The sequence below is a fragment of the Nocardiopsis xinjiangensis YIM 90004 genome (assembly GCF_000341145.1).
Taxonomy (GTDB): domain Bacteria; phylum Actinomycetota; class Actinomycetes; order Streptosporangiales; family Streptosporangiaceae; genus Nocardiopsis; species Nocardiopsis xinjiangensis.
The window spans coordinates 1-57,671 of sequence record NZ_ANBE01000035.1 but is presented as its reverse complement, the minus strand read 5'-3'; the positions used below and the strand labels follow the sequence as shown (position 1 = coordinate 57,671).

The window sequence follows — 57,671 nt, the reverse complement described above, 5'->3', positions numbered from 1 at the left end:
GGACCGTGCGGGCCTGCCAGGCGAACATCGCGAACACCGCCGCGCACAACAGCGGCAGCACGATGTGCGCCGCAGGAGCAATGACGAACCGTTCGCGCCGGCCTTCGCTCCTGAAGCGCGCCGAGGCCCAGCGCAAGACCAGCGCGAGCACCAGAGGTACCACGAGCACCAGCAGGACCGATTCGGCCAGTGTCGCGGCGTCGACCATCGCGGCCTCGCCGCCCAGCAGCAGCACGTACACCGGCAACAGGACCAGCTGCAGGACGAGGTTGACCGGCAGCAGGGCGGCGGCGATCCCGGTGTGGCCGCGCGCCATGGCGGTGAAGACCAGGTACCAGTCGGTGCACGGGGTCACCAGGAGCAGCAACAACCCGATCCGCAGGTCGGGATCCCCGCCCAGCAACCCGGTGCCCAGCGCCCAGGCCAGAGCCGGGGTGAGGACGAAGTTGAGCACCAGGCCGACCACCACGAGGGTCCTGGCCCGGCGGACCTCCCCGACGTGAGCCGCGTCCATCTGCACGAAGACGGCGGTGAGCATCACGAGCAGCGCGGGCAGCACCACGTGTTCGGCCGCCGGGCCGATGGGCAGCAGCAGCCCGGCACCCAGGCCGGCGAGGGCGGACAGGGCGACGAACAGGCTCTGGAGGCGTTCTGGCAGGGACACGGTCAGTTCTCCGCAGCGGTTCCGAGGACGCCCGACGGGCGGGCCGGGGCCGGCCCCGGCCCACCGCCGGTACCTCAGAGGTCCCAGACGTAGACGTCCCCGGTCTGGTCGGAGGCCACGACACGGCTGCCGTCCTCGCTGATCGAGACGGCCCCGAATTCGGATCCGGGCTCCTCCATGACCACGGACTCCTCCATGTTCTGCAGGTCCCAGACACGCACGGAACCGTCGTGGGAGGCGCTCGCGGCCGTCTGCCCGTCGCCGCTCACCTCCACGTCCCGCACGTAGCCGCTGTGTCCTTCCAGAGCGCCGAGCTGTTCGCCCAGGTCGGTGTCCCACACGATGACGCTTCCGTCGTCGGAGGCACTGACGACGGTGCCGTCGGCCCCGAAGTCGACGCCCCGAACCCAGTCGGTGTGGCCCTCGAGGGTCGCCTCCTCGCTCTCGGACTCCACGTCCCACAGGATGACCGAGTTGTCGTCGGAGCCGCTGGCGACCATGCTGCCGTCCGGGCTGAAGGCCACATCGCGCACCCAGTCGGTGTGGCCCTCGAAGGAGCCCACCTCGGTCTCGGACTCCACGTCCCACACCTTGACGTCGCCGTCGTCGGAGCCGCTGGCGACCATGCTGCCGTCCGGGCTGAAGGCCACGCCGCGCACCCAGTCGGTGTGGCCCTCGAAGGAGGCCACCTCGCTGCCCTCGGCCTCCCAGACGGTGACACTGCCGTCGCTGGCACCGCCTGCCAACAGGGAACGGTCCTCACTGAAATCGACCGACAGGACCGAGGAGTAGTCGAGACCGGTCAGCGAGCCCTCGGCGGCATCGTCCTCGATGTTCCACAACGACACCTCGCCGGTGTCGGTACCCTGCGCGATCACCGTGCCGTTGGAGGTCAGAGCGATGCTCTCATCGTCACCGCCCGGCTGGACGACGAGCGGATCGTGGGCACTGGTCTCAGCGCCGCCACCGCCACCGGAGCCCCCACCAGTGCCCTCACCGGAGGAATCGCCCCCGCCGATGAGGAAGAAGATTCCGCCCGCGATGAGAGCGAGCACCAGGAAGACGGCGACGAGCACGATGACCAGGACCGGCCCGCCCTTCTTCTTCGGCGGTCGAGGCGGGCCGTAGGGCGAGCCGGGCGGCCCCGGCTGTCCGTACGGGGGCGCGCCGCCTCCGGGCGGACCGTACTGCGGGGCACCGTGGCCGTAAGGCTGGCCGGGCTGCGGACCGGACGGGCCGTACCCGGGCGGAGGACCGGGCTGGCCGTACCCGGGCGGAGGACCGGGCGGAGGACCGGGCGGACCGGGTTGGCCGGGTTGGCCGGGCCCGTATCCCTGGGGGTCGCCGTACGGGCCTTGCGGTGGAGGGTTGCTCATGACAGCTCTCTTCGGGACTACAGACAAAGGGAGGGGAATGTGTCGTCCGACCGTCCCCGCCCAGGGGCAATGGATACGGCGGTGGGGGACGATCCGCCCAGCATGTCAGAAGATGCTCCCCGAGATGGAGTTCGGTCCGGCACGAGGGATTCTCCGGAGCGGACCGCGTGTGCCGACCGTCTCTCCAGGGCAGCGCAATCGTACTGGCGGACAACTGACGACGCCGAGGAGTGACCGTGCCTTCGAGGGATCCGATAAGTCAACCGTGGGGGTCACGGCTCCCCTACGGTCAGGGCCGGCAGTGGCCGGCAAGGGTCGACCACCACTTGGCGGAGGGGCTGGCCCCGGAAGAGGTGGACCGTTGGGTGAGGTCCGCGACGATCCTGCATTCCAACGGCGACGCGCTCGACATCGCGGTCAAGGACGGCCGGGTCGTCGGGGTGCGGGGCCGGGGAAAGGACCGGGTCAACCGCGGCCGCCTGGGGCCCAAGGACCTCTATGGCTGGCAGGCCAACCACTCCCCCGACCGGCTCACCCACCCCCTGGTACGCCGGGACGGGGTGCTGACCGAGACCGACTGGGACACCGCTTTGGGTCTCGTGGCGAGCCGCAGCAGGGAGTTGCTCGACGAGCAGGGGTCCACGGCGCTGGGTTTCTACACGAGCGGCCAGCTCTTTCTCGAGGAGTACTACACCCTCGCTGCCGTCGGCCACGGAGCGATCGGCACCAACCACATGGACGGCAACACCAGGTTGTGCACGGCGACCGCCGCGGCGTCCCTGAAGGAGTCGTTCGGTTGTGACGGACAGCCGGGCTCCTACAGCGACATCGACCATGCCGACGTCATCGCGCTGTACGGCCACAACATGGCCGAGACGCAGACGGTGTTGTGGGCCCGTGTCCTCGACCGGTTGGCGGGGCCGAACCCGCCCCGGCTCGTGTGCGTGGACCCCAGGCCGACCCCGGTGGCCCGGAAGGCGACGGTGCACCTGGCGCCCCGTCCGGGCACCAACGTGGCGCTGATGAACGCTCTCCTGCACGAACTGATCAGGAACGACCGGGTCGACCACACCTACGTCGAGAACCACACCGTCGGCTACGAGGAATTGGTCCGGAGGACCGCCGAGTACCCGCCCGAGCGCGCCGCCGAGATCTGCGGTGTATCGGCGCCGGCCATCCGTGGGGCCGCGGAACTGCTGGGGGGTGCCGAGAGGCTCCTGTCGACCGTGCTCCAGGGCTTCTACCAGGCGAACCAGGCCACCGCCGCCGCTGTACAGGTCAACAACGTGCACCTGCTGCGGGGCATGCTGGGACGGCCCGGCGCGGGGGTTCTGCAGATGAACGGCCAACCCACGGCGGAGAACACGCGGGAGTGCGGCGCCGACGGCGACATGACGGGCTTCAGGAACTGGAACAACGACGGGCACGTGGCCGATCTCGCCCGGGTCTGGAACCTGGACCCGATGCGGATCCCGCACTACGCGCCACCCACACACGCCATGCAGATCATGCGCAACGTGGAGAAGGGCTCGATCCGCTTCCTGTGGGTCAGCGCGACCAACCCGGCGGTGTCGTTGCCCGAGCTACGACGGGTCCGTGCGCTCTTGTCACAACAGTCACTGTTCCTGGTGGTGCAGGACTGTTTCATGACCGAGACCGCCGAGCTCGCCGACGTGGTGCTGCCCGCGGCCATCTGGGGGGAGAAGACGGGCACCCTCACCAACAGCGACCGCACGGTGCACCTGTCCGAGAAGGCCGTGGAAGCGCCCGGCGAGGCTCGGCCGGACCTGGACATCTTCCTGGACTACGCGCGTCGCATGGACTTCCGCGACGCCGACGGCCATCCCTTCCCCCAGTGGCACGATCCGGAGTCGGCGTTCGAGGCATGGAAGCGAGCCAGTGCGGGGCGGCCCTGCGACTACTCCGGGCTCACCTACGAACGGCTGCGCGGCGCCAGTGGTGTCCAATGGCCCTGCGACGAGGAGCGCCCTGACGGTACCGAGCGCCTCTACGCGGACGGCCGGTTCTGGGCCCTGCCCGAACAGTGCGAGAGCTACGGCAGGGACCTGGTCACCGGAGCCCCGTTGGAGGAGATGGAGTACCGGGCGATGAACCCCGAGGGGCGGGCGATGCTCAAGGCCGTGGAGTACGTGCCTCCTCACGAGGAACCGGACCGGGACCACCCCTTCGTCCTGATCACCGGCCGCACGCTCTACCACTTCCATACGCGAACCAAGACCGGGCGTTCTCCCGAGCTGCAGCGTGCGGCCCCCGAGGTGTGGGTGGAGGTCTCCCCCTCGGACGCGCAGGAGGCGGGCCTCTCCGAGGGTGACCCGGTGGAGGTGTCCTCACCGCGCGGGACGATCCGGGCCCGTACCAGGGTCAGCGGTATCCGCGCCGGTGTCCTGTTCGTGCCCTTCCACTACGGCTACTGGGACACCGAGGTCTCGGAGGGCGACGGGGCGCGGGACCGGGCGGCCAACGAGATGACCGTCAGTGATTGGGACCCGGTCTCCAAGCAGCCCCTGTTCAAGACCGCCGTCGCACGGCTGCGTCCCTTGGGTGAGGGCGACGGGCGGCCGGCACCGGCGCCCACCACGACGGCCTCGGCGTCTCTCGACCACCGTGTGGCGGCCACGCGGGGCACGCCCGACACCTCGGAGGAGACGACCGGAGGGGGAGCACCGTGAGGATCGTAGCGGCCCTGCGCGAGCTGCACCGCTCGGAGAGCGCGTTGGCCGACGAACTGCTGCGGGTGGCCGACCGGCACTCGGAGGAGCCCGAGGTCCGCCACGTGGCCGAGGACCTGGCGTACTGGTCCCGTGAGCACGCACACGAGATCACCGAGGTCATGCCTCGCTACAGGTCCGACCCGGCCGGACTGGCACACCCCGAACCGGCCGAGGAGGACCAGCCCGAACTCCCCGGGGAAGAGGGCGACGCGGACCTGGCGCTCCTGGCCGATCTGCGGCGGGTGTACCGGATGTCGGCGGGGGTGGCGCTGGACTGGGACCTGCTCGGCCAGGGTGCCCACGTCGTCGCGGACGCCGATCTGCTGGCGGCCACGGAGCGGTGCCGCGCACGGGCGGAACGACAGATGCGCTGGGCCCGCGGCATGCTCAAGGCACTCTCCCCGCAGATTCTGGCCACCTGAGAACCGCGCCGCACGGGCACAGCAGGACGGGTCAGCGGAGCTGGTCACCGTAGACGTGCTCGACGGCGAGGGTGAGGAGGATCCGGCGCTCGTCCACCATGGCCTGTCGGTACTCGTCCCAGTCGGGGTGTTCACCTGCGGCGGCTCGGTAGTGGTCGACCAACGCCTGGACCTCGGGGCCGTGCGGATCGTCGCCGGGCCCGATCAGAGTGGCGGTGCCCTCGGCGGTGGCCCACGCCCAACCGTCGGAGCGGGTGACCTCGAGCGCGGCACGGGGATCCCGGCGCAGGTTCGCGGTCTTGGCGAGCCCCTCGCGTGTGGAGACCTGGATGATGCTGTCCGAACGGTCGTAATGGGGCCGGACGGGCGAGAGTTGGGGACGGCCGTCGGACTTCAGGGTGGCCAGGATCCCCAGGCGGCTCTCTGCCAGGAGCACGTGCGGGTCGTAGGAGGTGGAAGTCACGGCTGTCCTCTCTCGGGGCGGTCGGTCCGAGCGGCGCCCGTGGTGCGGGCGGTGCCGGTGTGGTCCGCCGGTCCGGGCCATGGCCCGCCGCTCACCCACCGTTGTACCGGGGGCGGGGTGCGGGCGTCACGGATACGCGCGGCCGGAACCGGACCGGGCATCCGGGAATGGGCCCGGCCCCGGCCACGCAGAGGTGGCACCCATGGACACGGCACATGCCCGCACGGCCGCCGGACGAGCCGCGGGCCCGACCCCGCTCACGCGTGGGTCAGCGGCGACCGGCCGTGTCGGTGGCGGGCTCGGGCCGGGTCCCGGCACCGGTCCCGCCGTCGGCGTCGGTGCCCGTATCGCCCGCTGAATCCGAGTTACCGCGGTCGAGCGCGCCGGCGGTCAAGGCCACGGCCAGGCCCAGCACCGCGGTCACCGCGCCGAGCAGGGCCGGCGAGGTGTAACCGAGCCCGGCACCGATCCCCAGTCCGCCGAGCCAGGCACCGCCCGCGTTGGCGAGGTTGAACGCCGAGTGGTTGCTGGCGGCTGCGATGGTCGGCGCGCCGGCGGCCTTGTTCATGATGAGCACCTGCAGTGGCGCGGTGACACCGAACCCGACGGCGCCCAGCACGACGACGGCGATCATCGCGCTCACCGGGTGCTGGACGGCCACGGAGAACAGCAGGAGCACCACGGCCAGCGATGCCAGGGATCCGTAGATCGTCGGACGCAGCCACCGGTCGGCGAGCGGCCCCGTGACGAGCGATCCGAGCGTCATCCCGGTCCCGAACAGGGCCAGGACGACGGGCACCCCGGACGGGGACATCCCGGCGATCTCGGTCATCATCGGGGAGATGTAACTGAAGACCGCGAAGACCCCGGCGAAACCGAAGACGGCGGTCAGCAGCCCGAACAGCACCTGGGGTCGGCCCATCGCCGCGATTTCCCCGCGCAGGCGCACACCCTTCGAGGAGGGCACCTCGGGCACGAAGATCAGTACGGACACCAGGCTCACCAGTGCGATGGCGGCGACCACGAGGAACGCGGCCCGCCAGCCCATCAGCTGGCCGACGAACGTGCCGGCGGGCACACCCACGATGTTGGCGACGGTCAGCCCCAGGAGCATGCGTGCCACGGCGGTGGCCCTGCGTGCGGGGCCGGCCATGTGCGCGGCGACCAGGGCACCGATACCGAGGAAGGCCCCGTGCGGGAGTCCGGCCAGGACCCGGCTGGCCAGGACCGTCTCGTAGGTGGGCGCGGCGACGGTGGCCAGGTTGCCGAGCGCGAAGAGCCCGAGGAACAACAGCAGTGCGGTGCGCCGGGGCAACCGGGTGGCCGCAGCGGTCAGCAACGGGGCGCCCACGACCACACCGAGGGCGTAGGCGGCGATGAGGTGGCCTGCGGTGGACAGGGAGACGTCGAGATCGGCGGCCACCTCGGGCAGCAGACCCATGATGACGAACTCGGTCGTTCCGATGGCGAAGGCGCCGAGAGCCAACGCGAGCAGAGCGAAGGGCATGGGCGTACCTCTCCTGGTACTGACAGGGGTGGTGTGTGCGGATACGGGTGACGGGGGCGGCGCTGCCCCGGAGGTCCCGGAGGAGAACACGGATTTGGCACGTGCTAATTCCAGGTTGGCAGAAACGGCACGACCGCTCAAAGGGGGCGGGGTGTGAACTCGCTCGCGCTGCCCGGGACGGCACGTCCACGGGCTGCGGTTACCGTGGGCGGTGACCGGACGAGGCCGACGAGAGAACCAGGGAGGCCGAGGAGCAGATGCCGAGCAGCGGTGCGGACGACCCCCGCGAGCGTCCGGTCTCCCCCGCCGCCCCTCCCGGGTCCGCCACGGACCGCCCGGAGGGGCCGCCGAAGCCGCAAGCCTCCCCCGCGCCCCGTTCCCGCCGGCCCACGATGGCCGACGTCGCCGCGCACGTGGGCGTCTCCCGCCAGTTGGTCTCCCTGGTCCTGGCCGACAAGCCCGGCCCCAACCCGCGCACCCGCGAACGGATCCTGCGCGCCGCCGAGGACCTCGGATACCACGCCGACACCGCCGCCCAGCTGCTGCGCCGCGCACGCAGCCGCCAACTCGGCGTCCTCTTCACCATGGAGCACCAGCTCGAGACCCACATCGTCGAGGCCCTCTACCCCGCCGCCGCGGACGCCGGATACGAACTCGTCCTCGGCGCCCTGCTGCCGACCCGCAGTGAGCGCCGCGCCATCGACGACCTGGTCGGGTTGAGGTGCGAGGCGCTCATCCTGATCGGACTCGCCGAACAGGCCCCCGCCCACCTGGCCAAGGTCGCCGAGCAGGTACCCGTCGTCGAGATCGCCCAGTACACCGGCGCCCCCGGAACCGACAGCGTGCGCACCGACGACGCCGCAGGGGTGCGTGAGGCGGTCGGCCACCTGGTAGCGCTGGGCCACACCGACGTGGTCCACGTGGACGGCGGCGACCGCCCCGGGGCGGCCCAGCGGCGCGAAGGGTACCTGGAGAGCATGCGCGCCCACGGGCTCGCCGACCGCATCGAGGTCCTGGCCGGGGACTACACCGTGGAATCCGGTGTGGCCGCCGCCCGGTACCTGGCCGAACGGGACCGGCTCCCGACCGCGGTGGTGGCCGGCAACGACCTGTGCGCCTGCGGGCTCGTGGAGGCCTTCGTGCGCAAGGGCGTGCACGCCCCCGAGGACCTGTCGGTGGTGGGCTACGACGACAGCCGTACGGCCTCGCTCCCCTACCTGGACCTGACGACGGTGCGGCAGGACACCGGTCGGATGGCCGAGATCGCCGTGCGCGCGGCGGTCGAACGGTTGGACGGGGGACGCACGGAGGACCGGGTGGACGTCCTCGAGCCCGCCCTCACGCTGCGGAGCAGTACAGCACCGCCGCCCGGCCGTTGAGGACGGGGTGTTGGGACGGGCCGTCCTCGACGGGCCCGCCACACGGGTTCGTGGCCTCGGGCTCAGGCAGGCCCGTAGGGAACCGCCCCTTCCAGGGTGACGGTGAGCTCCTTACCGCGCGGGGTGGTGTAGCTGCGCTGCTCACCCGCGCGTGCCCCGATCAGCGCCCGGCCGAGCGGGGACTCGGGCGAATAGATCGTGATCCCCTCGGAGTCGGATCCGTCGCGCACACCGAGCAGGAAGGTCTCGGTCTCGTCCTCGGAACCGTGGCGCACGGTCAGCACCATGCCGGGTTCGGCGATGCCGTCGTCCGGCGGGGTCTCACCCACGACGGCGTCGCGCAGCAGTTCCTGGATGCGGGCGATGCGGCTCTCCCTCCAGTCCTTGTCGGCGGGGACCTCGAACTCCGCGGCGACCTCGTCCGGGACCGGTCCCCCCGTGAGGACCGCGAGCTCGCGGACGAGTCGTTCGTGTGTGGCTCGGGACAACCAGGTGTTCATGTGTTGCACGGGGCCTCCTCATATACTGCGCCCCGCCGGGATCACCGGCGGGGCGCGGGGTTCGGGTACGCGGAGTACGGGTCAACGCGTGGGGTCGAAGGGCTCCAGCTCCTGGGGCAGCTTCTGGGTGGCCACCGCACGTGCGAGCAGCCGTCCCGTGGCGGGACCGTGGGTGAGCCCCCACATCCCGTGGCCCCCGGCGACGTACAGGCCGCGCACACCGGTGGGCCCGACGAGTGGGAGTCCGTCGGCCGAGACCGGCCGGGGCCCGACCCAGGTGTCGGCACGGTCCTCGAGGTCGACCCCGTCCATGTAGGGCGCGGCCGAGCGGACGATGGCCTCCACACGTGCTGAGTCGGCGGGCGCGTCCGGCGCGGCGAACTCCATGGTTCCGGCCACCCGTATCCCGTCCTTGTCCGGGGTGCAGGCCACCCGCGCCTCGGGCAGGTACACCGGCCCGGGAACGGGGCGGTCGGTACCCGCGGTGAAGCTGTAGCCGCGGCCGGCCGCAACGGGTGTACGCACGCCCCAGGGCCGGGCGCTCCGGTTCAGCCACGACCCGGAAGCGACGACGAGGTTCTCGGCCTTCTCCACCTCGCCCTTCTCGGAGGTCAACGTGAAGGCGTCCCCCGCACGCGACGGGTACCGCACCTCGTCGACCGGGAACCCTTCGACGATGCGGCCCCCGCGGGACCGGACGGCGTCGGCGAGGGCGTGGGTGAACAGCGCCGGCCGGAGATAGCGCTGACCGTGGATACGGACACCCGCACGGACCTGGTCGGAGGCCACGGGGACGAGGTCGCGTACGTCCCCGGCGTCGAGCGCGGTGTGGGAGGCGGGGATACCGGCTTCCTCCACCTCCTGCAGCTCGTGCACCAGGCCCAACGCCTTCCTCTCGGAGGAGAACAGGGCGGTGATGGGGGCTTCCTCGATCACCGCGCCGACCCCGCCGTCCAGGAGTTCGTCGAAGGCCTCGTGACAGGCACGGCTGAGGGGAGCGTTGCTGAGAAGGGCCCGCTGATGCCCCTTGGGCGTGGAGTTGAGGGCGAACATCGCGAGGAAGCGTGCGAGCTCCGGCTTCGGGAACCGGGGCACGGACAAGGGGTGGTGCGGGTCGATCAGTGACCGCGCGCCGTCCAGGAGCGCGCTCGGGGTGTTGAGCGGTACCGCGAGCGCGGGAGAGAGCCACCCGGCGTTGCCCCAGGAAGCACCGGCGGCGACGCGGTCGCGCTCGAGTACGGTCACTTCGATCCCGTGCTCCTGGAGGTACCAGGCGGTCGAGAGACCGACGACACCTGCGCCGACGACGGTGACGGCGCGGGGTGCGTCCACAGCCGATGCGGCCATGCACGTTCTCCTTAGGACGGACGACGAACAAGTGGATACCGAGGGGGACGATACAAGTCTGCTCAAAAAACCGCACTACCCATTGTCCGTGTCGCACAATTTTTGGCTAGCATCGTGTGGCACCAGCACAATATGGGTCTGAACGAGGCTCGAACACGGGGAGTGCGCTGTGGTCCTGTTGGAACGCTTGTCGACGATCCTCGGTGTCTACGGAACGCGCCCGGCCGGCCCGCGCATCCCCGTGAACGCGATCGTGCGCAGCGTGGCGGTGCACGACCCGGGCGGGGGGCGCCTCGAGTCCGGCGATCTCCTGTTGGCGTTGGGCGAGCGGGATCCCGTACGTGCCGTGGAACTCGCCGAGGCCGCGGACGCGTCGGCGGTCGTGGTACGCACCGGCGGGGCGGACCCGGACGACGAGGCGCTCCGTGCCGCGCGGCAACGGGGTGTCGTCCTGTTGTGGGTACCGCCCGAGGTCTCCTGGAGCCAGGTCGCAGGCATCGTCTTCGGGTTGGTCCTGGAGGGCGGGGAGACCGAGTCCGGGCGCGGCCCGAGTGACATGCCGACGCTGGCCGACACCCTCGCGGCGCAGTTGGCCGGCCCGGTGACGATCGAGGACCCGCTCTCCCGTGTTCTGGCCTACTCGGCGCGCCAGGGTTCGACCGACCGGGCCCGTTTGGACACGATCCTCGGCCGCCGAGTGCCGGAAGCGTTGCGCGAGCACCTGTCGCGGTCCGGGGTGTTCGACCGGCTGGCCTCCTCCGACGAACCGGTGTACGTGCCGCCCGCGGAGGAGTACGGGATGGGGGCACGCACAGCGGTGGCGGCGCGTGTGGGCCGGGAGTTCCTCGGCTCGGTATGGCTGTCCTGCGCGGGCCCGCTCTCGCCCGAGCGCGCCCGGATCCTGGCCGAGGGCACCCGTGCCGTCGCGCTGCACCTGCTGCGCAGCCGGGTCAGTGCCGACCTGGAGCGGCAAGTGGAGTCGGAGCAGGTCGGCCGGCTGCTGGAGGGCGGCACCGACCCCACCGAGGCGGCGGTCCGACTCGGCCTGACCACGTCCCCGCACAGGGTGGTGGCATTGCAAGCGCACACACCCGAGGAACGGCACGCGGCGGCGCTGCTGGCGTTCGAGCGGGCCACGACCGGCTTCGGATGGTCACGCCCCGGGCGCAGCACCGTCTTCGGGAGCACAGTCTACACGGTCCTGCCGTGCGGGCCCGACAGTTCCCGGGCCCGCGACTGGTTGGCCGAGACCGTCCGCGGACTGCCCGAGCACGTGATGGTGCACGCGGGCATCGGGGGCCCGGCCGATCCGGCGCGCCTGGCCGAGAGCCGGCGGGAGGCCGACGAGAGCCTGGCGCTGCAGTCGGCCCGGCCGGACCGGGAGGTGGTGGCCTACGACGAGTCGTGGGACGAGGTGCTCCTGCACCGGTTGCGTACGTCCTCGTCCTCGGGGCGCCGTCCCGCCGACGGGCCGGTCGCGGACCTGGAGCGGCACGACACCGAGCACGGGACCCGCTTCGTACCGACCCTGCGGGCCTGGCTCCGTGCGCAAGGGGATCCGGCCGAGGCGGCGCGGATGTTGGAGGTCCACTCCAACACCGTGCGCAACCGCATGCGCCGGATGGCCGGTGTCACCACCCTCGATCTGGGGGACCCGGACCGGCGGCTCGCCCTGGAGATCGCGCTCGAGGTGCACCTGCCCGGGGGCTGAACCGGGGTGGCTGGGCCGGGGACGAGCCGACCGGGAGGTCGACTCGCGCCGGCCGGGCCTTCGTTCCGGGTGCGCTCACTCCGGTGCGGTGGAGGAAATGGTGCGGTGTGCCCGGATCGCACCGGTGCAGAGCACCCCGGCATAGAGCACACAGCCGACCATGATCGCCGTGAACTGGGCGGCCCCGGTCCCGAGGAAGAAGGGGGCCACGGCGCCGGCGAGCAGGAGTCCCGCGCTGACGGTGAGCCATGGGGCCGCGCTGCGGTGCACGTGGTACCAGGCCCGTTCGTTCTCCAGGGTGCGCTTGGTCCTGATCCCGAACGCCGCGTTCGGTGCGATCCGCTCCTTGCCTGCCCGGTAACCGAGCAGGAAGGTCAGCACCGCGGTGGCGCCCAGGGCGATCGCGACCGCGGCCAACGGCCCTCCCCCGAGGGGCGGCAGATCGGACATAGCAACTTCAGACATGCGGGGCTTGATCCTCCAAGAGTCGGTCGGCGGCATTTCCGGTCCCGCGTTCAGGGTGCGGTCGATCTACCCGTGTCGGTCCGGTCGGCATCCGCATTCTCTGCAGCCTTCCCAGAAACAGTGCGTGAGGGGAGGAGATCGCCCGGACGGATCAGACAGAGCGTCGGCGCACCGAGCATGACCAGGGAGAATCCGGGGCGAACCGGAACGACAGGACCATGAACACGAGGTCTAAGCCACTATCCGGATTCCTCCCCGACCTGAAGTCCGGGGCATCCTCCGGGAGGTTCGGGTGAACAAGGCCCCGGTGAAGTCGACGCCGGTGACGCGCTCGCCTTCGATGCTGAGGACGGTCGCGTAGTTCTCGGGGGTGCGGCTGACCACGTCCCGGCACGACCTGGTGCGCGGGGTGTGCGAAGGCCTGGCCTACGCTGCCCGGCAGGAGGACGGTTACGCCCGGTACCTGGACCACCTGTCGGCCGCACGCGGCCTGTGGCGGGACGAGCACGAGACACGAAGGAGCACCCCCCGCATGAGTACCGCACCCGGACAGCTGTCACCCGCCTCCCGGGAGAGTGCGCTCTCCGCGGCCGACGGCGGCACGTTCGACGTCGTGGTCGTGGGCGGCGGGATCACCGGTGCCGGGTGTGCCCTGGACGCCGCGACCCGCGGCCTCTCTGTGCTGTTGGTGGAGGCCGGCGACCTGGCCGCCGGCACCTCCTCGCGCTCGGGCAAGACCGCGCACGGAGGACTGCGCTACCTGGAACAGCTCAACTTCTCGCTGGTGGCCGAGGCGCTGCGCGAACGCGACCGGATGATCGGGGTCACCGCACCGCACCTGGTGGGCGCCGAACCGTTCCTGTTGCCCACGACCCGGTGGTGGGAACGCCCCTACTTCGGCGCGGGCGTGTTGGCCTACGACACGATGGCGCGGTCCCGCGGGCGTCTGGGGGTGCCGCGCCACCGCCACCTGGGCCGGGCCTCCACGCACCGGCGGGCCCCGGGACTGGCCCCGTCGGTGACGGGAGCGATCCGGTTCTACGACGGGCGCATGGACGACGCCCGCCACACACTCGCGGTGGCCCGCACCGCCGCGCGTGAGGATGCGGCGGTGCTCACCCACACCCGGGTGACCGGGGCACTGCTCGAGGGGGAGCGGGTGTGCGGGCTCCGGTTGGCCGATGAGCTCTCCGGCCGCGAGGTGGAGGTCCGCGCCGGGTCGGTGATCAACGCGGCGGGGGTGTGGGCCGCGGACGTGCAGCGGCTCGCGGGGCCGGCGAGTTTCTCGGTGCGCCCGGCCAAGGGGGTGCATCTGCTCGTGGACGGGGACGCGTTCGATTCCGACTCCGGGCTCATCGCACGCGCGGAGGACTCGGTCATCGTCCTGCGCCGGTGGTACGGCAACTGGCTGTTGGGCACCACCGACACGGCCTACGACGGGGACCGGGCCACGCCCTCGGTGGAGGCGAGCGACGTCGGCTACCTGCTGCGCAACGTCAACCGGTACCTGTCCCGTCCCTTGACGCGCGCCGACGTGCTGGGCGCCTACGCGGGGCTGCGCCCGCTGTTGTCGGCCGCGGGCGGTCCGGGGGCGACCTCGGCGCTCTCCCGCGACCACACGGTGATCACCGGGCCCGCGGGGATGGTGACGGTCGTGGGCGGCAAGTACACCACCTACCGGGTGATGGCGCGCGAGGCCGTGGACGCGGCCGCCCGGTCGATGGGGCGCGATCCGGGCCCGAGCCGGACGGCGGACCTGCCCCTGGTGGGTGCGGACGGCCGCGCGGAGGCGGCCTCCGGACTCGACCGCCTGGCCGCCGAGGCGGGAACCTCCAGGGCCGCGGCCGAGCGCATGTTGCACCGGTACGGAGGGGAACTGCCGGAGTTGTTGCGCGGGGGCGAGAGGGAGATGGCGGGCCACCTGGACTCGGAGTTGCGCAGGGCGGTCACGCACGAAGGGGCGATGACGCTGTCCGACGTGCTGGTGCGCCGTACACGCGTGTCCTTGACGGCCGAGAGCGGCGGAACGGAGGCGGCCCCGGAGATCGCGGGGATGCTCGCCCCGCTCCTGGGCTGGTCGGCCGATCGGGCCGACCGGGAGGTGGAACGTTTCCGGGCCGAGATCGGACACGACCGGGCCGCCCTGTCGAGTGACTGGGGAGACCCGAAACACTAAACTCATCACTCCCCGCAATTAAGGAGTGACTATGTGTAGCTACTTTCGGGGTCTTCGACAGGGTGAGGCGCAAGCGGACACGGCCGCCCGCGCCCGCTTCGTGGTGGTCGTGCCTGAAACGGCCCGAGTCCGTGGTGCTCAGCGGTGAGCCGCGCCAGACGTCATCGACCGGTGGTCGTGAGTTGGCCGACACATCGGTCCGTGTTCAGTCCCGTCGGCGAGGGTTGCTGCCCGTCGGTCCCCCCTGGCCGGCGCATCCCCTCTCACACATCGGAGAGCGACCCCATGACTACGACACACGCACCGACGCCGCGTGCCGCCCGGGCATGCCGCTCCTTCCGCAACGCCCTGTCCATCTCGGTGGCCACCGCCGTCGCCGGTTCCCTGACCCTGGTGCCCGCGACCGTGGCGGCAGCACCGTCGGCGGGTGACTCCTACCGCGGTGGGATCGAGGTCGTATCGGGCGAGGAGGGATCCGCCGGTGATTCGGTCACCGGAACGGTCTTCGTCGACAACAACCGGAACAGCGCCAAGAACGGTGGCGAGGAGGGCCTGGCCGACGTCATGGTCACCAACGGCCGTGACGTGGTCCGGACCGACAGCGAAGGCCGGTACGAGCTCCCCGCGTTCGACAACATGACGGTGTCGATCACCCAGCCGTCGGGCTACCAGGTCCCGATGGACGAGCACAACGTCCCGCAGTTCCACTACAACCACCTGCCCGAAGGGTCCCCGGACCTGAAGTACGGCGGCATCGAGCCGACCGGGCCTCTGCCGGAGGAGATCAACTTCCCGGTGGCCGAGAGCAAGGAGACCGCCGACGACGCACAGAATTGTGTGATCGCGGGGGACCTGCAGGTCACCGACAAGGAAGAGATCGAGTACGCGCGGGCCGGCGCCATCAACGACCTGTCCGAGCGCGACGACTACGCCGGCTGCGGCTCCTTGTTCGTCGGCGACGTGGCCAACAACGACCTGTCGCTGTACCCGGACATCAAGGACCTGGTCGCCGAGACCAACGGCCCGGTCCGGTTCCTGCCCGGCAACCACGACATCGATTTCGACTCCCCGAGCCCCGAGCACGCCTTCGACACCTTCCGCGAGCACCTGGCCCCGGAGTACTACTCCTACGACGTCGGCGACATGCACTTCGTCGCGTTGAACAACGTCGACTACCCGTGCACCCCGGGCCACGACAGCCCCGAAGGTGTCCAGGAGCACTGCGCCGACCCCGAGGGCAACCCGCAGTACAACGGCCGTATCAGCGACGAGCAGATGGAGTGGCTCGAGCAGGACCTGGCCAACGTCCCCGACGACAAGCTGATCGTCGTCGCCGGCCACATCGGCCTGGTCAACTACGCCGACGAGGGCGACTTCCAGCACCAGGTCGACCAGACCGCCCAGGTGCACGCGCTCCTGGAGGGCCGCGAGGCCGTTGCCGTGTCCGGCCACAGCCACAGCATCGAGAACATGGAGGCCGGCGACGACACCGAGGGCTGGCGTGAGGTCCTCGGTGTCGAGGGTCTGCCGTTCCAGCACATCACCGCGGGCGCGATCTCGGGTGACTGGTACTCCGGCGAGGTCGGTGAGAACGGTTATCCGACGGCGATCGGCCGCGACGGCGGGCGCCCCGGCGTGGTGACGCTGGACGTGCAGGGCAACCGGTTCCAGGAGCGCTTCACCGTCACCGGCGAGTCCGACGACGTGCAGACGCAGCTGGGCGTCAACAGCCCGACCTACCGCGAGTGGTACGAGGAGTGGAGCGAGCAGCCCGGCGAGGCCCCCGAACCGGCCGATCCTCTGGTCGTCGACCGTGAGGACCTGACCGGGAACACCTGGCTGACGACCAACTTCTTCTTCGGCTCCACCGGGTCCGAGGTCGAGGTCAGCGTCGACGGCGCGTCGGCCGAGGCGGCCGAGCGGACCCAGCAGATGCAGGGCGAGGCGCAGAACGTCGGTGCGGAGTACTCCGACCCGTACGCGGTCTCGCAACAGCTGGTCCACGGCGGCAGCATCGCCGACCGGGCGATGCACCTGTGGCGGTTCCGACTGCCCGAGGACCTCGACAGCGGTGCGCACACCGCCGAGGTGACCGCGACCGACGCGCACGGCCGCGAGTTCACCGACACCCTCGAGTTCGAGGTCGTGGAGGCGCGCAAGTAACCCCGTCCCCGCACCAGGGCCGCCACCCGCACCGGGTGGCGGCCCTTCCTGCTTCCGCCTGTCGGGTGGGGGAAAGCACGACCCGACCACTAAAATCGTCACACTCAGTGATCACGGGGGTAGTCATGAGCATCGAGGCCCAGAACGCCCGATGGGGTTGGGAGAAGGCGGGCGCGACCGCCTGCGTCTACATGGAACTGCGCAACACCGGGGAACGGACGGTCTCGTTGGTCTCGGCGTCCAGTCCCGACTTCACTTTCGCGAACCTGGTCACCACCACCGACGAGGAGGGCGAGCAGGTCAAAGCGGGCCTGGACGGCATCACCGTCCGCGAGGAGACCGTCCTCCGGCCCGGGGACCGCCGAGTGCAGCTCGACGCCCCTACCCGTCCTTTGGCATCCGACGAGACGGTGGAGCTCGTGCTGTCGCTGTCGGACGGAACCCGGCTCACGGTCACCGCCGACGGGGACGCGGACGCCCTCTGAGGCCGCCGGGGAGGGACCGGCCTCCCCGGCGGCCCCGAGCGCGTGCGTGCTCAGTTCATCTGCTCGTCCGAGGCCGGGCGCTCTTCGTCGGTGCCCGCCTTCTGGTCCGGGGACCCGTTCCGCGCCTGGGTGCCGACGTCCAGTTCGGCCCGTTCCTCTGCCAGCAACCGCAGCGCCTCCTCGTGGGAGAGGCTCCGGCGCGGGGTGGCCAGGCTGACCACGACACCGGCGACCAAGGCCGCGAGCATCGACGGGATCACGGGGTTGCCCCAGAACTCGGTCCATGCGGGCACGTTGTGCACGAGCAGAGCCATGGCCGATCCCCCGGCCAGGGAGGCCAGACCCCCCTGCCAGGTCGCCCGGGGCCAGAACTTGCCCAGCAGCGAAGCCACGAGCACCCCGGTGAGGATCGTCGAGATCATCAACTCGATGTAGGCGATGATGGTGGTGGCCATCAGGGAGAAGGCCAGAGCCAGTCCGAGGACGGCCGTCAGGGCGACCCGGGAGTAGGAGACCATCTTCTCGGCCTCGGGGAGTCGGCCGGTGACCAAGTGGGTGACGTCGCGCAGCAGGATCGTCACACCGGCGATGGCGTCGGAGTCGCCCGAGGACATGGTGGCCGACAGCCCGGCGATCAGGAGGAAGGCCCCGAGCCAGAGCGGGAAGAGCGTGGTGGCCAGGTAGGGGAAGGCCATGTCGGGGTTGTCCAGCCCGGGCTCCATGCTGTGGGCAGCCATCCCGGCGACGGCGGGCAGCATTGCGAACGCCGCGAACAGACCGGCGACCCATCCGAAACTCTTGCGCACGGTGCGGACGTTGGCCGCGGAGTAGATGCGCTGCCGGTACGAGGGGGTGGCCAACACACCCACAGCGATGACCAACGCCAGGGAGATCCCCGGCAACGGGCCGACCGCTTCCAGTCCGAGCATCGAGGTCGCTTCCTCGGGCACGTCCTCGCCGATGCCCTCGAAGCCACCCACATGGACGAGGGCGAGCACCGCGAGGACGCTGAAGCCGATGAACAGGACCGTGCCCTGGATGGCGTCGGTGATGACGACGGCGAGGTATCCGCCCACCACGGTGTAGAGCCCGAAGCTCACGGCGATCACGATCTTGGACGTGGTCGGGTCCAACCCGGTGAGGTAGGAGAGGTAGAGCGCCCCACCCATGATGTGGGCCCCCAGCCACCCCACGGAGGCCAGGAGCATCACGATCGAGACGACGCCCTTCACGGCCCGGCTGGCGCCGTAGTAGTAACTCATCTCCTCGGAGAAGGTCATGAACCCGTGCTTGCGCACACCGGAGAAGAGCCAGAGCAGGAGCAGGACGCCGACGGCACCGCCGATCCCGTACAGCCCTCCGGCCCAGCCGTTCTCGTAGGCGAACCCGACGGCCCCGAGGCTGGATCCGGTACCCACCAGCGTGGCCAGAGTGGTTCCCAGGAGCAGGGGTGTGGAGAGGCTGCGCCCGGCCAACAGGAAGTCCTCGCCGCTGCGGTTGCGCCGGGCCACCCACAATCCGATCCCGAGCATGAGCACGACGGTGCCGGCCAGGGTCAGCAGGTAGATCAGATTTGTTGCGTCATTCATGTTGGATCTCCTTCGCCCGGCCCGGCCCGGTGAGGGGCGCGCCCGGGGGACGGGGGAAGGGCCCCGGTGTGGTTCCGGGGCCCGTGTCTCACTCGGCCGGGTCGTAGAGGACCGCGTCCACCTCGATGGCGAAGCCCGGCAGGTCGGCCTGCAGAGTGGTGCGGACCGGCGGTTCGGTCCCGAAGTACTCCCCGAAGAGCGTGTTCATCTCGGCGAAGTCGTCGAGGTCGCGGAGGTAGACCCCGACCCGTACGGCATCGGCGAGGCTCGACCCGGCCGCCTCGGCGGTCTTGGCGAGGTTGGTGAAGGTGGCGTGTGCCTGCTCCGCGAAGGAGCCCTCCACCAGCGACCGGTCGGTGCGGTGGGGCGTGGCCCCGGCGAGGTAGACGAAGTCGCCGGCGACGACGGCCTGGGAGTAGGGGCCGCCGGGCGGGGCGGCCTCGGGTGCGTGGATGGTCTTCTTGGCCATGGGAACCCTCCTTGTTCTGTGTGTTTCTTCTGGGTCGGTCTGTCCTCGCGGGCCCGAGGTGCGGGTCAGAACACGGTCCGGACCGCGTCGACGACGTGGTCGTCGCCGTCCAGGACCGGGATCAGGGACCACTTGTCGAAGACGGTGCAGGGGTGGGAGAGCCCGAACTCGAGCACGTCCCCCACCTGGAGCTCGGGCGCCCCTCCGGCCAGGTCGAGGAACCCGTGGTGGTCGTTGAGCTCGACCACCCGTGCTCCTGCCCCGACGGGCGCACGCCGGCCCTCCCGCAGGACCGCGCGGGGCACGGGCAGGTCGATGTCGAAGGAGAGGTCACGCTTGCCCGCCCCGAAGAGCACGCGCCCGGGTTCGGGGCAGGAGAGCACGCGCGCGAAGCACGAGAGCGCGGGGCGCAGGGGATCGGGGTCGGCCTCCGAACGCAGGGGCGAGGCCCGCTCCATGAACAGGTCGTCATGGGTGAGGTAGCACCCCGACCGCACGACCGGCCGGAGGGGCAGGGACAGGCCGCCGAGGTCGGAGAAGGCCTCGGCGACCAGGTCGGGGTAGCTGCTACCGCCGGCGGTCACGACGATCTCGCCGGCTCCTGCGAACAGGCCCTGGGCGTCGGCGCGCCGGACGAACTCGGGGAGCCGGCCCAACCAGGTGCGGGTGCGGTCGGGCGAGTCGTCGTCCCTGCGCTGCGGGAAGACCCCTTCGAAACCCTCGACCCCGGCCAGGCGCAGGGTCGTGCTCTGTGCGACCCGTTCGGCCAGGACCAGGGCGTCGCCGACGGTGCGCACGCCGGTACGGCGTCCGGGCACGCCCAGTTCCACGAGAACCGGGAGCCGTCGCGGTGCCGAGCGCAGGGCGTGTTCCATCAGTTCCAGGCCGGCGGAGGAGTCGACCAGGCACATCGGTTCGAAGTCCGGGTCGGCCAAGGACTCGGCGATCCAGGCCAGTTGCGCCGGTTCCGTGACCTCGTTGGCGATGACGACCCTGGAGACGCCGACCCCATGCATCACACGGGCCTGCGCGACGGTGGCCGCGGTGAGTCCCCAGGCACCGCGTTCGGCCTGGGCGGCCCAGAGCTGCGGGGCCATGGTCGTCTTGGCGTGCGGTGCCAGTTCGAGGCCGCGTTCGGCGCACCAGCGGGCGAAACGGTCGAGGTTGTGGTGGAGGGCCTCCCTGTGGAGGGTGACCGCGGGCAACCACAGATCCTCCAGCCGCAGACCGGCGGTCCGGACCTCGGCGGGACTGATCGGGCTCTGGGGCAGGGAACGTGCCTCGCCCTGCCGGTTCTCCAGGCGGGCGAGCTGATGCGGTTGCGGGCCGGCGGCAGGCCCTGCTTCCGTTCCGTTCTGTGCTCGGTTCATGGTCAGGCTCCGTGGCGTGGGAAGGGCTCGTCGAAGTCGTCGGGTGAGGTCAGGTGCTGCACCGATTCCCGGGTGCGCTGCTGCCGCCCGGTCTCTGCGTGTTGCTGTGCGGGGCTGAGCGGGACCCAGGGGGGCGGGGCGTCGGACGCGCTGGGCGGGAGGAGACGACCCGCGACGTAGGTGGCCGTGTTCCGCAGCTGCACGGGTGCCTGCCGCAGACCGCCGTGCACGTCGGGGAGCGGGAACGGGCCCTCCTGGACGTCGAAGACGGCGATGTCGGCCGGGGCGCCGGGGGCGAGCGTGCCGGCCTCGAGCCCGAACGTCCGGGCGGGCCGGACGGTGGCGGCCTCGACGACCTCGTACAGACCGAGTCCCGCGGCCATCATCTTGGCCATCACCGTGGGCAGGTCGAACGCGGGACCGTACACGGAACGGATGTGCAGGTCGGAGGAGACCAGAGGGCGCACACCCGCCGCCAGTTCGGTCTCGAGGACGTCGTAGGCGAAGGCCCCCGATCCGTGGCCCAGGTCGAAGACCACACCGGCGTCGAGGGCGCGCTCGGCGGCGTCGGTGAGGCCGTCTCCGGTGACGAGGTCGGCGGGTGCCCCGGAGGCGCAGTGGGTGAGGACGTCGCCCTCGGAGAGCAGGGGCGCGATCTCGGCGATGGTGGGAGGTCCGTACCCCACGTGAACCATGAGCGGGCGTTCCAGGACGCGGGCCAGGCGCACGGCCCTGTGGAGGGGTTCGAGACCGTTCTCGCCGACGGTACGAGCGTCGATGCGGGCCTTGACCCCGCGCACGAACCCGCCCTGGCGTGCCGCCACCGAGGCCGCGGCATCGACGTCGAGGTGGTCGAGTACGCGGTGCTCACCGGTCTCGGCGACGAGCCCGAGCCCGGAGACGTTGATCAGCGCGTGCACCCGCACATCCGCGGGTTCGGCGACGTGGCGGCGGAGCCCGTCCATGGCGTAGGCGCCGGCCGAGCCCGCGTCGATCCACGTGGTCACGCCCGTGCGCCACGCGACGGGTGTGGGATCCAGTCCCCAGTAGCCGGCGCCGTGCCACACGTGGGTGTGGGCGTCGACCAGTCCCGGGGTCACCAGCTTTCCCCGGACGTCGACGACCTCGGCCGCCGTTCCCGTCTCCTGCGCTTCGGCCTCGGACGGACCGGTGGGGAGCACCTCGGCGATCCTGCCGTCCCGCACGGCCACGTCGGCTGCGCGGTCGTGGCCGGAGGCGGGGTCGACGACCCGGCCGCCGCGCAGCAGTAGGTCCCACATACAAACCCCCGGTGTTGCGCTATGTGCAGCAGTGTTGCGTATAACTCATCAAAAGAATTAGCATCCTGTTCAGTCGGAGGTCAACACCCCCGGGGACCGGGGCCGCACATGGGAGGACACGCGTGAAGCAGTCAGCACAGGGCGGGTTCGGTATCGACGCGGTGTGTGTGGGCGAGACGATGGCGCTCCTGGTGCCCGATCCCCCCGAGGCACCCGAGGACGCCGGTTCCTTCCGCTTGCTGGCCGGCGGCGCGGAATCCAACGTCGCCGTGCACCTGGCCCGTGCCGGACACCGCGTGACCTGGCACAGCGCCCTCGGGGACGACGGGCTCGGCAGACAGATCCACCGGACCCTCACGGCCGAGGACGTGGCGTGCGAGGCCCGTGTCCACCCCGAACGCCCCACCGGCCTCTACCTGAAGGAGCTCGGCGCGGAAGGCACCCGCGTGCGCTACTACCGCCAGGGTTCGGCGGCCACGACGCTCGGCCCGGAGGACGCCGACAAGATCCTGGAACACGCACCCGGCCTGGTCCACACCACGGGCATCACCGCAGCGCTGTCCGACTCGGCCGCCGCACTGGTCACGCGTCTGCTCACCGCCGACCGTCCCGGCACACTCCGCAGCTTCGACGTGAACCACCGGCCTGCCCTGCACGGCCCCCACCACACAGAACTGCTGCTCGAGGCGGCCCGCAGCTCCGACGTCGTCTTCTGCGGTCTGGACGAAGCCGCGGCACTGTGGGGCTCACACAGCACCGACGAGGTCCGCGCCCTGCTGCCCGAACCGTGGCTCCTGGTCGTCAAACAGGGAGCACACGGGGCCACCGCCTACTCGGAAGGCCGTTCCTGGAGCCGCGAGGCCCCCGACGTCGAAGTGGTCGAGCCCGTCGGGGCAGGTGACGCCTTCGCCGCCGGTGTGCTGCATACACTGCTTTCCGGTGCCCCCATGGACGATTGCTTGGACGAAGGCACACGACTGGCCGGCCAGGTCCTGCAGGTACACGACGACATCCCTCCCCGCACCCGTCCGAGCGGTACCGCCGTGGCCGTTCCGCAGGCCCACGGCGCCGGGTGAGGGGCACCCGACCGAACGGACCGACCAGAAGGAGACCCCCAGTTGTCGAGCAGTGTCCAGCGTGCCCTCCGCATCCTCGTCGAGCTCTCCTCCGGTCCCCTGACCATCAGCGAACTCGGTCGACGCCTCGACGTACACCGCACCACCTCGTTGCGGCTGCTACGCACGCTGGAGGAGGAGCGTTTCGTCCGCCGCTCGGAGGACGGCCGCTACCGGATCGGCCCCCTCATGGCAGCGCTCGCCCACGAGGCCCTGGAAGGCCTCGACCTGCGTTCCGCGGCCCACGAACACCTGCACGCCCTGGGCGCCGCGTCCGGGCACACCGTGCACCTGGCGGCGCTGGACGGCGACAGCATCGTCTACCTCGACAAGGTCGAGTCCCGCCAGAGCATCCGGATGTACTCCTACGTCGGGGCAAGGGCGCCACTGCACGCGACCGGGGTCGGCAAGGCGATCCTGGCCCACATCGACCCGCAGGAACGCGAGGCCCTGCTGGGGCCTCCCCCGTATCCGAGCCACACCCCGAACACCCGGACCGACCCGGACGAACTGGCCCAGGACCTGGCCCGGGTGGCCGACCGGGGCTGGGCCCTGGACGACTTCGAACACGAGGAGTTCATCCACTGCGTCGCCGCACCCGTCCGAGACGCGACCGGCCGGGTGGAGGCGGCGATCTCCGTCTCGGCCCCCGAGGTCACCCTGGACCGCAAGGACCTGCTCGGTCTGGTCGACGACCTCACAGCCACGGCAAACGCCATCAGCGACGAACTCGGTTGGAGCCGAACATGACCGTCCCACCCACCACAGACACCACCGGCCGTCCCGGCACCCGGGGCTGGGCGGACTTCTTCACATCCGGGTTCTCCGGCTCTCCCGTGATGGTGATCATCCGCGGGCTCTCCCCCGACGACGCGGTGGCCAACGCCAAGAAGGCGTGGGCCTGCGGGATCCGTCTCGTCGAGGTGACCATGGAGAGCGAGAACGGCCTGCACGCGCTGGAAGCGGTCGTCCGGGCCGCCGCGGGACAACACACCGTGGGTGCCGGGACGGTGACCACACCGCAGAGACTGGAAGCGGCGATCGCCGCCGGCGCGCGGTTCGGCGTGGCACCGGACCTGGCCACAGAAACCGTCCGCGCGGCCGAACACGCGGGGATCCCGTTCCTGCCCGGTGTGGCCACCCCGACCGAGGCCGGGCAGGCGCTGCGGCTCGGCGTGACCACCGTCAAGGCGTTCCCCGCCTCCTCCCTCGGTGCCCCGTGGGTCTCGGCGCTCGCCGGCCCCTACCCGGATCTGCGTGTGGTGGCCACCGGCGGGATCAGCGCGGCCAACGCCGGCTCATTCATGAAGGCCGGCTCCCTCGGCCTGGGGGTGGGTCAGTCGGCCACGGCGGGCGGTCATCTGGACGACACCGTCCGGGCCGCCACCGTCCGGGCCGACTGACCCCGCAGTGTGGCGGGCGGTACGGCGGGCTCGAGCCCGAGATGCGTGCTCTAGGCTCGGAGAATGAAGTTCCTCGTACGCGCACGCGTCTTCGACATCGGCGACGACTTCTGGGTGACCGACGAGCACGATCAGCGGGTCTTCTGGGTCGACGGCAAGGCTCTGCGCCTGCGCACCACCTTCGAGCTGAGGACCCCGGACGGGGACGTTCTCACCCAGATCCGCAAGAAGCTGTTCAAGGTCCGCGACCAGATGGCGATCGAGCGCGACGGTTCCAAGGTCGCCACGGTACGCACGCGGTTGTTCAACCCGGTGCGCGACAAACTCAACGTCGAGATCGAGGACGGCCCGGACTGGGAGGTCACCGGTGACTTCCTGGACAAGGAGTACGTCATCAGCGACGAAGAAGGGACCGTCGCACACGTCTCACGCAAGTGGTTCCGCCTGCGCGACACCTACGCCGTGGACGTCAACACCCACCGGCACGACATCGGCGGCGACCCTGCCCTGGTCATCAGCGTGGCCGTGGCCGTGGACGCGCTGACCAGCGACGACGAGGGCGACGACGACTGACCTTCTTCCCCATGCCGTTTCCCTCCACGTCTTCCTCCACGTCTTCCCGTGCCCCGAGACGGACTCGGGTGGAGCAGGCTCGGGCCGGACGGGGCGAGCCCTGATCCTCGGGTGGAGGCTGATCCTCGGGTGGGGGTCAGGTTGATGTTGGGTCACGTCCGGTCAGAAGAACAGGTACCACCCTGCCAGCCGGCCCCAGGCCAGCCACGAACAGACTTACAGGTTGGTGTGGGTGGTGTTCGTCGGAGCGAAGAGCTTAGCCCGGCCGGGGCTTCCCGCAACCCGCTTCGGCGCAACCCCCACATGCTCGGGACCTGCTCAAAGGTGCGGTGTTGTGGTGGGTTGGTGTGGGGCGCCTCGGGGTGTGCGGTCCACCCCTTGACGCCGGGCTGGTCCGCTCTCGCCGCCGAACACCTACCGGCCGGCCCCCTCATCCGCCGAAGAAGTGGGGTCCCAAAGACAAACCCCCTCGGGTGGCGGCATTGCGACCACCGCTTGCGGCGTGTGCGCGGCCGCTCGCTCCTGCGTAAGCAACGGCCAACTACTGGCCCCGCCTGCTCCCGGTGGCGCATTGAGGCCGGGGGCGAGTGGCGTGTGCGACCTCCGGAAAGGCTTCGGGCCCCGCCCGAGCATTGACAGTGCTCCTGATAGCACTACAGGCCGGTGTTGGTGCTCGTAAGAGCACTGCCAACGGGCTTCAGTGGACCGCTCCCCCCAACCAGGGCCATTTTCGAGAGCGAGGATGGCCGCGGTGCGGGGGCTCGTCCGTCTACACCGCCGAACACGCCCGGCCGAGGCCACCGGGCAAGGCTCCGCCGGAGCCTTGCCCGCCGGGCTTGCTGGGATCAGCGGCGGTGCACACGCCGGTCTGCCCTGGCCTCAATGCGCCACCGGGAGTGCCGGGGCCATGCTTGTGCTTCCGCAGGAGTGAGCGGCCGCGCACACGCCGTAAGCGTTGGTCGCAATGTGGTCACCACAGGGGGTTGGGGAAGTGTGCGCCCACCATTTCTTTGGCAGCCGGGCGCCTGGGGCGAGGGGGTTCGTCGAGGTGGGTCGGGAAAGCCCGGCGTCAAGGGTCGCAGCGCATACCCCGAGGCGCTGGGAACAACCCGGCAGAACGCCGCCACTATCTCCGCAGGGAAAGGTGTGTGGGGGTGGCGCCGAAGCGGGTTGCGCATAGACCCGGCCGGGCTAAAATCCCGGCCCCGACGAACCACCGAACCCAGGCACCACGAGAAACCCCACGACCTCGGCCCCAAACAGTCCCAGGCATCCGAGATCACCTGCCCCCGCCCCCCTACAGACAATTCACATGGGTGGGCTCTGGCCCTGTACCCGGGATACGGGATGCGCCCCGAAGCACAAGTCCCGGAGACAGGCCCCGGGATCGGTCTCAGGCCGCGGGCCAGGAGCTTCCGGTCAGGTCGAAGGCCAGGTGGAACCACACCTTGCGGATACTCGGGTGGCCGTTGTCGCCCCATGTGGTGGCGAAGCTGTCCACGAGCGCCAGGCCCCGGCCGTTCTCCGCGGTCAGGTGTTCCCCCTCGAGCGGCGCCGGGATCAGCTGTCTGCCTTCTTCCGTGTCCCCCGGCTCGGCGCGCACCGGGTACCCGTTGTCGCGGCAGACCAGGGTGAGGCCGTTGCCGCTGCGGGTCACACGCAGAACGAAGGTCTGGCCCTCCTCCCCCGAGCGGCTGTGCCGGATGGCGTTGGTGGCCAGTTCGGTCCCCAGGAGGGAGAAGACGTAGCGGAAGTCGGAGTCCCGGCCGGCGGCGCAGGTGTCGAGGAAGGCCCGGGCGAGCGGGATGCTCACCGACGTTCCGGAGAACTCCCAGTGGCGTTTGGTGAACGGTACCGGCGTGCGGCCGTTGAAGTAGTGCCGGTACTCGTCCGGTACCCCCGAGAGAACGGTGTCCTCGGCCTGAGTCAGGGTGGGCACTGAGACGAGCGTGGGCATGGACGACTCCTTCGGCGGGGCGACTCGTGTGACCAGAGCCTCGGGGACGGCCCGGGGCACGTCTCCGCGGGGGCGGCTGCGGGAGTGTCCGGCCGCAGGGGAGGACGGCACGGATCGGCTACGACCCTACGCCAAGATCTGCCAGTGGGACAGGGGATGCCGGTGTGGTGCATTCCCCGTTCGTCCCTTTGGTACAGGGTGTCCCTACCGGCGTGTCCGCTCGGACCCGTGCGCGAGACGTCCTGTGCGCACGGGCCTCCGGCTTCACCGGCAGGCCTCGAGAGCCTCGGCCGCGGCAGCCTCGGCCTTGGCACGCTCGTCGGGCACCAACCCCACACGGCTGCGGCGGTCGAGGAGGTCGTCCACGTCGAGGGCCCCCTCGTGGCGCACGCCGAAGCGCAGTTCCGCCCCGGTGAGCCCGCGTACGACGGGACGCAGGAGCGAGGGATCCTCGTCCGCCTCGGCGGCCACTGCGGGCGCCTCGGCACCGTAGCGGGCCACGAGCCCGGCGGGGGCGTCGAGTCCGGCGAGTTCCTCGGCGGAGGCCGCGCCGACCAGAGGCAGGTCGCGGGTACGGCACGGCCGGGCCGGAAGCCGGTGCGCTGCGACCGCGGCGTCGACGGCCTCCTCGGCCATGGCCCGGTACGTGGTGAGTTTGCCGCCGACCACGGTCGTCGTCCCGTTGGGCGCGACCGCGACGGCGTGCTCGCGCGAGAGGTCGGAGCTGGCGCCTTCCCCGTGCAGCAGGGGACGCAGGCCCGCGAAAGCACCCAGGACGTCTGCGCGTGTGAGGTGTGTTCCCAGGACCCTGTTGAACTGGGACAGCAACGTGTCCACGTCCTCCTCCGGCGCGTGCGGAACCCTCGGCACGCGCCCCTCGAGGGGCTCGTCGGTGAGTCCGGCCAACACGCGCCCGTCGGGCTGTGGGAGGGCGAAGACGAAACGCGACAGGCTCCCGGGCACCGGCACGGTGAGCGCGGCGTGCGGCCGGCCGAGGGCGGCGCCGTCCAGGACCAGGTGGGTGCCGCGGCTGGGGCTGAGCCGGATCTGCTGGTCGAGGGTGTCGGCGTGCACACCCGTGGCGTTGACGACCGCGCGCGGGCGCAGGGGGATCGGCCGCCCGGTGTTCTCGTCGCGCAGGGTCGCCCCGTCGCGGGTGAGGTTCTCGGCCGAGCACCGGGTGACGACACGCGCGCCCTCACGTGCGGCTGTGCGGGCCAGGGCCACCACGAGACGGGCGTCGTCGACGAGTTGGCCGTCGAAGGAGAGCACCCCGCCGACCAGGCCGCGGGGGTCCACGGCCGGCAGCAGGCGCAGGGTCTGGCGGGCGTTGAGGGTGCGCGGGGGCGGGAGGAGGTCCCGCGGGGTTCCGACCGCGCGGCGCAGGAGGTCGCCCAGGCTCGTGCCGCCGAGGGAGAGGAGCGCTCTTCCCACGCCGGTGTGCCGGTGCACCGGTATCACCATGGGCAACGGCCGCACCAGATGCGGTGCGGTCACGCGCATGAGGACGTCGCGCTCGCGTGCGCTCTCGTAGGCGATCCCGAACTGGCCCTTGGCGAGGTAGCGCAGACCGCCGTGCACGAGTTTGGAGCTCCAGCGGCTGGTACCGAAAGCGAGGTCGTCGCGTTCGACGAGGACGGTGCTGAGCCCCCGCGCGGCCGCGTCGAGCGCGACACCCGTTCCGGTGACGCCACCGCCCACGACCAGGACGTCGACCTCGGGTGAGGTCTCCAGGTGCGCGAGGTCGGCGTCCCTGCGGGCGGCGTTGAGGGAGGAGGACTCGGGGACGGTGGTGTGCATGGTGCGGTCCTTCCTGGAACACGGAGGGTGGAGCCGGGGGACAGCGCGGTCGGCGCCCTCAGGGCGAGTGCCCGTCCGGCCGGTGGCCCGGCGGGGCGAGGTAGCCGTCCAGGAGGGTGACGAGCTCGTCCACGAGCGCTTCCTCCTCGAGCAGGTCCTCGAAGAGGCGCTGCCCGGTCACGGTGTTCTGCACCGTCACCAACACCATCCGGGCCAGGACCGCCGGGTCCCCGGAACGGACCGACCCGTCGTCCTGTCCCTCCGCGACCGTGGGTTCGATGACCTCGAGCGCCGCCCGGTGGCTGGTCCCGAGCCGGTGGAAGGTGTAGGTCGCCAGGAGCTCGGGCTCGCTGTCGACCACACGGGTGAACAAGGGGTGGGTGGCCAGGGCGCGGGCGACACCGCCGGCGTGGCGGACCAGGCGGGTGCGGGTCGTTTCCCCCGGCCGGTCGTCCTGCGCGCGTCCCTCCTCGTCCAGGAGGATCGTGCGCAGCTCGCGGGTGAGCAGGTCGGCCACGAGCGCGGTCACGTCGGGCCAGCGCCGGTAGACGGTGGGACGGCTGACCCCGGCGCGCCGGGCGACGTCGGTGAGGGTGGTCCGGCGCACCCCGAAGGCCTCCACACAGGTCCGGGTCGCGTCGAGGATGTCGTCTTCTACATTACGCTTTGACGCCATATGTAAAACTGTAGGGCATGGCTCGCGACGAAACCACACCCTCCGCCCCCGAGATGAGCTGGTTCGCCTGGGGCGCCCCCGAACGCGCCGAGGCGCTCGCCCCCGGACTGCGCGACCTCATCGCGCAGGTCCTCCACGCCGACGTCCGCCCGATCCCCCCGGTCGAAGAGGCCGACGTCGAGCTCCCGCCCTCACGCCTGACCGACCGGTTGCGCGAGGCCGTCGCGGAGATCGTCGGCTCCGACCACGTGGTCACCGACGACGCCCTGCGCCTGCGCCGGTCGGGCGGCAAGAGCACCCCCGACCTGCTGCGGCGCCGTTCCGGTCAGGCCGACCCCGCGTCCGACGCGGTGGTCCGGCCCGCCGACCACGAACAGGTCCGGCGCCTGCTGGAACTCTGCACCGCGGAAGGCACGGCTGTCGTGCCCTTCGGCGGCGGGACGAGCGTCGTCGGCGGTGTCGACCCCCTGCGCGGCCCCTTCGACACGGTCATCGCCCTCGACCTGTGCCGTCTGGACACCCTCGTCTCCTTCGACCGCACCTCCGCGACCGCGGTCCTGGGCGCCGGGCTGCGCGCCCCGCGTGCCGAGGAGCTCCTGGGCGAGCACGGCTGCACCCTCGGCCACCTGCCGCAGAGCTTCGAGTACGCCACCATCGGCGGGTTCGCCGCCACACGTTCGGCAGGCCAGGCCTCCGCCGGCTACGGACGGTTCGAGGACATGGTCGTGTCCCTGCGCGTGGCCACCCCGCGCGGGACCCTGGAGCTGGGCGGGGCCCCCGCCTCCGCCGCGGGCCCCGACCTCAAGCGCCTCATGCTGGGTTCGGAAGGCACCCTGGGTGTCATCACCGAGGTCGGTGTACGGGTGCGCCCGGTGCCCGAGACCGTGCTCGACGAGGCGTGGACCTTCCCCGATTTCGCGACCGGCACCGAGGCCCTGCGCGTCCTGGCCCAGTCCGACGCCCGACCGACCATGGCCCGGGTCCTGGACGAGTCCGAGACCTTCGTGGGCGCGGCCATGGGCGGACGCGAGGCCATGCCCGGCTGCCAGGCGGTCCTCGGTTTCGAGGGAACCGAGGAGGAGGTCGAGACCCGGGCCGGTCTCGTGCGCCGTCTCATGACCGAGGCCGGCGGTACCCGTCTGGGTCCGGAAGCGGTCGCGCACTGGCGGCAGAACCGGTTCTCCTCCCCCTACTTGCGCGACACCCTGCTCGGTGCGGGCATCCTCGCCGAGACTCTGGAGACCGCCACCACCTGGACCGGCCTGCTCCCGCTGTACGAGGCGGTCACCGAGGCGCTGAAAGGCTCCCTCGAGGGTGAGGAGGGCGGCGCGGTCCTCATGTGCCACGTCTCGCACACCTACCCGACCGGCGCCTCGCTGTACTTCACGGTCGCCACCGCCGCCGGTTCCGACCCGATCTCCCGCTGGGACCGCGCGAAGCGGGCTGCCTCGGACGCGATCGCCGAGGCCGGGGGCACCATCTCCCACCACCACGCGGTGGGCGCCGACCACCGCCCGTGGATGGCTTCCGAGATCGGGCCGTTGGGCGCGCAGATCCTGCGTTCGGTGAAGTCGGCGCTGGACCCGGAGGGTGTGCTCAACCCGGGCAAACTGGTGCCCGACCCCTCTTGAGGGACGCGTTCGCAAAGCACGCGCAGAAGAAGGCACACGGAGAAGGGGCGCCGCACAGGGGCCCGGCGCGTGGCGGGGGTGCGCATGAGCCGTCCTCGAGCGCACCCCCGTCCGAGCTCCTACGGCGCCTCGTTGACGTCCTGGACAGAGCTGCGGACCTGGCCCCCGAGGGCCTCGAGGTCAGCGATCCCCGTATCCGGCTCGAAGGAACCGGAAGCCGGCCGCCCTGCGAAAATCACGAAGAAAGCGTTCTCCTCACGGAAAAAGACAGTGGACATGTCCGGCATGTACTCCTCCGAGCTGGGCATCGCCATGACCGCACCTTCGTCACCCAGGGAGCTGTACTCCCACATGGCCTCGCCCGGGGTGTCGATCATGTCGCTGTCGCCGGACGGCCGGCCCAGCTCACCGGGCTCCAGTTCCGACTCCAGATCCTGCAGCTCTTCGGACATGTCCTCGATCGAGTCATCGAAACCCGTGGAACCGGGTTCGTAGATCTCGACGAAGACCTGCACAGCGTGCTCGTAGTTCTCCACCGAACCGTAACCGACCGAGCACTCCAGCGTGTGCGAGCCGTCGGTACCGCCGCCCTCCTCGTACTCACCGTCGATCTGGACGCTCTCGCCGTCACCGAAGGACTCGAAATCCTCCTGGGACAGGATCGAGTCGCACTGGTCCTCGGCCAAGGTCCCGTAGGTCGTCGACCCGAAGAACACGGCGACACCGACGAGCGCGCCGATCAGGATCACGACACCGCCGACCGCGCCGCCGATGATCAGGCCCTTGCGGCCGCCGGAACCGCCGGTACCGCCCGGAGGCGGCGGCTGTTGCCCGTACCCGGGCGGGGGCGGGCCCTGCGGGGCACCACCGTAGGGGCCACCGGGTGGGGGTCCCTGCGGGGGCTGCTGTCCGTATCCCGGGGGCGGACCCTGTTGCCCGTAACCGGGAGGTGGGCCCTGCGGGGGCTGTTGCCCGTACCCGGGAGGGGGGCCTTGCGGCGGCCCACCCTGGGGCCGGCCGGGGTAGGGGCCGGGCTGTTGGGGACCGTGGGGACCCTGGTTCGGACCGTAGGGGCCCTGAGGGGGCGGAGCCGACATGGGTGGGGTACTCCCGATACACATCGTGGGGGGCGTTACAGTGCTGCTGCCTCGACCGGGCGGGCCGGGACCGAGAGCTTCTCACGGCGGAGCCCGGGGAACCGCCGCCTCACGTGGGATGGCCGAAATCGGCCGAAGTTGCCGAGGAAGACGCGTGGTGCTGCACACGGACAGCGAGGCCCGGAGGGGCGGCCGACCGGTTCCGAGGGACCGGGCGGATCGTATCGGAGAACGTTCCGCGCGCTTCCCACCGCCCTGACAATGGATGCCGTGGCACGAGGAAAACTCCGCATCTACCTGGGATACGCGCCCGGCGTCGGCACCACCTACAGCGCACTCACCGAGGCACACCGAAGGGCCGCGTACGGCGCCGAGGTACTCGTCGGCGCCGCGGTCACACACGGACGGCGGCACACCGGTGCGCTCCTGGAGGGGCTGAGCACGATGCCCCTGCACGAGTCCGGGTCGATGGACGTGATCGCGGTGATCGCGCGCGTCCCGGACCTGGTCGTCGTGGACGAGCTGCACCGCACCAACCCGCCCGGAGCGCGCAACAGCACCCGTTGGCAGGACGTGGAGGACATCCGGTCAGCCGGCATCGACGTGGTCACCACGGTCGGTATCGAGCACTTGGAATCCCTCAACGACGTGGTGGAGGAGATCACCGGGTCCCGCCCCGAACAGACCGTCCCCGACCAGTTGGTGCGCGGCGCCAGCGAGGTCGAACTGGTCGACGCCTCCCCGCAGGAGCTGCGCAGGCGCATCGCCCAGGGGGACCTGCTCCCGCCCGAGCGCCTGGACGCCGCGTTGTCCGACTACTACCGGGAGGGCAACCTGGCGGCGCTGCGCGAGCTGGCCCTGCTGTGGACCGCCGACCGGGTCGAGGAGGGCCTGGCCCGGTACAGGGGCGAACACGAGATCAGTGTGACGTGGGAGGCCCGCGAGCGTGTGGTGGTGGCGCTGACCGGGGGCCCGGAGGGTGAGACGCTGATCCGCCGTGCGGCCCGGGTCGCGGCACGCTCGCGCGGCGGCGGCCCCCACCCCAGCCACCTGTTGGCTGTGCACGTGGTTCCACCCAACGGGCTGACGGGGACACCCACCGACGACATGTTGCGGCAGCGGCGTCTGCTGGCCGAACTCGGTGGCACCTACCACCAGGTCGTGGGGAGCGACGTGCCCACGGCGTTGTTGGAGTTCGCCCGCGGGGTGCACGCCACCCAGATCGTGCTGGGCTCCTCACGCCGCCCGACCTGGCAGTACGTGCTGGGTCCGGGGGTGGGCGCGATGGTGGCCCGCGACTCCGGCGACATCGACGTGCACATCGTCACCCACGAGGAGGTCGGCAGCGGGCGCTGGCCCTTGTCGCAGCCCGGGCGCGGCCTGGGTGAACACCGCCGGGTCGTCGGGTGGAGCCTGGCTCTGTTGGCACCGCCCCTGCTGTCGTTGACGCTTGCGCTGCCGGCATTCGACAACATCGGTCCGGCCTCGGAGTCGCTGCTGCTGTTGTTCATCACGGTGGCCACGGCCGCGGTGGGCGGCCTGCGTCCGGCCCTGGTGTCCGCGCTGTGGAGCGCGCTCCTGCTGACGGTGCTGCTCTCACCCCTGCACGGGCGTCCCTCGATCTCGGTGGACAACCTGTTGGCGTTGGCGGCCTTCACTCTGGTGGGCACGTTGGTGGCGCTCGTGGTGGAAGTCGCGGCGCGCCGGGCTGCGCAGGCCGCCCGGGGACGCGCGGAGGCCGACGCCGTCTCCCTGCTGGCCGGGAGTGTGCTGGCGGGCAACGAGCCCCTGCCTGCGCTGCTGCGGCGTATCACCGAGACCTTCGGGCAACGGTCGGCGGCGTTGTTGGAACGTGTGGACGGTGGCGGCTGGCGTGTGGCCAACAGTGTCGGGGCGCCGGTGTGCGAGTCCGAGGAGGACGCCGACGTCCTGGTCACGATCAACGACGGGTTGAGCCTGGCTCTGAGGGGGCGCGTGCTGCCGGCTGCGGACCGGGGTGTGCTGTGGGCCTTCGCCGCGCACATCGCCATCGCTCTGGAGCAGCAGCGGTTGGAGTGGGACGCGGCCGAGGCGCGTGGGCAAGCGGCCGGCAACCGGATCCGCACTGCGCTGCTGGCGGCGGTCTCGCACGACCTGCGGACCCCGCTGACCTCCATCAAGGCGAGCCTGTCGAGTCTGCGCGCCACCGACATCGAGCTCACGCCCCAGGACCGCGACGACCTGTTGGAGACCGCGGAGGAGTCCACGGACCGCCTCAACCAGCTCATCGACAACCTGCTGGACATGAGCCGGGTGCACACCGACAGCGTGCGTCCGAAACTGCGCGCGGTGGGGCTGGAGGAAGTCGTGCCCGCCACACTCTCGGGGCTCCCCCGCGGGGCAGTACGGGTGGACGTGCCCGACGACCTACCGCGTGTGCACGCCGACGCGGGTCTGCTGGAACGCGCGGTGGCCAACGTCGTGAGCAACGCGGCGCGGCACAACCCGGATCCGTCGATCCCGGTCCTGGTCAACGCCAGTGCGCACGGCAACGAGGTACAACTGCGCGTGGTCGACCGCGGTCCCGGTGTGTCGGACGAGGGCAAACAACGTATGTTCGAGGCCTTCCAACGCCTCGGTGACGCCCCGCAGGGAACGGGCGTCGGGTTGGGCCTGGCGGTCGCACGCGGTTTCGTGGAGACGATGCAGGGCGGGCTCACCCCGGAGGACACCCCGGGTGGCGGACTGACCATGGTGTTCACGCTGCGTGCGGTGGAACCGGAGGACGAAGGGGGAACCGGTGCGGGTCCTGGTCGTTGACGACGACGTGCAGATCATCCGGGCGATGCGGATCAACCTGCGGGCGCGCGGGCACGAGGTCGACACTGCCGAGGGTGGTGCTGTCGCACTGCGCCTGGCGACGCAGAACCGCCCGGACCTGGTCCTGTTGGACCTGGGGCTGCCGGACATGGAGGGGCTGGAAGTGATCCGGCGCCTGCGCGGGTGGACCCGGGTCCCGATCATCGTGCTGTCGGCGCGGCATTCGGCCGGGGAGAAGGTTCGGTGCCTGGACTCGGGTGCGGACGACTACGTCACCAAACCGTTCGGGATGGATGAGCTGCTCGCGCGGATGCGGGCGGCCGAGCGGCGGTCGGCGTCGGAGGAGGCCGCACCGGAGGTGTCGACGTCGGCGTTCACGGTGGACCTGAGCGCCAAGTGTGTGTCGATCGGTGGCGAAGAGGTGCGGCTGACACCGACCGAGTGGCACATCCTGGAGATCCTGACGCAGCACCCGGGGCATCTGGTGAGCCAGCGCCGGTTGTTGCAGGAGGTGTGGGGCCCGGCGTACCGGAGTGAGACCAATTACCTGCGGGTGTACATGGCGCAGTTGCGGCGGAAGCTGGAGCCCGATCCCGCCCATCCGCGATTCCTCATCACCGAGGCGGGCCGCGGGTACCGGTTCGAGACCGACCTCTGACGGGGCGCAGGCACCACAGGGAACCTGCGCCATCGGCCCTGGCCCGGGTGCGAACTCCGGGGTGAAGGATCCGTGGCCGGTCGGGACCGAGATCTGACAGTGGCATCCCGCACTCCCGTGGGGTCGAAGAGTGCTCCGGTCCGGCTCGTGGGGCAGGATGGAGAGCGTGTCCGATGCGCTTGAGCAATCACTACGGGACGGCGAACACCGCTACTGGCTGACCACCTCCGACGGGGTCGGGATCGACGCAGTCCTTCTGCGCGGTGCCGAGGCCCGGACGACGGCCGTGGTCCTCGCCAACGGTTTCACCGGTACCCACCGCAACCCGCACACGCGCACGATCGCCGAGACGATGTACGCGATCGGCGACGTCATGACCTTCGATTTCCGTGGCCATCACGGCTCCGAGGGACGAAGCACCGTGGGCAACTCCGAGATCCACGACATGGAGGCGGTGCTGGTGCGCCTCCGGGAGCTGGGCTACGAACGTGTGGTCACGGTCGGCTTCTCCATGGGCGCGGCGGTCGCGATCCGGCACGCGGCGATCTTCGGCGGCGTGGACGCGGTCGTGGCGGTCAGCGGCCCGAGCCGTTGGTTCTACCGAGGGACCCGCTCGATGCGCCTTCTGCACGTGGGTATCGGTAAGCGCGCGGGGCGTTTCTTCCTGCGTACCTTCCGCAAGGTGCGTGTCATCGACCGCAAGTGGAGTCCCCGCCCGGCCGAGCCGCGCGAGATCGCCGGGGAGATCTCCCCCACGCCGCTGCTGGTGGTGCACGGCGACGCCGACACGTACTTCCCCACCTCACACGCCACCGCCATCCACGCTGCGGCACGGGACCCCAAGGACCTGTGGATCATTCCGGGCATGGGCCACGCCGAGCGTGCGGTCGAGGCCCGGCTCGCCGAGCGCATGCGGGACTGGATCACCGAACGGCTGCGGAGGATCTCGGAGGGCTGAGCCGGGAAGGGCCGAGCGGGTCCGCGCGGAGCGGGACCGCCGATCCCGGCGAGTATCCGCACACACGTACCGGACCGGTCGGGACCCCCATCAGGGCCCGCATGGACAGCTCTGAAGGGCTCGACTAGAAAGGAAGGATGATCCGACCCCGCCCTTCTTCGTCCGGCTCCACCGGATTCGTCCCCGGGCCCACCCAGCTCCCCGGACTGCGCGGGCGCGGGTTCGCCCTGCTCATCGCCGCCACCGCCATCGGACTGTGCGGGTTCGCCGCCGTCCTGCCGCTGGTGCCGTTGTGGGCCACCCGGGGCGGGGCCGGTGAGTTCGGGGCCGGCACCACCACCGCTGTGTTCATGCTCACCACGGTCCTCACCCAGCTCGGCATGCCCTGGCTCCTGGACCGCGGCGCCTACCGCTGGGCCTTCCCCGTCGGATCGCTCATCCTGGGGCTGCCCACACCCCTGTTCGCCGCCACCACCGAACTCGGCCCGCTCATCACCGTCTCCGCGGTGCGCGGCATCGGCTTCGGCATGGTCACGGTCGCGGGTACGGCGCTGGCGGCGCGACTGGTCCCGCGCGCCCAGGTCGGTCGGGCCACCGGCCTCTACGGGCTCGCGGTCGGGCTGCCGCAGGTGGTGATCCTGCCCGGAGGCGTGGCCGTGGCGCTCGCGGTCGGGTTCGGTCCCGTCTTCTGGGTGACCGGCGTGACCGGCGCGGTCGCCGCGGTCCTGGCCTCGGGGATCTGGTTCGCCGACGGCGGGCGCAACCGTCCGGCGCTGCGTTCGGCCCCCACGACCGGGACCCCCGCCTCCCGCGCCGATGATCCCCGGGGCCTGAGACTGTGGGCGGCGCTGGCCTCCCCCTTGCTCATGATGCTGCTGGTCGCGATCTCCGCGAGCAGCATCGTGACCTTCCTCGCGATCCCCTTCGAGCAGGCCGCCTGGCTCGTGAGCGCCGCGCTGGCGGTGTACGCGCTGTGTGTGGTCGTGGGCCGCTGGACCGCCGGCGCCCTGTACGACCAGTACGGACGCACGGTCCTGCTCATGCCCGCGATGGTGTCGGGCGCGCTCGGCATGGGGTTGGTGACCGCCGCCATGTGGTCCGACGTGGGTACCGGACAGCCCGGCCCCGCCACGGCGGCGTTGATCCTGGGCGGGGCCGCATTGTTCGGGCTCGGCTTCGGCTCGGTGCAGAACGACACCGTGACGATCATGCTCGACCGCGCCGGTCCCTCCGGGCAGGGGCGGGCCAGCGCGGTGTGGAACATCGGTTACGACGCCGGCACCGGGGCGGGCGCCATGGGTCTGGGCCTGCTCATCCAACTGCTCGGCTACGGGCCCGCGTTCGCCTTCACCGCCGTCGCTCTGCTCGCCCTGGTACCCCTGACCCTGCGCACGGGGACACGGAGGCCGCCCGGGACCGTGCACCGCTGACTGCTCCCGCGGGCCTCGGACCGACGGGGCGGACCTCCGGGGGTTCCGCCGGTCCCCGCGCGGGCCTCAGGTCAGCGACGACACGTGCACGTGGTCGAAGTGGTTCTGCGTCAGGCCGCCGCGGTCCTCCATACCACTCCACTGCCGGCTACCGGTGTGCCAGATCTGCTGTTCCCAGATGATGTAGTCGATGCCCAACCGGTCCGCGTTGTCGATCGCGTACTGGGCGATCTGTGAGCCGAGCTGACGGTTCTCCTCCGAGGGCATGGCACCGTTGGCGCTCATCATGAAGTCGCAGGCGCGGCCATCGCCGTGGTCGTCGGCGCTGGGCCGGTAGCAGCCCGTGGGGTAGGGCTGGTTGAACTGGCCGATGATGTCGTCGCGGATCCCGGCCATCGTCGGGGTGACGTCGTCGAAGCCGGGACCGCGGGCGTCGTCGGGGACACTGCCGTCACCGTCGCCGGGGTTCTGTGCCGCCTCCTCGGCCTCCAGCTCCGCGATGCGCTCCTCGACGTCGTCCTTCTGTTCCTCGAGCTCCTCGACGAGTTCGGCGGCGTCCTGGAGCTCGGTGTTGAGCTCCTCGGTGACCTCTTCGGCCTCGTCACGGGTGTCGATGAGATCGGCGATCTGCTCGGCCTGTGACTCGCCCAGGTAGGTGGCGTTGGCCGCGTCGGTGAACATCCGGTCGGGGGCGCTGTCGAAGACCACACGCAGCGCCGGGTCGACGGCCCCGTCGACGTAACGGGCGTGCGCGATCTCGGAGACGGTTCCGCGGGAGGAGTCGAGGCGTTCCTCGATCTCCTCCAGGTCGGTCTCGGCCTCCTCGACACGGTCCTTGATCTCACTGAACTGGAGGAGTTCGCCGTTGTAGGACTCCTCCAGTTCCTCTGCGCGCTCGGTGAGTTCGTCGATGTCGACGTCGTCGGGGTCGGCGTGTGCGACACCCGCGACCGGCCCGACGAGGAGGGCGGCGCTGAGGGTGGTGAGGACGAGGAGACCCCGCTTGGTGCGCAGGGCGAAGCTTCGGGGAGAGGATGTCATGTCGGCTCCGTGGATGGTCTGGACACATCCGGTCGCCCGCGGCCGTGGAGGGTCAGAAGAGGGGTGGAGCCGCGGAGCCGGGAGGTGCTCAAGAGACCATACGAGATCTGGGCGTTACATACCTGGTGCGTCGAACACCGGGCTTGTGGACTGCGCGGGGATGTGTCCAGAACATACCCTTTGCCGAGGACCGTCCGTGCCCACCGGGGCCGGCCCACCGGCAGGACCGTGAACAGGTTCACCCTGGTCAGGCGCCACCGAACGCGCTCGGCAGGGCGGTTCCCGGCTGCGGCTCGGTGCCCTGGACACCGGAGAGGAACCAGTCGGAACGGCGGATGTCACGCAGCGCCCGCTTGCGGTCCTCCTTCGGCAGCCGGTCGATGTAGAGCATGCCGTCGAGGTGGTCGGTCTCGTGCTGCAGGCACTGGGCCATGAGGTCGGTGCCCTCCACCGTGACGGGCTCGTTGCGCACGTCGACACCAGTGACGACCGCCCGGCGCGCACGCTTGGTGCGGTACCAGAGTTTGGGGATGGACAGGCAGCCCTCGTCGCAGTCCTGGAGCTCGTCGGAGAGCTCCACGATGCGCGGGTTGATGATGTAACCGACACGGCCGTCGACGTCGTAGCTGAAGGCGCTGAGACCCACACCGATCTGAGTGGCGGCCACACCGGCACGCCCCGGGGCATCGACGGTGTCGAGGAGGTCGCGGACCAGATTCTCGGTGTGCCGGTCGAACGAGGTGACGGGCGCGGTCGGGCTGGTGAGTACGGGGTCGCCGAAACGGACGATGGGACGCATGCTCATGAGAACAGGTTAAGCGGCCCCACAGACAGGCGATCCGCGTCCCTGCCCCGCCGACCGGACCGGCTCAGGTGGCGAGCTTCCCGCGCAGGGACTCGTCCAGGACCATCTCGATGTAGTCCAGCGCGGCCCTGCGGCGGGCCAGGGCGCTCTCGTACAGGGACGGCCCCTGGGAGGCGCGGCGCACGCGCAGGCACTCGTTGACGATGCGCTGCCATTTCTGCGGAAAGGCGTGCAGAGCGTAGGCGCCCGCACCGGACTTGGAGGTGATCTCGCCGGTCCTGAGCGTGAAGTGCAGGCGGCTGACGCTGAGCACGCTCCAGGACGGGGCGAGGGAACCCAGCGCAGCGAGCCCGCGCGGGGTGATCAGGCGGCCGGCCTTCTCACGCCAGCGCCGCCACTGCTCGTCGAGCGAGCCCAGCGACCAGGCGCGCAGGCTCTCCGGCTCGTCCCACACGTCGAGTTCCAGGGGATGGGGCCCGCGCACGGTCACACCGCGCTCGGCGAGGACGTGCCAGGTCACGGGGTTGACGTCCTGCTGGGCGCGGGACCGGAAACGCCCCCCGACCACCGAGGCGACGGGGCCGCAGGCGGCCGGGTCGCGGATGAGGTCGCCCCAGGTGACGTGGACCCCGTTGAACTGGGGGCGGGGCATCTCGCTGCGCGTGCGCACGTGGGCGCGGCGCAGGCGATCGGCCTCGTCGGCACCGGGGCGGCGGTCGGTGACCACCACGAAGTCGACGTCGCTGGTGTGGAGACGGAAATCGCCGAGCGCGACCGAACCGGTCAGGTACAGGCCGCGCACGAGGCCGGGTGCCTCCTGGTCGGCGTGGAAGAGGAAGGTCTGGGCCAGCGTCTGCACCCGAGGGTGGACGGCCATACTCACTCCAGTCTGGATGGTTCGTCGTAGGTCGTGCGGGCTCCGGCGAGAGCCGAGGTGGCGGGGACCCGGGGCGCCGTGCCGCACGGATGTGACCCGTGTGGCTCGTGGCACCGACGGTGGCGTGTTGTGTCCGACCGGTGCGCGGTGTCCGCTCATCTCCAAGTTTGAGTGCGCTCGAGTGAGTTCGCAAGTGATCGCGCCGCACTCACACCCTGTCTCCCCACGTCAAGTGGTGTGTGGCCGCAGCGAGGAAGGGGAGCCCACACCCTTGTCGCGGGAAGGTCGATTGTGGTATTCGCTTCCCCGGCGCGACGACTTCGGGTGGGCGCGCCCCTGTCCGGACCACCCTCCGTGCCGACGGGGAGGCTTTCGGCATGTGCACATGCCTCATGCGAATGCACAGGAATTCCTTGTGGATATCTCTCTGGAGAGACCGGAAAACGCCACTCCCCCCACACGAGTCACGTTCTACCAACGAGTAATGAGTTCTCGGGCTCATTTTGTGGACTTCCACACGGGGCCGCGTAACATCAACACAGGTGAGAGGGATCATCCCGTTTTCCGCCGAAGGCCCATGAAGCGTGAACCGCCGTCGCCGCCCCGGACGACCCTCTGCATTTCGACGATCGTTATGGTTCACCAAGCCCTCCCCAGGAGATAACCAAACCAACCATTCTCTGCTGTTCCCCTCCATGAAACGCGGGGGAACTCGGACAAAACCGCACCTGTTTACGCTCGGTGTGCGACCGCAGAGAGTACGCAGCGATCCCAAGGAGCCGTGCATGGTCCCCACGATGGTCCTCGTAGCCGACGACTCCCGCGACACCCAACGCCTGGAAGCCCTCCGCGGTCTGGCCGACGCGGTCGCCGAACGGGGAGAGGTTCCCGTGACCCCCGCCTTCGGCGCCCCCGACGAGGTGGCCGCCACCGTCCACGGGGTACAGGGTCCCAAGGTGGTCGTACCGGCGTTCGTGGCGGGCGGTGACGTCGCCAGTGCCCACATGCTCTCCCGCATCGGGCTGCCGGAGCTGCGCGACTCCTGCCACACCCCTCCCCTGGGCGCCGTGCCCTCCATCGTCGCGGACATGGCCACGCGCCTGGCCGGATCCGGATGGAACCGCCAGGACGGGGTCGTGCTGGCCGCCGACGGCGCCACCGGTACCGATGAACGCACCGTGGTCGCGGACGTGGCGCGCATGCTCAGCCGGCGCCTCGGTTCCCCCGTCCAGGTCGGTTATCTGCGCACCTGGGCGCCCTCGGTCTCCGACGCCGTGGACCGCCTGCGGCGTGGCGGGCGCGGCAACGTCGCCGTGGCCGCCTGGCGCATGGTCGACGGGCCCGATTTCGACCTGCTGCGTTCCCTGGACGTCACCGCGATCACCTCACCGCTGTGGCCCTCCGAACTGGTCGTCGACACCCTGCTCGCCCAACACCGGACGGCCAAGGGCCGGCTCGCCTGATCCACGGGCACCGTTATCGCCGGACCGGGCGCGGGTAGGGCCGTGGATGGCGGGAACCTCCCGCACAACAGCACCGTCCCGTGAACGGGGCACCCCGGTCGCGGCCCCTCCGCGGCCGGACGGGGCTCACCGCCCGGGCCCGCGATGCGCGGCCGGAAAGGCGGTGTGGGCGAACCTGAGGTGAATGCATGAGTGACGTCACAGAGCGGTGGGTCGGCGAGGCACAGCGCCGCCGGCTGGAACGGCGCTTCGGTGCCCACGTCGGCGACTGGTTGGCCGAGCTCCCCGCCACGCTCCGGAAACTCGCCACGGTGTGGGACCTGGCCCTGCAGGACCCGGCGACCCCTGGCGGACGCACCTCCGTGGTCGTGTACGTGACACTCGCCGACGGCCGCCAGGGTGTCCTGAAGCTCTCCCCCGACCACGGCTTGGCCCACTCCGAAGCACAGATGCTGCGGATGTGGGCCGAGTGCGGCCGGGTGCCCGAGGTGTGGGGGATGGACCGCGGCCACGGTGCGATCCTCATGGAACGGGTCCAGGGCCGTTCTCTGGCCGCCGGGGACGTGCTGCCCCCGATGGCCACGATCGGCACGCTCATCCGGGAACTGCACTCCGTGGACGGCGAACCGGAGCACCTCGCGGAGTTGCGGCCGCTCACGGCACGTGTGCAGTTCATCTTCGACATGTGGGGGCGTGAACGCACCGAGGGTCCGGCCGCCGGCGTCGTACCGCCCACGGTCGTGCATCAGGGGTTCAACCGAGCGCGCGAGCTCGCCAACGACGACGTCCACGCGGTGCCCCTGCACGGCGACCTGCATCCCGGCAACGTCATCGACGGCGGGGCGCGCGGCCTCGTGGCGCTCGACCCGCGCGCGTGCGCCGGCGACGGTGCCGTCGACGCGGTGGACTGGATCATGTGGCGGATCACCGACCCCGCCCAGGCGCAGCAGCGCGCCGAGGAACTCTCCGACACCATGGGTGTGGACGCGGGGCGGATGCTCGACTGGGCGCGTGCCTTCGCACCGTGCCTCGCGGTGGCCATGGCCAACCGGGGCCGGCAGCAGAGCAAGGAATTCGACACGGTCATGGAACTCGCCCACGGCTAGGCCCGCTCAGTCACACAAAGGGTTCAGCCCCAGCGCAGGTGCACGGCGCCAGGTCTCCCCAGCCACAAGAAACCTGGATGCTCAGCCACGTGAGGGGCTCAGCCCTCAGTGCAGGTGCACGGTGCAGGTTCTCCCCTCCCCCACAGGTGACAGGTTTGCTCAGCCACAGCCCTCGCGCGGTGCGTCGCCCCTTGGGCCGAAGGCCCCCCTTGCGCGTTCCGCGCGGTGGCCTCCCCAGCCCTCCTTACGCGGTATCTGGACGCCCGGAGCCCCTCAACCACTCATGCACGGGGGACGCGTGAGCCCGCGCCTTGCCCTTGAGCTCAACCGGGGGAAGACCCCTCCCCACAGGAATGGGAGAAGGCATGCGCAGAGCCGCACGCCAGGGGGGTGAACCCCAGCCACAGACAAAGCCCGACCCCAGGAACGGGGGCACAGGGACACTGACGGGAACCACGAACACGCCCTGAAAAGAAGAGAAGAGGAAGAGCCCGAAGAGAAGAGAGAGTCCGGAGCGAGGGAGGCCTGGCACCGTGCACCTGCCTTGGGGCTGGGCCCCTCGTGTGGTTGAGCAGAGACACCCCCTGGGGCGGGGGTCCGTGTCTAGCTCTTCCCTCTTCTGCGGGGAGGGGCCTTGCCCCGGTCGAGCCCAAAGACACGGTGCGGGCTCACGCGCTTCTGTGCCCGGACGGCTGAGGGGCTCCGGGCGTCCAGAGACCGCGTACAGAGGGCTGGGGAGGCCACCGCGTGGTACGCGCGGAGGCTCCGGGGTTTCCGTGGCACCGGGGGCGCGCACCCCGCGTCGACTGTGGCTGAGCAAACCTGTCACCTGGGGGGAGGGGAGAGACTGCACCGTGCACCTGCTCTGGGGGCTCGGCCCTTTGTGTGGTTGAGCAGGCCTGTTTCTTGTGGACCGGGATACCCAGCACCGTGCACCTGCGCTGGGGCCCGGCCCTTCCCCCCGGTCGAGCGGGGTTCCAGCGGTTCACGTGTTGCGGCGGTCGTCCCGTGGATCGTCGAGCATGTCCCAGTACGCCTGGGGGTGGTCCCCGTTCAGCCGGTCCCGGCTGCCGGGACCGCCCCCAGGCGTCCCTGACGCGCCGGTTCTCCCAGCCGCCCGGGGGGCAGCCCCCTCGGCGTCGACGACGGCCTCCTCCCCCGTGTCGGGATGGTCCTCGTAGTAGTACTCGTCCTCGTAGTAGTCGTCGTACCAGACGTCGTCGGGCGCCGCCGAGACGGGCGGGAAGACCATCGACCGGATGTTGAGCGCCACGTGCACGGCGATCGGCACCCACAGGCTCCCGGTTCCCAGGTACAGCACGGTGAACAGGGTCCCGGTCAGCGCCCCGTGGGCCGCGCCCCACCATCCCTGGTAGACGTGCGCGAGCGAGAACAGCAGGATCGACAGCAGCGCGGCCGCGAACAGGGGCAGCCCCATGCTCGCGACGAGCGTGATGAACAGGCCCCGGTACAGCAGCTCGGCGAAGAAACCGCCCGTGACGGCGGTGCCCGCGGCGCTCGCCTGCTCGGCGCGGGTGCGCGGGTAGAGCAGCTCCTCGACCCTGCGGCCGGGCTCGGGCAGGGTCATGGGGCGGTCGGCCGCGCGGCGTCCCTTGTGGGTCCCGCGCTTCTTCCCCCCGGGCACGCGTTCGGCGAGTTTCGCGGGCAGCAGCCGTTCCCTGCTGGGCATGCCGTTGACCAGCACCCAGAACAGCGCGAGCGCGACCAGGCCGCCGATCGCACCGCCCACGACGGGACCGACCGCATGGGGCAGCCGCAGCCCGAGGTCGTTGGCGGCGAGCCCGGGCGAGAGCACGACCACGAGCAGTACGAGCAGCCCCCACAGGACGTGCACGCCCATGGTGACGGCGTGGAGCAGCTTCAGGGATCGTTCGTCGTCGAAGCGGCTACGGGACAGCCAGGCGTAGGCCCGGCGCCCGAGCAGGGGTTCCCCGACCGCCGCGAAGAAGAGCAGCAGGACCGTCAGAAGAGTCCCCACGAGGCTGACTTGAGGGAATGTCTCGGACCATGGCACGGGGCAATGGTAGGGGCGATCCGCACCTTTTCGTACCGGCTGGATCACATGCCGGCGTCCACGCCTGTCGGGACGCGCTGCGGAGAGCGCGAACGCCGGGAGTCGCGCATGGCACATCCGGGCATGGGCCGACCACCGGGCCGAACCGAACGAGCCGGGCCCACGTCAACACCCGGTCCGGACGGCCCGGCCCCTGGTCACAGGAGCCGGCCGGGCCGGCTGCGGTCGGCCAGCGCGGCGAACCGGAAGGTGTTGACCGGGTGGCTGGACAAGAGGTTGACCAGCAGCACGAAGAATCCGGCGTCCGTGTGGGCGCGGGCGGCGATGTCGTCGAAGTCCACGTCGGGGTAGAGGTATTTGCCGGCGGCCAGGACCTGGAGCATGTGGCGGCCCTCGGGGCAGAAGGCGTAGGCGTGGTTGTCGGCGGTGTACTCCTGGGCACGCCCCAGGGTGCTGCCGAGCCCGGGGATCACGTTGGCCACGGAGATGCCGAACTGGCGCCAGAAGGAGGTGTGGCCGGCGGCGATGTGGCCGACCTCGTGGCCGATGACGAACCGCAGGGCATCGGGGTCCTGCAGGCGGCCGCCGACCTCGAACAGGTCACTGTTGACTGCGACGTAGCGGCGCTGCCCGTGTCCGGACGCGAACGCGTTGACGACACCGTTGCCGAGTACGACGTAGGCCTCGGGGACGCGGGGCATACCGAAGTGTTCGGCGGCCTCCCGCACCATCCGGTGGGCATCGGGGAACTGTTCCTCGGTGATGCGCACGCCGTTGACGCGTTGGAGGGCGTACAGGTATCCGCGCACGAAGAAGACCAGCAGCGGGACGCTGAGCAGCAGCAGCGGCTGGTCGGGGGCCCCGGACAGAAAACGGCTGACCGCCCCGAGGACGGCCAGACCGGTGGCGGCCACGCACACCGCGAGCGCGATGTTCTCCCGCGGGTGGCGCAGCCGCCGACGCAAGCGGGGGTCGCCCCAACCCCAGCGGGCAGAACGGTCCCCGTGTGCGTTCAGAACCGGTGGCCGTGGTCGGGCCGGCCCTCGTCCTCCTCCGGCGGAGGCGGGGGCCCTTGCTGTGCACTGCCCTCGGGCGGCGGGCCCGAGTAGGCCGGCCCCGACGGCGGGGCCGGCGGCGGCTCCTGGCCGAGCTCTTCCCCCTCCTGCAGGTACCGGTCCATGTCGGCCGGGTACGTGGACTCGGCGTGCGGCGGGTCGACCGCGGTGCCGCCCGGGTCCGGGGCCTCCCCGCCGGGAACCTCGCTCCAGGAGGAGGACGCGGCGAGGAACGGGTTCTCGTAGGACTCCTCGGACGCGGGCGGCGCGGGCTCACCCGGTTCCGCTCCCCCGGGCCGCGGTCCGTCCGGCACGGGCTCACCCATCGGCGGGGCGCCCGGCACCGGCCCGGCCTGGACCGGCTCGGGCATCGGCGGGTGGTCGGTCAGAAATTCGGGCTCGGGGGGCAGGGCGTCCGGCGGGGTGGGCTCGGCCGGGACGTCGACCGGTGCGGGCCCGGGCACGGCGGCCCCCGAGGGTTCCTCGTCCGCCACGGCCACGGGCACGGAGTCGGGGTTCTCCTGACCGAGGTAGGCCAGGGCCGCCACGGTGATGGCGGCGAGCCCGGCACGCAGCGTGGGTTCGCGCGCAGGGGCGAAATAGGGCGAGTGGTTGCTGGGGACGTTGCCCATCTTCTCGTAGGGCGTGCTGCCGGGAGCGGACTCCCACACGTCGTGCGGGGTGGCTCCCACGAACCAGAACACGTACGGGATGGGCTGCGTGTCGCCCGGGAGCCCGAAGGCGCAGAAGTCCTCGGTGGCGGGTGAGGGGTCGGGCAGGTGGATGACGTACTCGTCGCCGAAGTAGGCGTGGTGGGCGGAGGCGACCTCGTTGGTGCTGGCGGGGTCGTTGAAGGTGGCCCCGCTGCCCTGGAACCGCTCCACCTCGGGCTCGCGTCCGGCACCGGAGGCGGCGGCCTCGGCGCGCACGATACGTTCGATGGCCTCCTCCAGTTGGAGGGACACGTTGTCGTTGAGCGCCCGGGTGCTGATCTCCAGGTAGGCCTCGTCGGGGATGATGTTGGCCTTGGTGCCGGCCTGGACACGGCCGACGGTGAGCACCGCCATCTCGCTGGGGCTGACCTCGCGGGAGACCACACCCTGCAGCCGGGAGACGACGTTGGCGGCGATGAGCACCGGGTCGACGGTCGTGTGCGGCTGGGAGGCGTGCCCGCCCTCGCCGAAGATCCGGACCCGGTAGGCATTGGCGGCGCCGAGGATGATGCCGGCCCGGTGTGAGATGAGCCCGGCGGGCTGGGGCCCCAGGTGCTGGCCCAGGACCACGTCGGGGCGGCCGAAGCGGTCGTAGAGACCGTCGTCGATCATGCCCTGGGCGCCGTCGAGGGTCTCCTCGCCCGGCTGGGCCACGATCATGACGGTGCCGGCCCACTGGTCGCGGGTCTCCGAGAGCAGGTCGGCGGCGCCCACGAGGCAGGCGGTGTGTGCGTCGTGCCCGCAGGCGTGCATGACGGGCACGTCGGCGCCCTCGGCGTCGTCGCCGCGGGCCGTGCTGGCGTAGGGCAGACCGGTCTTCTCCTCCAGCGGGAGTGCGTCCATGTCGGCGCGCAGCATGACCGTGGGTCCGGCTCCGTTGCGCAGGACGCCGACGACGCCGGTGCCTCCGATGCCTTTGTGCACCTCGTAGCCGGTGCGGGTGAGCCACTCGGCGACCCCGCTGGCGGTGCGGTGTTCGGCGTGGGAGAGCTCGGGGTTCTTGTGGAGGTCGACGTAGAACCCCTCGACGAGCGGGAAGATCTCATCGAGGAGTCGCATGACCACACTCCCGTGCTGAGCTGCACGGTTGGGGTCCACCGCGTGCGGCACGGTTTCCACCGCCTTCTTCGTTCTCGACTGGGGCAGTCGCCTGTTCGGGGGCACCTGTACTCCTCCGCAGCTTAGCCGCGCCGGGGCACCGGCCCACAGCGGCATGGCCACCACGGGGCTGCACGGGCCCTTACTCCCATGGGTTAGGGTCTGCACACGGAAAGCGACCCCGTGCCGTGCTTCGGCCGATCACACTCGCCCCGCCACCGCGGATGATCGACATGTGATTTTTCTGGAACTTTCCACCGATTCGGGTTCACCACTGGAAGCCTCCACCACATCACCGTATGGTAACGGGGCACGATGTGGACAGATCCCGTGAATCGGCTGGTGTCCCCCTCGCGCACCACGCGGCACCGACAGCGTTCGCCCCTCGACGGTCCCGGCCCCGTACCGCAGCCGACGCATCGCGAACGTCCCTGCCCAAGACATCCCGAACCTCGGAGTCCTTCTGTGGCCTCATCCACGACCAGTCCGGCGTCCCCGCAGCCTGATCCAGGGCACGGCGTGAGTCGCGCCCCGGGCTCCGCCGACAGGCCCGAGCGGGCCACCAAGGCCCCGGCCCGCGATTCCCGCCTGGACAACGCCAAATTCATCCTCATCGCCCTGGTCGTGTTCGGCCACGCGATCGAACCGCTCCGGGACTACGCGCCCACCCAGGTCCTCTACTACTGGATCTACCTCTTCCACATGCCCGCGTTCATCATGATCAGCGGGTACTTGTCGAGGAACTTCGACGCCTCCTCCAACCGCGTCGAGAAAGCGGTCCTGACCCTGGCGGTCCCCTACCTCATCTTCTGGGCCGTCCACCAGAGCATCTACGCGGTCGACGAAGGGCTCCCGGACTCCATGTCGGTGCTCACGCCGACCTGGTCCCTGTGGTTCCTGATCGCCCTCTTCCTGTGGCGCCTGAGCGTGCCGGTCTGGAAGCGGCTGCGCTGGCCCGTGACGATCGCGGTGGTCATCTCGGCCTTCGCCGCCACCGCCGACCTGGGCGCCACCCTCTCCCTGGGCCGCGTGCTCAGTTTCCTGCCCTTCTTCGTGCTGGGTCTGGCCCTGCGCAAGGAGCACTTCGCCCTCCTCGACCGCGTCTGGGCGCGTGTCGGTGCGGTGGCCGTCTTCGCCGTCACCTTCGCCTTCGCCCTGTTCATCGCCAACGAAGAGCTCAGCCGCGAGTGGTTGTTCTGGCGTGAGAGCCTCACCGACCGCGACATCGACCCGCTGCTGCCGAGCATGGCGATCCGTCTGATCTTCATGGGGATCGCCCTGGCGATGTCCTTCGCGATGCTGGCGCTCACGCCCAAGAAGCGCACCTGGTTCACCAAGCTCGGCGCCTACACGCTGTTCGTGTACCTGGGCCACTCCGTGGCGCTGCTCCTCCTCAAGACCTCGCCGTACTACGACTTCTTCGAAGGCACCGGCCCGATCGGCCTGGTTCTGACCACCACGCTCGCCGCGGCCCTGACACTGCTGCTGTGCGCCCCCTGGGTGCGCAAGGCCATGAAGTGGGCCGTGGAGCCCCAGCCCACATGGTTCCTGCGCGGGGACGACCAGCAGCCCCCTGTCCGCTCCGCCGCGATGTCCGGCTCGGGCCCCTCGGACGAGTCGAACAGACCGGAGGACNTCCGGCCGCCGGTGACGGCAACGGCTCGGATCCGCGCCCCGGCTCCTCCTGACCCGTCCGGGCTCGCCCCGCGGCGTGCCCCGCATACGACGAGTGCCGTGCCGGTTCCCCGAGGGGATCCGGCACGGCACTCGTGTGTCAGGGGCGTGTGTCAGCGGACCGTGGAGCGGGTCCGGTGCGGGCTCAGCTGCCGCCGTCGGGGACCGGCCCGCCGGAAACGGCCAGGGCCTGCATGCGCGATTCGAAGCGGCGGGTGTCCTTCCACAAGCGCAGTACGAGCACGGCCTCGAAGAAGGACAGCGCCAGGACCGACAGCACCGCCACCGGGATGATGAGGCTGTTGAGCGGCGTGAACAGCGACACCAGGACCGTGGCCGGCGCAACCACGCACAGGAACATCTCGAACTCGATCCCGCTGAACAGGTGCGGGCGCACCCGGTGCCGCGCCAGGGCGGTGCGCACCCGCGGGTAGAGCCCGGTCGGTCGCGCGGCGGCGCCGCTTCCTGCCGGCTCGGAGCTTCCGGGGTCCGCGTTCTCGGGATCCCCGTCGGAGTCCTGTACGGCGGGGTCGGGCCGGCCCTCGGCCTCGGCCAGCTTCTGGTTCATGGTGCGGCGGGTCTTGGCGACCTGCGGGCCGTTGAGGTAGCGCAGCAGGTCGAAGAAGACCACCACGGGCGCCACGATCAAGTACGCGACCTCCCCCGCGGCCAGCCACTGACCGATCAGCAGGGCCATGACACAGCCGAAGAAACGGATCCGGTCGAAGACGAAATCGACCCAACTGCCGAACAGCGAACCGGTGCCCTTGAGCCGGGCGATCTTGCCGTCCATGCAGTCCAGGACGAAGCTCAGGTGGAACAGCAGGGCGCCCACGAGCAGCCACGGCCAGCCGCTGCCGACCGTGAACACGGGCACGAGGAAGGCGAGGGCGGACAGCAGGCCGAACACGCCCGCCCCGGCCGTCAACTGGTTCGGGGTGATGGCGGTCCGGTTGGCGGTCCACACCACCAGGCGTCCGGCGAGCGGGTCCACGAGATAGACCGTCCACCAGGCGTCCTTCACCTTGTAAGTCTCGTCCTTGACCTGCCTCAGAGTGAAACGCGTCATAGATGTGGGTTCTCCAGAGCGCCCCACCGCCACGGCACGAAAGGACATGGCACCGGATCCAGGGCGGCCAAGGGGCATCAACGAGCGGGGTCCGAGACATCATTGCAGACGAGGTGTCGACCGACCTAATCAATGCACGGCATAATCGACAGGTAAGCGGGGGATCAACAGGCGGCCGCTCGCGTCAGACGGCGGATGGTCCACCCCCTTCGGTCCCGACCAAGGTATGAGGCATTGCGTTTTCTCAACGACCAGGTCCCGCAACACGACCTGACCTACAGCGACGTGTTCATGGTCCCGGGCCGCAGCGCTGTCGGCTCCCGGCTGAGCGTGGACCTGTCGTCCACCGACGGAACGGGCACCACGATCCCGCTCGTGGTCGCCAACATGACTGCGGTGGCGGGCCGCAGGATGGCCGAGACGGTCGCCAGGCGCGGCGGCATCACCGTCATCCCGCAGGACATCCCGATCGACGTGGTCTCCGAGGTCGTCGCGTGGACCAAGCAGCGCCACCTGGTCCACGACACCGCCATCACGCTGAACCCGACGAGCACGGTCGGTGAGGCGCTCAACCTGTTGCCCAAGCGCGCGCACAACGCCGTGATCGTCATCGACGAGGCCAGTCGCCCCGTCGGTGTGGTCACCGAGGCCGACTGTGCGGGTGTGGACCGCTTCTCCCAGCTCCGGGACGTGATGTCCACCGAGCTGCTCACCGTCCCGGCCGGCACCGAGCCCCGTGAGGCCTTCGGGATCCTGCACGACTTCCGGCACCGGCTCGCCCCGGTGGTCAACGGCGACGGCGCCCTGCAGGGCGTGCTCACCCGCACAGGCGCGCTGCGTTCGACCCTGTACACCCCGGCGGTGGACGCCGGGGGCAGCCTGCGTGCGGCCGCGGCCGTGGGCATCAACGGTGACGTGGAGGGCAGGGCCGCCGAGCTGCTCGCGGCCGGGGTGGACGCCCTGGTCATCGACACGGCGCACGGGCACCAGGAGAAGATGCTGTCCGCGGTCGCCAAGGTGCGGTCGCTCTCGCCGGGTGTGCCGATCGTGGCGGGCAACATCGTCACTCCGCAGGGCACCCGCGACCTCATCGAGGCCGGCGCCGACATCGTCAAGGTCGGGGTGGGCCCGGGCGCGATGTGCACCACACGCATGATGACGGCGGTGGGGCGCCCGCAGTTCTCCGCCGTCCTGGAGTGCGCCGAGGCCGCCCGTGAACTGGGCGGGCACGTGTGGGCCGACGGCGGGGTACGCCACCCGCGCGATGTCGCACTCGCGCTGGCCGCGGGCGCCTCCAACGTCATGGTGGGGTCGTGGTTCGCCGGCACCTACGAGTCGCCGGGCGATGTCATGCGCGACGCCGAGGGCCGCCAGTACAAGGAGAGCTTCGGGATGGCCTCGGCGCGTGCGGTGCGGCTGCGCACCTCCGACGACTCCCCCTTCGACCGGGCGCGCAAGGCCCTTTTCGAGGAGGGCATCTCCACGGGCCGGATGTACCTGGACCCGGAGCGCCCGAGCGTGGAGGACCTGATCGACCAGATCGTGGCGGGTGTGCGCAGTTCCTTGACGTACGCGGGCGCCACGTCGCTGCCGGAGTTCGCCGAGCGGGCCGTGGTGGGCGTACAGAGCTCGGCCGGCTACAACGAGGGGCGCCCGGTGCACACGAGCTGGTGACGCGCGTTCCTGGATTCCCATGAGGGGGCCGACCCGGCGGGTCGGCCCCCTTCGTCGTGTCCGGCCGGGGGAGCCCGTGGCCCGGTGGCCGAGGGTCCGTGTCAGCCGGCCGACCGGTCCTGCGCCCGTTCCTGCTCGTAGTCCTTGCGGCGTTCGCCGCAGAGCCGGTCGGCGTGGCGGATCGGTTCGGGCACCCGGTACTTCGGGGAGAGCCGCAGGACGAGGTCGGCCGAGCCGGCCAGGTCGACGCGGTGCCCGACGGAGACGTAGACCGGTTTGACGCGCTCACGGGTGCGCAGGACCCGGCCGATGACTTCGGCGCCCTCCTCGGCCAGGCGGGCGGAGTCCCCGACGACCTCGGAACGGCCGGCGACCATGGGCGTCCACGATCCGCGTTCCTCTCCGGGGACACTGTGACGGCCGTGGAGCACCGACTTGGCGGAGCCGACGACGGGACGGTCCAGGAGCACGCCCAGGTGGCTGGCGACCCCGAACCGGCGCGGGTGGGCCAGGCCGAACCCGTCGCAGATGAGCACGTCGGGGGTGATGGTGAGCTCGGCCAGGGCGGTCAGTACCGGGGGCAGTTCACGGAAGGCGAAGAGCCCGGAGATGTAGGGGAAGGCCACTTCGGCGGTGACGGTGACCCGCTCGACGACCTCCAGGGTCCGGGCGTCCATGACGACGGCGGCGGCCGCGAGGGCGGGATCGTCCTTGGCGTAGCTGACGTCGAGCCCGGCGACCAGGCGCACGCCGTCCACGTCCAGGGGTTCCTCGTGCACCCGGTCGGCCATGCGGCGCTGGAGCGCGGCTGCTTCCTTGGGGTCCTCGGGCCAGCGTTCGGGGTCGTCCAGGACCCGTGCCGCGAGCTCCGCGATCTGTGCCATCTCGTGCCTCCCGGATGCGTGTGGGACCGTCTCTTCCCATCCAACCGCACCGCAGGCCCTACCGGCGTTCGGACACCGAGAAGACGGTGCCGTCGGCCGGGACGCCGACACCGCGCCAGGTGAAGGGCACACCGACGGCCAGGCGGGGATCGGCGGCGTCCATGAGCTGGAAGTGCAGGTGGGGTTCGCTGGAGTTTCCGCTGTTGCCGCAGCCGCCCAACACCTGGCCGGTACCGACCCTGTCGCCGGGGCGCACCCGCACCGATCCCTGCCGCAGGTGGGCGTAGAGGGCGTACACACCACCGCCGAGGTCCAGGACCACGTGGTTGCCGAGGAGCCGGTGGGCGCCGAGGGCCTGGCGGAGCAGGCCCTCGACGAGCATGTAGAGCAGCGCCGGGTAGGTGCCGCGGCTCAGGTGGTCGCGTGCGCCGTCCTCCACGTGCACGACCTCGGCTCCGGCGACGGCGAGCAGGGGCCGACCGAAAGCGGGGAAGGCCTCGTTGCGGCGCATGGGCGGCCACCACGTGGACGCGGGACGTTCCTCGGAGTCGACGATCAGGTCGATGGCGTACTCCTGCCCCAGGAAACGCACGCCGTGGCTCGGAACCTTGTCGGCAGGGCCGTTGAGCGCGAGCCATTCCCCCGTGACCGGAGCCTCCACCTCGACCGGCTCGTGTGCGGCCTGCCGGCGCCCGGAGCGCAGCCAGAGCGGAACGCCGGCGTAGAAGGGCACGGCGAGGGCGACCAGGAGCAGGAACCAGGGTCCCATGGCGCCGCCGAGGACGATGTCGACGGCGATCACCGCGAGCAGCACGGGGACGGTCCAGCCGTGGGCCCTGATCAGGCACCACCGCAGCCGTCTTCCCGCGCGCCCTCGCTCTTGCTCCCGTGCCACGTCTGCCACCCCTCAGTTTTTCCAATATCTACGTAAGAGCGTAGTTCCGTGCCATCCGAGGCGCAAGGGCCGCACAGGCACCCTGCGCAGGCCGCCCCGCCGATCGCCCTCGCGCTGTGCCCCACCACACACCACCGAACGCGCGAGGCGCACCGCGACAGGAGTAACGTGAACCCGCTGGTTTTGTACTGACTGGTCAGTTCAAAAAGGAGGGCAGTCATGCGATGGGCCACCGGGGCCCGGGTCCGGGCGGAGGGCCTCACGCTCACCACACGCGAGGGTCCCGTCTACACCGACGTCGGCCTCACCGCCCGGCCGGGCACCCTGACCGTCTTCCAGGCCGACTCCGGTGGGGGACGCAGCGCTCTGCTGCTGTCCCTGACCGGTCGGATGCGCCCCACCGCCGGGAGCCTGCACGTGGACGGGTTCGCGCTGCCGAAGCAGGCACGCAAGGTGCGGCGCATCAGCTCGCTCGGTCTCATGGAGGACGTCAACGCGCTGGACGAACGGTTGCGCGTACGCGAACACCTCACCGAGGCGGTCATGCTGCGCAACCGCCCGGCGGGCCGCGGCCTGGTCGACCGGGCCGTCGAGGCCGCCGACGTCCCCGACCTCGACCGGGGCAGCTTCACCAAGGACCTGACCACGCTCGAACGCCGCCGGCTGGGGCTGGCACTGGCACTGATCGCCGAGCCCCGCCTGCTCGCGGTGGACGACGTCGACGGCGGGCTCGGCAGCGGCCACCAGGCCCACTTGTGGCGCACCCTGGCCCGCCTGGCGGAGGAAGGCCTCACCGTCGTGGCCACCTGTGCCGATCCCCGCGCACTGGATCCGGTGAGCGGACCACTCGTGGAGGGACCGATCACGATCCGTCAGGAACCCGCTTCCGGACCGGAGCGACCGGAGAAGACCGAGAAGTCCGCCCGGCCGGAGAGAGCCGCCCGGCGCGAGAGGACCGGGCGGACCGGGAAGGCCGGCCGCTCCGAGCCCGTGGAGAAGGGCGGGAAGCCGGACCGGATCGAACGGCTGCGGCAGCGCAGCCTGCTGCGCCGCGGCGAGCGCCCGGGAGGTGACCGTGTCGACGATGCGCAGGCGTGACGCACCCCGCGTGCGATGGTTCGCCGTCCCCCGGCTGGGGCTGCTCACGATGTGGTCGTTCCTGCGGTCCCCGCTCACCGTGGCGGCGCTGGCCGCGCTCGTGCTCATCCCCCTGCTCTACTCCGGGATGTACCTGTGGTCGTTCTGGGACCCCTTCGACCGGGCCGAGCACCTGCCGGTGGCCCTGGTCAACGAGGACGAGCCGGTCGAGGCCGGCGGGGAGCAGGTCGACATCGGCGGCGAGCTGACCGAGGAGCTCCTGGACCGCGGCGACCTCGACTGGCGCCCGGTGGACGCCGACGAGGCCGCCTCGGGGGTGCAGGAGGGCGAGTACTACGTCTCCCTCACCATCCCCCCGCACTTCAGCGAGGACCTCACCTCGCCCTCCCGCGACCACGAGGACCCCACCCGCTCCCTGCTGGTGGCCAACTACAACGACGCCAACGGCTACGTCGTGCGCCAGATCACGAGCAGCGCGTTCAAGGAGATCCGCGAGGCGGCCGCGCAGGAGGCCATCAGCGGCTACTTCGACGAGATCTTCGTGGGGTTCAACGACGTCCAGGGCAAGACCGAGGAGGCGGCCGAGGGGGCGGGGGAGCTCTCCACCGGCGCCGGCGACGCCGAGGAGGGCTCCGGTGAGCTGTCCGAGGGCGCAGGAGAGGCCCATGAGGGGGCCGGAGATCTGGACGAGGGCCTGACCGAGCTCCTGGAGGGCTCACGCACCCTGGCCACGGGCACCGAGACCGTATCGGAGGAGATCGGCGGCCAGGTCGAGCGCCTCGACGAGTTCGCCGACGAGTGGCAGCCGCGCCTGGAGGAGGACGTTCCCGCCCTTCAGGAACGGGCCGAGTCGGTCGCCGAGGTCTCCGGGGAGCTGTCCACCGCTCTGGAATCGCTGCCGGAGGAGACCGAGACCGAGGAACTGGCCGACCTCGACCGGCGCCTGAGCGAGTTCCTGGAGGAGAACCCGGAACTGGCCGACGAGTACCCGGAGGCGCACGGGATCCTCGTCGACGTGCAGGACGGCCTCGGCACCGCCCTGTCGCTGGCGGGCTTCGTGGAGGACCACCGTTCCGACATCGACGACGCCGCCGAGACCGCGGCGACGGTCAGCTCGACCGCCTCGGCCCTGGCCGAGGACCTGCCGGGCCTGGTGGAGGATGCCGGCACGGCCCGCGAACGCGCCGAAGAACTCTCCGAGGTCCTGGACGAGATCTCCACCGGAGCGGGCGATCTGCGCGAGGGTCTGGACGAGGCCTCCTCGGGCGCGAGCGATCTCGACGAGGGGCTGGGCTCACTCAGCGGCGGAGCCTTCGAGCTGCACGAGGGCCTGGGAGAGTTGGCGGGCGGTGCTGACGAGCTCGCCGAGGGCCTCGACGAGGGGGCCGAGGAGGTCCCGACCTACTCCGAGCGGGGCCGGGCCGACGCAGCGGACATGATGAGTGAACCGGTCTCCTTGGACAGCGAGATCGACAACGAGGCCCCCGACTACGGGACCGGCTTCGCCCCGTTCTTCGTGCCCCTGTCGCTGTGGGTGGGCGCGATGATGGTGTTCATGGTGCTGCCGGCGCTGTCGTCGCGAGCGTTGTCGTCGGCCGCCCCGTCCTGGCGAGTGGCGTTGGCCGGCCGGATCGTACCGCTGATGCTGGGTTCCGGCCAGGTCCTGGTCATGATGGCGGTGCTCAGCGGGGGGCTGGGGCTCTCGGCGCCGAACTGGCCCGCTCTGATCGGGTTCCTGCTGCTGACCTCGGCGGCGTTCACGGCCACGGTGCAGTACCTGAACGTGAAGTTCGGTTCTGCCGGGCGTGTGGTGGCGCTGGTTCTGCTGGTCCTGCAGCTGACCTCTGCCGGGGGCACGTATCCGACCGAGACGAGTCCGGCGTTCTTCCAGGAGATCGGACCGTACCTGCCGCTGTACTGGGCGGTGACGGCCGTGCGTCAGCTGCTGGCCGGGGGTGAGACGTTCCTGGTCCTGCAGGCGGTCGGGGG

Annotated in this window: 45 protein-coding genes and 1 pseudogene (1 of these 46 running past the window's edge); 22 read left to right on the top strand and 24 right to left on the bottom strand. The window is 70.9% G+C overall.

The window, feature by feature from the left end:
- Positions 1-664, bottom strand: partial view of an arsenic resistance protein gene (locus D473_RS0117330; RefSeq protein ID WP_017610315.1) — the 5' portion only. Its footprint begins 353 nt before the window's first position; only the first 664 of its 1,017 coding nucleotides appear in the window; it begins with the start codon at positions 662-664; the stop codon falls past the left edge of the window.
- Between the two features lie 74 nt (positions 665-738).
- On the bottom strand, positions 739-2,040 hold the full coding sequence (locus D473_RS0117325) for a WD40 repeat domain-containing protein (RefSeq protein WP_241474816.1): 1,302 nt from the start codon (positions 2,038-2,040) through the stop codon (positions 739-741).
- Positions 2,041-2,405: 365 nt separating this feature from the next.
- Here D473_RS0117325 and D473_RS0117320 point away from each other — a divergent pair, with 365 nt between their 5' ends.
- Positions 2,406-4,730 carry a molybdopterin oxidoreductase family protein gene (locus D473_RS0117320; RefSeq protein ID WP_241474815.1) on the top strand — a complete coding sequence of 775 codons (2,325 nt, stop codon included), beginning with the start codon at positions 2,406-2,408 and terminating at the stop codon, positions 4,728-4,730.
- Positions 4,727-5,194: a hypothetical protein gene (locus D473_RS0117315; RefSeq protein ID WP_017610312.1), complete on the top strand. Its 468-nt coding sequence runs from the start codon at positions 4,727-4,729 to the stop codon at positions 5,192-5,194. The genes D473_RS0117320 and D473_RS0117315 overlap by 4 nt, the downstream gene beginning before the upstream one ends.
- 31 nt (positions 5,195-5,225) lie before the next feature.
- On the opposite strand, the gene D473_RS0117310 is transcribed toward D473_RS0117315, so the two are convergent.
- Entirely contained in the window at positions 5,226-5,657 is a 432-nt protein-coding gene (locus D473_RS0117310) for a PPOX class F420-dependent oxidoreductase (RefSeq protein ID WP_017610311.1), read from the bottom strand.
- Positions 5,658-5,925: 268 nt separating this feature from the next.
- Positions 5,926-7,164 carry an MFS transporter gene (locus tag D473_RS0117305; protein WP_017610310.1) on the bottom strand — a complete coding sequence of 413 codons (1,239 nt, stop codon included), beginning with the start codon at positions 7,162-7,164 and terminating at the stop codon, positions 5,926-5,928.
- A 257-nt stretch (positions 7,165-7,421) separates the two neighbouring features.
- Between D473_RS0117305 and D473_RS0117300 the strand changes: the two genes are divergently transcribed.
- Positions 7,422-8,543, top strand: coding sequence for a LacI family DNA-binding transcriptional regulator (locus D473_RS0117300; protein ID WP_017610309.1), 1,122 nt, complete (start codon positions 7,422-7,424; stop codon positions 8,541-8,543).
- Positions 8,544-8,605: 62 nt separating this feature from the next.
- On the opposite strand, the gene D473_RS0117295 is transcribed toward D473_RS0117300, so the two are convergent.
- Together D473_RS0117295 and D473_RS0117290 are read right to left on the bottom strand one after the other, a co-directional pair.
- Positions 8,606-9,043: a GreA/GreB family elongation factor gene (locus tag D473_RS0117295; RefSeq protein WP_017610308.1), complete on the bottom strand. Its 438-nt coding sequence runs from the start codon at positions 9,041-9,043 to the stop codon at positions 8,606-8,608.
- A gap of 81 nt (positions 9,044-9,124) precedes the next feature.
- Complete coding sequence (locus D473_RS0117290) at positions 9,125-10,390, bottom strand: NAD(P)/FAD-dependent oxidoreductase (protein WP_017610307.1); 1,266 nt, start codon at positions 10,388-10,390, stop codon at positions 9,125-9,127.
- A gap of 169 nt (positions 10,391-10,559) precedes the next feature.
- Between D473_RS0117290 and D473_RS0117285 the strand changes: the two genes are divergently transcribed.
- A complete protein-coding gene (locus D473_RS0117285) occupies positions 10,560-12,101 on the top strand; it encodes a helix-turn-helix domain-containing protein (RefSeq protein ID WP_017610306.1) in 1,542 nt (513 codons plus the stop codon).
- Positions 12,102-12,176: 75 nt separating this feature from the next.
- Here D473_RS0117285 and D473_RS25005 read toward each other — a convergent pair whose 3' ends face one another.
- On the bottom strand, positions 12,177-12,566 hold the full coding sequence (locus tag D473_RS25005; RefSeq protein WP_241474814.1) for an SdpI family protein: 390 nt from the start codon (positions 12,564-12,566) through the stop codon (positions 12,177-12,179).
- 370 nt (positions 12,567-12,936) lie between these two features.
- On the opposite strand from D473_RS25005, the gene D473_RS0117270 reads away from it, so the two are divergent.
- The 3 genes from D473_RS0117270 (at position 12,937) to D473_RS0117260 (ending at position 17,390) form a co-directional block, all read left to right on the top strand.
- The gene (locus D473_RS0117270) at positions 12,937-14,742 is read left to right on the top strand and encodes a glycerol-3-phosphate dehydrogenase/oxidase (RefSeq protein WP_017610304.1); all 1,806 of its coding nucleotides are present in this window, start codon (positions 12,937-12,939) and stop codon (positions 14,740-14,742) included.
- Positions 14,743-15,027: 285 nt separating this feature from the next.
- Positions 15,028-16,905 (top strand): calcineurin-like phosphoesterase C-terminal domain-containing protein, encoded by a 1,878-nt coding sequence (locus tag D473_RS0117265; RefSeq protein ID WP_017610303.1) that lies wholly within the window; start codon positions 15,028-15,030, stop codon positions 16,903-16,905.
- A 125-nt stretch (positions 16,906-17,030) separates the two neighbouring features.
- Positions 17,031-17,390, top strand: coding sequence for a copper chaperone PCu(A)C (locus D473_RS0117260; protein WP_193373289.1), 360 nt, complete (start codon positions 17,031-17,033; stop codon positions 17,388-17,390).
- A 50-nt stretch (positions 17,391-17,440) separates the two neighbouring features.
- On the opposite strand, the gene D473_RS0117255 is transcribed toward D473_RS0117260, so the two are convergent.
- From D473_RS0117255 to D473_RS0117240, 4 genes are all read right to left on the bottom strand, one after another.
- Positions 17,441-18,979, bottom strand: a complete 1,539-nt coding sequence (locus D473_RS0117255; RefSeq protein WP_017610301.1) for a sodium:solute symporter family protein — start codon at positions 18,977-18,979, stop codon at positions 17,441-17,443.
- A gap of 88 nt (positions 18,980-19,067) precedes the next feature.
- A complete protein-coding gene (locus D473_RS0117250) occupies positions 19,068-19,448 on the bottom strand; it encodes a RidA family protein (RefSeq protein ID WP_017610300.1) in 381 nt (126 codons plus the stop codon).
- Positions 19,449-19,513: 65 nt separating this feature from the next.
- Complete coding sequence (locus D473_RS0117245; protein WP_017610299.1) at positions 19,514-20,818, bottom strand: alanine racemase; 1,305 nt, start codon at positions 20,816-20,818, stop codon at positions 19,514-19,516.
- A 2-nt stretch (positions 20,819-20,820) separates the two neighbouring features.
- Positions 20,821-22,098, bottom strand: a complete 1,278-nt coding sequence (locus D473_RS0117240) for an amidohydrolase family protein (protein WP_017610298.1) — start codon at positions 22,096-22,098, stop codon at positions 20,821-20,823.
- Between the two features lie 122 nt (positions 22,099-22,220).
- Between D473_RS0117240 and D473_RS0117235 the strand changes: the two genes are divergently transcribed.
- The 4 genes from D473_RS0117235 to D473_RS0117220 all read left to right on the top strand — a co-directional run bounded on the left by D473_RS0117235 (position 22,221) and on the right by D473_RS0117220 (position 25,189).
- Entirely contained in the window at positions 22,221-23,174 is a 954-nt protein-coding gene (locus D473_RS0117235; RefSeq protein WP_017610297.1) for a sugar kinase, read from the top strand.
- 42 nt (positions 23,175-23,216) lie between these two features.
- Positions 23,217-23,963 (top strand): IclR family transcriptional regulator, encoded by a 747-nt coding sequence (locus tag D473_RS0117230; protein WP_017610296.1) that lies wholly within the window; start codon positions 23,217-23,219, stop codon positions 23,961-23,963.
- Positions 23,960-24,616: a bifunctional 4-hydroxy-2-oxoglutarate aldolase/2-dehydro-3-deoxy-phosphogluconate aldolase gene (locus D473_RS25000; protein WP_017610295.1), complete on the top strand. Its 657-nt coding sequence runs from the start codon at positions 23,960-23,962 to the stop codon at positions 24,614-24,616. Before D473_RS0117230 ends, D473_RS25000 begins: the two co-directional genes overlap by 4 nt.
- 63 nt (positions 24,617-24,679) lie before the next feature.
- The gene (locus D473_RS0117220; protein WP_017610294.1) at positions 24,680-25,189 is read left to right on the top strand and encodes an LURP-one-related/scramblase family protein; all 510 of its coding nucleotides are present in this window, start codon (positions 24,680-24,682) and stop codon (positions 25,187-25,189) included.
- 1,393 nt (positions 25,190-26,582) lie between these two features.
- On the opposite strand, the gene D473_RS0117215 is transcribed toward D473_RS0117220, so the two are convergent.
- The 3 genes from D473_RS0117215 to D473_RS0117205 all read right to left on the bottom strand — a co-directional run bounded on the left by D473_RS0117215 (position 26,583) and on the right by D473_RS0117205 (position 29,622).
- Positions 26,583-27,146: an ATP-binding protein gene (locus tag D473_RS0117215; protein ID WP_017610293.1), complete on the bottom strand. Its 564-nt coding sequence runs from the start codon at positions 27,144-27,146 to the stop codon at positions 26,583-26,585.
- Positions 27,147-27,410: 264 nt separating this feature from the next.
- Positions 27,411-28,946 carry a glycerol-3-phosphate dehydrogenase/oxidase gene (locus D473_RS0117210; RefSeq protein ID WP_017610292.1) on the bottom strand — a complete coding sequence of 512 codons (1,536 nt, stop codon included), beginning with the start codon at positions 28,944-28,946 and terminating at the stop codon, positions 27,411-27,413.
- A 58-nt stretch (positions 28,947-29,004) separates the two neighbouring features.
- Positions 29,005-29,622 (bottom strand): TetR/AcrR family transcriptional regulator, encoded by a 618-nt coding sequence (locus D473_RS0117205; protein WP_026127050.1) that lies wholly within the window; start codon positions 29,620-29,622, stop codon positions 29,005-29,007.
- A 17-nt stretch (positions 29,623-29,639) separates the two neighbouring features.
- On the opposite strand from D473_RS0117205, the gene D473_RS0117200 reads away from it, so the two are divergent.
- Entirely contained in the window at positions 29,640-31,253 is a 1,614-nt protein-coding gene (locus tag D473_RS0117200) for an FAD-binding oxidoreductase (protein ID WP_017610290.1), read from the top strand.
- Between the two features lie 119 nt (positions 31,254-31,372).
- Here D473_RS0117200 and D473_RS0117195 read toward each other — a convergent pair whose 3' ends face one another.
- The gene (locus D473_RS0117195) at positions 31,373-32,350 is read right to left on the bottom strand and encodes a hypothetical protein (RefSeq protein WP_241474813.1); all 978 of its coding nucleotides are present in this window, start codon (positions 32,348-32,350) and stop codon (positions 31,373-31,375) included.
- A gap of 261 nt (positions 32,351-32,611) precedes the next feature.
- On the opposite strand from D473_RS0117195, the gene D473_RS24995 reads away from it, so the two are divergent.
- The 4 genes from D473_RS24995 to D473_RS0117175 all read left to right on the top strand — a co-directional run bounded on the left by D473_RS24995 (position 32,612) and on the right by D473_RS0117175 (position 38,195).
- Positions 32,612-35,149 (top strand): ATP-binding protein, encoded by a 2,538-nt coding sequence (locus D473_RS24995; protein ID WP_017610288.1) that lies wholly within the window; start codon positions 32,612-32,614, stop codon positions 35,147-35,149.
- Positions 35,130-35,807 (top strand): response regulator, encoded by a 678-nt coding sequence (locus D473_RS0117185; protein WP_017610287.1) that lies wholly within the window; start codon positions 35,130-35,132, stop codon positions 35,805-35,807. The genes D473_RS24995 and D473_RS0117185 overlap by 20 nt, the downstream gene beginning before the upstream one ends.
- Before the next feature lie 157 nt (positions 35,808-35,964).
- Positions 35,965-36,765 carry an alpha/beta hydrolase gene (locus tag D473_RS0117180; RefSeq protein ID WP_017610286.1) on the top strand — a complete coding sequence of 267 codons (801 nt, stop codon included), beginning with the start codon at positions 35,965-35,967 and terminating at the stop codon, positions 36,763-36,765.
- 137 nt (positions 36,766-36,902) lie between these two features.
- On the top strand, positions 36,903-38,195 hold the full coding sequence (locus D473_RS0117175) for an MFS transporter (protein ID WP_017610285.1): 1,293 nt from the start codon (positions 36,903-36,905) through the stop codon (positions 38,193-38,195).
- Between the two features lie 66 nt (positions 38,196-38,261).
- Here D473_RS0117175 and D473_RS0117170 read toward each other — a convergent pair whose 3' ends face one another.
- The 3 genes from D473_RS0117170 to D473_RS0117160 all read right to left on the bottom strand — a co-directional run bounded on the left by D473_RS0117170 (position 38,262) and on the right by D473_RS0117160 (position 40,918).
- A complete protein-coding gene (locus tag D473_RS0117170) occupies positions 38,262-39,236 on the bottom strand; it encodes a coiled-coil domain-containing protein (RefSeq protein ID WP_017610284.1) in 975 nt (324 codons plus the stop codon).
- A 247-nt stretch (positions 39,237-39,483) separates the two neighbouring features.
- Positions 39,484-40,041 (bottom strand): peptide deformylase, encoded by a 558-nt coding sequence (gene def / locus D473_RS0117165; protein ID WP_017610283.1) that lies wholly within the window; start codon positions 40,039-40,041, stop codon positions 39,484-39,486.
- Positions 40,042-40,105: 64 nt separating this feature from the next.
- On the bottom strand, positions 40,106-40,918 hold the full coding sequence (locus D473_RS0117160) for a nucleotidyltransferase domain-containing protein (protein WP_017610282.1): 813 nt from the start codon (positions 40,916-40,918) through the stop codon (positions 40,106-40,108).
- 785 nt (positions 40,919-41,703) lie between these two features.
- On the opposite strand from D473_RS0117160, the gene D473_RS0117155 reads away from it, so the two are divergent.
- Both D473_RS0117155 and D473_RS0117150 read left to right on the top strand, forming a co-directional pair.
- On the top strand, positions 41,704-42,381 hold the full coding sequence (locus D473_RS0117155) for a sirohydrochlorin chelatase (protein ID WP_017610281.1): 678 nt from the start codon (positions 41,704-41,706) through the stop codon (positions 42,379-42,381).
- Between the two features lie 188 nt (positions 42,382-42,569).
- On the top strand, positions 42,570-43,487 hold the full coding sequence (locus tag D473_RS0117150; RefSeq protein WP_017610280.1) for an aminoglycoside phosphotransferase family protein: 918 nt from the start codon (positions 42,570-42,572) through the stop codon (positions 43,485-43,487).
- 985 nt (positions 43,488-44,472) lie between these two features.
- Here D473_RS0117150 and D473_RS24990 read toward each other — a convergent pair.
- From D473_RS24990 to D473_RS0117135, 3 genes are all read right to left on the bottom strand, one after another.
- Positions 44,473-45,486 carry a CPBP family intramembrane glutamic endopeptidase gene (locus tag D473_RS24990; protein WP_017610279.1) on the bottom strand — a complete coding sequence of 338 codons (1,014 nt, stop codon included), beginning with the start codon at positions 45,484-45,486 and terminating at the stop codon, positions 44,473-44,475.
- Between the two features lie 233 nt (positions 45,487-45,719).
- Complete coding sequence (locus D473_RS0117140) at positions 45,720-46,487, bottom strand: M48 family metallopeptidase (RefSeq protein ID WP_026127048.1); 768 nt, start codon at positions 46,485-46,487, stop codon at positions 45,720-45,722.
- 47 nt (positions 46,488-46,534) lie between these two features.
- A complete protein-coding gene (locus D473_RS0117135; protein ID WP_017610277.1) occupies positions 46,535-48,409 on the bottom strand; it encodes an amidohydrolase in 1,875 nt (624 codons plus the stop codon).
- Between the two features lie 498 nt (positions 48,410-48,907).
- Here D473_RS0117135 and D473_RS24985 point away from each other — a divergent pair.
- Positions 48,908-49,996, top strand: a pseudogene (locus D473_RS24985) (acyltransferase family protein); the annotation flags it as partial.
- A gap of 211 nt (positions 49,997-50,207) precedes the next feature.
- Here the strand turns inward: D473_RS24985 and D473_RS0117125 are convergent.
- The gene (locus D473_RS0117125; protein WP_017610275.1) at positions 50,208-51,131 is read right to left on the bottom strand and encodes a CDP-alcohol phosphatidyltransferase family protein; all 924 of its coding nucleotides are present in this window, start codon (positions 51,129-51,131) and stop codon (positions 50,208-50,210) included.
- Positions 51,132-51,365: 234 nt separating this feature from the next.
- On the opposite strand from D473_RS0117125, the gene D473_RS0117120 reads away from it, so the two are divergent.
- Positions 51,366-52,805, top strand: coding sequence for a GuaB1 family IMP dehydrogenase-related protein (locus D473_RS0117120; protein ID WP_017610274.1), 1,440 nt, complete (start codon positions 51,366-51,368; stop codon positions 52,803-52,805).
- A 101-nt stretch (positions 52,806-52,906) separates the two neighbouring features.
- On the opposite strand, the gene D473_RS0117115 is transcribed toward D473_RS0117120, so the two are convergent.
- Positions 52,907-53,689 carry an endonuclease V gene (locus tag D473_RS0117115; protein WP_017610273.1) on the bottom strand — a complete coding sequence of 261 codons (783 nt, stop codon included), beginning with the start codon at positions 53,687-53,689 and terminating at the stop codon, positions 52,907-52,909.
- A gap of 58 nt (positions 53,690-53,747) precedes the next feature.
- Positions 53,748-54,593, bottom strand: coding sequence for a M23 family metallopeptidase (locus D473_RS0117110; protein WP_017610272.1), 846 nt, complete (start codon positions 54,591-54,593; stop codon positions 53,748-53,750).
- 210 nt (positions 54,594-54,803) lie between these two features.
- On the opposite strand from D473_RS0117110, the gene D473_RS0117105 reads away from it, so the two are divergent.
- Both D473_RS0117105 and D473_RS0117100 read left to right on the top strand, forming a co-directional pair.
- Entirely contained in the window at positions 54,804-55,682 is an 879-nt protein-coding gene (locus tag D473_RS0117105; protein ID WP_017610271.1) for an ATP-binding cassette domain-containing protein, read from the top strand.
- The coding region (locus D473_RS0117100) for a YhgE/Pip domain-containing protein (protein WP_033353538.1) at positions 55,669-57,671 on the top strand (2,003 nt) is incomplete at its 3' end. The genes D473_RS0117105 and D473_RS0117100, both read left to right, overlap by 14 nt.

Coding starts and splice junctions, on each gene's coding strand:
- D473_RS0117220 (WP_017610294.1), top strand. CDS start 24,680: ATGAAGTTCCTCGTACGCGCACGCGTCTTCGACATCGGCGACGACTTC.
- D473_RS0117170 (WP_017610284.1), bottom strand. CDS start 39,236: ATGACATCCTCTCCCCGAAGCTTCGCCCTGCGCACCAAGCGGGGTCTC.
- D473_RS0117125 (WP_017610275.1), bottom strand. CDS start 51,131: ATGACGCGTTTCACTCTGAGGCAGGTCAAGGACGAGACTTACAAGGTG.
- D473_RS0117105 (WP_017610271.1), top strand. CDS start 54,804: ATGCGATGGGCCACCGGGGCCCGGGTCCGGGCGGAGGGCCTCACGCTC.
- D473_RS0117290 (WP_017610307.1), bottom strand. CDS start 10,390: ATGGCCGCATCGGCTGTGGACGCACCCCGCGCCGTCACCGTCGTCGGC.
- D473_RS0117175 (WP_017610285.1), top strand. CDS start 36,903: ATGATCCGACCCCGCCCTTCTTCGTCCGGCTCCACCGGATTCGTCCCC.
- D473_RS0117160 (WP_017610282.1), bottom strand. CDS start 40,918: ATGGCCGTCCACCCTCGGGTGCAGACGCTGGCCCAGACCTTCCTCTTC.
- D473_RS0117250 (WP_017610300.1), bottom strand. CDS start 19,448: ATGGCCAAGAAGACCATCCACGCACCCGAGGCCGCCCCGCCCGGCGGC.
- D473_RS0117155 (WP_017610281.1), top strand. CDS start 41,704: ATGGTCCCCACGATGGTCCTCGTAGCCGACGACTCCCGCGACACCCAA.
- D473_RS0117180 (WP_017610286.1), top strand. CDS start 35,965: ATGGAGAGCGTGTCCGATGCGCTTGAGCAATCACTACGGGACGGCGAA.
- D473_RS0117300 (WP_017610309.1), top strand. CDS start 7,422: ATGCCGAGCAGCGGTGCGGACGACCCCCGCGAGCGTCCGGTCTCCCCC.
- D473_RS0117200 (WP_017610290.1), top strand. CDS start 29,640: ATGGCTCGCGACGAAACCACACCCTCCGCCCCCGAGATGAGCTGGTTC.
- D473_RS0117325 (WP_241474816.1), bottom strand. CDS start 2,040: ATGAGCAACCCTCCACCGCAAGGCCCGTACGGCGACCCCCAGGGATAC.
- D473_RS0117215 (WP_017610293.1), bottom strand. CDS start 27,146: ATGCCCACGCTCGTCTCAGTGCCCACCCTGACTCAGGCCGAGGACACC.
- D473_RS0117210 (WP_017610292.1), bottom strand. CDS start 28,946: ATGCACACCACCGTCCCCGAGTCCTCCTCCCTCAACGCCGCCCGCAGG.
- D473_RS0117150 (WP_017610280.1), top strand. CDS start 42,570: ATGAGTGACGTCACAGAGCGGTGGGTCGGCGAGGCACAGCGCCGCCGG.
- D473_RS24995 (WP_017610288.1), top strand. CDS start 32,612: ATGGATGCCGTGGCACGAGGAAAACTCCGCATCTACCTGGGATACGCG.
- D473_RS0117205 (WP_026127050.1), bottom strand. CDS start 29,622: ATGGCGTCAAAGCGTAATGTAGAAGACGACATCCTCGACGCGACCCGG.
- D473_RS0117265 (WP_017610303.1), top strand. CDS start 15,028: ATGACTACGACACACGCACCGACGCCGCGTGCCGCCCGGGCATGCCGC.
- D473_RS25000 (WP_017610295.1), top strand. CDS start 23,960: ATGACCGTCCCACCCACCACAGACACCACCGGCCGTCCCGGCACCCGG.
- D473_RS0117245 (WP_017610299.1), bottom strand. CDS start 20,818: ATGAACCGAGCACAGAACGGAACGGAAGCAGGGCCTGCCGCCGGCCCG.
- D473_RS0117260 (WP_193373289.1), top strand. CDS start 17,031: ATGAGCATCGAGGCCCAGAACGCCCGATGGGGTTGGGAGAAGGCGGGC.
- D473_RS0117115 (WP_017610273.1), bottom strand. CDS start 53,689: ATGGCACAGATCGCGGAGCTCGCGGCACGGGTCCTGGACGACCCCGAA.
- D473_RS0117295 (WP_017610308.1), bottom strand. CDS start 9,043: ATGAACACCTGGTTGTCCCGAGCCACACACGAACGACTCGTCCGCGAG.
- D473_RS0117240 (WP_017610298.1), bottom strand. CDS start 22,098: ATGTGGGACCTACTGCTGCGCGGCGGCCGGGTCGTCGACCCCGCCTCC.
- D473_RS0117305 (WP_017610310.1), bottom strand. CDS start 7,164: ATGCCCTTCGCTCTGCTCGCGTTGGCTCTCGGCGCCTTCGCCATCGGA.
- def (WP_017610283.1), bottom strand. CDS start 40,041: ATGAGCATGCGTCCCATCGTCCGTTTCGGCGACCCCGTACTCACCAGC.
- D473_RS0117195 (WP_241474813.1), bottom strand. CDS start 32,350: ATGTCGGCTCCGCCCCCTCAGGGCCCCTACGGTCCGAACCAGGGTCCC.
- D473_RS25005 (WP_241474814.1), bottom strand. CDS start 12,566: ATGTCTGAAGTTGCTATGTCCGATCTGCCGCCCCTCGGGGGAGGGCCG.
- D473_RS0117255 (WP_017610301.1), bottom strand. CDS start 18,979: ATGAATGACGCAACAAATCTGATCTACCTGCTGACCCTGGCCGGCACC.